At 68.0% G+C, this 42,111-nt stretch carries 42 protein-coding genes; 19 read left to right on the top strand and 23 right to left on the bottom strand.

Annotated features, from left to right (window positions below; genetic code table 11):
* Positions 1–323 precede the first annotated feature (323 nt).
* Together GS4_RS23815 and GS4_RS23820 are read right to left on the bottom strand one after the other, a co-directional pair.
* A complete protein-coding gene (locus GS4_RS23815) occupies positions 324–1,130 on the bottom strand; it encodes a CPBP family intramembrane glutamic endopeptidase (RefSeq protein ID WP_007625444.1) in 807 nt (268 codons plus the stop codon).
* Between the two features lie 59 nt (positions 1,131–1,189).
* Positions 1,190–1,945, bottom strand: coding sequence for a DUF2470 domain-containing protein (locus tag GS4_RS23820; protein ID WP_040511737.1), 756 nt, complete (start codon positions 1,943–1,945; stop codon positions 1,190–1,192).
* A gap of 170 nt (positions 1,946–2,115) precedes the next feature.
* Here GS4_RS23820 and pheA point away from each other — a divergent pair, with 170 nt between their 5' ends.
* Entirely contained in the window at positions 2,116–3,084 is a 969-nt protein-coding gene (pheA, locus tag GS4_RS23825) for a prephenate dehydratase (protein ID WP_007625446.1), read from the top strand.
* Complete coding sequence (locus tag GS4_RS23830; RefSeq protein ID WP_007625447.1) at positions 3,084–3,749, top strand: histidine phosphatase family protein; 666 nt, start codon at positions 3,084–3,086, stop codon at positions 3,747–3,749. The genes pheA and GS4_RS23830 overlap by 1 nt, the downstream gene beginning before the upstream one ends.
* A gap of 26 nt (positions 3,750–3,775) precedes the next feature.
* Here the strand turns inward: GS4_RS23830 and GS4_RS23835 are convergent, their stop codons facing one another.
* Together GS4_RS23835 and GS4_RS23840 are read right to left on the bottom strand one after the other, a co-directional pair.
* A complete protein-coding gene (locus GS4_RS23835) occupies positions 3,776–4,126 on the bottom strand; it encodes a metallopeptidase family protein (protein ID WP_007625448.1) in 351 nt (116 codons plus the stop codon).
* Positions 4,127–4,130: 4 nt separating this feature from the next.
* A complete protein-coding gene (locus tag GS4_RS23840; protein WP_083862842.1) occupies positions 4,131–5,294 on the bottom strand; it encodes a septum formation family protein in 1,164 nt (387 codons plus the stop codon).
* A 44-nt stretch (positions 5,295–5,338) separates the two neighbouring features.
* Here GS4_RS23840 and GS4_RS23845 point away from each other — a divergent pair, with 44 nt between their 5' ends.
* Both GS4_RS23845 and serS read left to right on the top strand, forming a co-directional pair.
* On the top strand, positions 5,339–5,755 hold the full coding sequence (locus tag GS4_RS23845) for an ankyrin repeat domain-containing protein (protein WP_439644643.1): 417 nt from the start codon (positions 5,339–5,341) through the stop codon (positions 5,753–5,755).
* A 148-nt stretch (positions 5,756–5,903) separates the two neighbouring features.
* Positions 5,904–7,160: a serine--tRNA ligase gene (gene serS, locus GS4_RS23850; RefSeq protein WP_007625454.1), complete on the top strand. Its 1,257-nt coding sequence runs from the start codon at positions 5,904–5,906 to the stop codon at positions 7,158–7,160.
* A gap of 97 nt (positions 7,161–7,257) precedes the next feature.
* Here serS and GS4_RS25755 read toward each other — a convergent pair whose 3' ends face one another.
* Positions 7,258–7,413, bottom strand: coding sequence for a hypothetical protein (locus GS4_RS25755; protein ID WP_007625456.1), 156 nt, complete (start codon positions 7,411–7,413; stop codon positions 7,258–7,260).
* A 172-nt stretch (positions 7,414–7,585) separates the two neighbouring features.
* Here GS4_RS25755 and GS4_RS23855 point away from each other — a divergent pair, with 172 nt between their 5' ends.
* Positions 7,586–8,443 carry a DMT family protein gene (locus GS4_RS23855; protein ID WP_007625458.1) on the top strand — a complete coding sequence of 286 codons (858 nt, stop codon included), beginning with the start codon at positions 7,586–7,588 and terminating at the stop codon, positions 8,441–8,443.
* 12 nt (positions 8,444–8,455) lie between these two features.
* Here GS4_RS23855 and GS4_RS23860 read toward each other — a convergent pair whose 3' ends face one another.
* The 5 genes from GS4_RS23860 to GS4_RS23880 all read right to left on the bottom strand — a co-directional run bounded on the left by GS4_RS23860 (position 8,456) and on the right by GS4_RS23880 (position 13,202).
* Complete coding sequence (locus GS4_RS23860) at positions 8,456–8,860, bottom strand: VOC family protein (RefSeq protein WP_007625460.1); 405 nt, start codon at positions 8,858–8,860, stop codon at positions 8,456–8,458.
* Positions 8,861–8,975: 115 nt separating this feature from the next.
* Positions 8,976–10,526, bottom strand: coding sequence for a DUF222 domain-containing protein (locus GS4_RS23865; RefSeq protein ID WP_007625462.1), 1,551 nt, complete (start codon positions 10,524–10,526; stop codon positions 8,976–8,978).
* A 184-nt stretch (positions 10,527–10,710) separates the two neighbouring features.
* Positions 10,711–11,028 carry a hypothetical protein gene (locus GS4_RS23870; protein ID WP_007625464.1) on the bottom strand — a complete coding sequence of 106 codons (318 nt, stop codon included), beginning with the start codon at positions 11,026–11,028 and terminating at the stop codon, positions 10,711–10,713.
* 261 nt (positions 11,029–11,289) lie between these two features.
* Positions 11,290–11,937, bottom strand: coding sequence for a response regulator (locus GS4_RS23875; protein ID WP_007625466.1), 648 nt, complete (start codon positions 11,935–11,937; stop codon positions 11,290–11,292).
* Positions 11,934–13,202: a sensor histidine kinase gene (locus GS4_RS23880; protein WP_157226751.1), complete on the bottom strand. Its 1,269-nt coding sequence runs from the start codon at positions 13,200–13,202 to the stop codon at positions 11,934–11,936. The genes GS4_RS23875 and GS4_RS23880 overlap by 4 nt, the downstream gene beginning before the upstream one ends.
* Before the next feature lie 85 nt (positions 13,203–13,287).
* Here GS4_RS23880 and GS4_RS23885 point away from each other — a divergent pair, with 85 nt between their 5' ends.
* The gene (locus tag GS4_RS23885; RefSeq protein WP_007625470.1) at positions 13,288–13,923 is read left to right on the top strand and encodes a hypothetical protein; all 636 of its coding nucleotides are present in this window, start codon (positions 13,288–13,290) and stop codon (positions 13,921–13,923) included.
* Here GS4_RS23885 and GS4_RS23890 read toward each other — a convergent pair.
* Positions 13,886–15,334 carry a lipase family protein gene (locus tag GS4_RS23890; RefSeq protein ID WP_439644641.1) on the bottom strand — a complete coding sequence of 483 codons (1,449 nt, stop codon included), beginning with the start codon at positions 15,332–15,334 and terminating at the stop codon, positions 13,886–13,888. The genes GS4_RS23885 and GS4_RS23890 overlap by 38 nt on opposite strands.
* Before the next feature lie 221 nt (positions 15,335–15,555).
* Between GS4_RS23890 and GS4_RS23895 the strand changes: the two genes are divergently transcribed.
* Positions 15,556–16,020: a cupin domain-containing protein gene (locus GS4_RS23895; protein WP_040511739.1), complete on the top strand. Its 465-nt coding sequence runs from the start codon at positions 15,556–15,558 to the stop codon at positions 16,018–16,020.
* Between the two features lie 15 nt (positions 16,021–16,035).
* Here the strand turns inward: GS4_RS23895 and GS4_RS23900 are convergent, their stop codons facing one another.
* The 3 genes from GS4_RS23900 to GS4_RS23910 are packed head-to-tail and all read right to left on the bottom strand — an operon-like array spanning position 16,036 to position 18,606.
* Entirely contained in the window at positions 16,036–16,332 is a 297-nt protein-coding gene (locus GS4_RS23900) for a hypothetical protein (protein WP_007625480.1), read from the bottom strand.
* 35 nt (positions 16,333–16,367) lie between these two features.
* Complete coding sequence (locus tag GS4_RS23905) at positions 16,368–16,997, bottom strand: TetR/AcrR family transcriptional regulator (RefSeq protein ID WP_007625482.1); 630 nt, start codon at positions 16,995–16,997, stop codon at positions 16,368–16,370.
* A 43-nt stretch (positions 16,998–17,040) separates the two neighbouring features.
* On the bottom strand, positions 17,041–18,606 hold the full coding sequence (locus GS4_RS23910) for an MBL fold metallo-hydrolase (protein ID WP_007625484.1): 1,566 nt from the start codon (positions 18,604–18,606) through the stop codon (positions 17,041–17,043).
* Positions 18,607–18,691: 85 nt separating this feature from the next.
* Between GS4_RS23910 and GS4_RS23915 the strand changes: the two genes are divergently transcribed.
* The 4 genes from GS4_RS23915 to GS4_RS23930 all read left to right on the top strand — a co-directional run bounded on the left by GS4_RS23915 (position 18,692) and on the right by GS4_RS23930 (position 22,235).
* Positions 18,692–19,477, top strand: coding sequence for a lysophospholipid acyltransferase family protein (locus GS4_RS23915; RefSeq protein WP_007625486.1), 786 nt, complete (start codon positions 18,692–18,694; stop codon positions 19,475–19,477).
* Between the two features lie 69 nt (positions 19,478–19,546).
* A complete protein-coding gene (locus GS4_RS23920) occupies positions 19,547–20,341 on the top strand; it encodes a lysophospholipid acyltransferase family protein (RefSeq protein WP_007625487.1) in 795 nt (264 codons plus the stop codon).
* Positions 20,338–21,195: an HAD family hydrolase gene (locus GS4_RS23925; RefSeq protein WP_007625488.1), complete on the top strand. Its 858-nt coding sequence runs from the start codon at positions 20,338–20,340 to the stop codon at positions 21,193–21,195. The genes GS4_RS23920 and GS4_RS23925 overlap by 4 nt, the downstream gene beginning before the upstream one ends.
* Before the next feature lie 116 nt (positions 21,196–21,311).
* A complete protein-coding gene (locus tag GS4_RS23930) occupies positions 21,312–22,235 on the top strand; it encodes a haloalkane dehalogenase (RefSeq protein WP_007625493.1) in 924 nt (307 codons plus the stop codon).
* A 43-nt stretch (positions 22,236–22,278) separates the two neighbouring features.
* Here GS4_RS23930 and GS4_RS23935 read toward each other — a convergent pair whose 3' ends face one another.
* From GS4_RS23935 to GS4_RS23950, 4 genes are read right to left on the bottom strand one after another with little or no spacing between them, the layout of a single operon-like run.
* On the bottom strand, positions 22,279–23,430 hold the full coding sequence (locus GS4_RS23935; RefSeq protein WP_051989836.1) for an LLM class flavin-dependent oxidoreductase: 1,152 nt from the start codon (positions 23,428–23,430) through the stop codon (positions 22,279–22,281).
* Entirely contained in the window at positions 23,427–23,999 is a 573-nt protein-coding gene (locus tag GS4_RS23940) for an LLM class flavin-dependent oxidoreductase (RefSeq protein WP_040511741.1), read from the bottom strand. Before GS4_RS23940 ends, GS4_RS23935 begins: the two co-directional genes overlap by 4 nt.
* The gene (locus GS4_RS23945) at positions 23,996–24,742 is read right to left on the bottom strand and encodes an SDR family oxidoreductase (RefSeq protein ID WP_007625499.1); all 747 of its coding nucleotides are present in this window, start codon (positions 24,740–24,742) and stop codon (positions 23,996–23,998) included. The genes GS4_RS23940 and GS4_RS23945 overlap by 4 nt, the downstream gene beginning before the upstream one ends.
* Positions 24,742–25,914, bottom strand: coding sequence for an acyl-CoA dehydrogenase family protein (locus GS4_RS23950; RefSeq protein ID WP_007625501.1), 1,173 nt, complete (start codon positions 25,912–25,914; stop codon positions 24,742–24,744). Before GS4_RS23950 ends, GS4_RS23945 begins: the two co-directional genes overlap by 1 nt.
* 50 nt (positions 25,915–25,964) lie before the next feature.
* Between GS4_RS23950 and GS4_RS23955 the strand changes: the two genes are divergently transcribed.
* A complete protein-coding gene (locus tag GS4_RS23955; protein WP_169331501.1) occupies positions 25,965–26,903 on the top strand; it encodes a LysR family transcriptional regulator in 939 nt (312 codons plus the stop codon).
* On the opposite strand, the gene GS4_RS23960 is transcribed toward GS4_RS23955, so the two are convergent.
* The 5 genes from GS4_RS23960 to GS4_RS25760 all read right to left on the bottom strand — a co-directional run bounded on the left by GS4_RS23960 (position 26,858) and on the right by GS4_RS25760 (position 31,596).
* Positions 26,858–28,243: an aldehyde dehydrogenase family protein gene (locus tag GS4_RS23960; protein WP_007625504.1), complete on the bottom strand. Its 1,386-nt coding sequence runs from the start codon at positions 28,241–28,243 to the stop codon at positions 26,858–26,860. The genes GS4_RS23955 and GS4_RS23960 overlap by 46 nt on opposite strands.
* Positions 28,240–28,851, bottom strand: a complete 612-nt coding sequence (locus tag GS4_RS23965) for a peroxidase-related enzyme (RefSeq protein ID WP_007625505.1) — start codon at positions 28,849–28,851, stop codon at positions 28,240–28,242. The genes GS4_RS23960 and GS4_RS23965 overlap by 4 nt, the downstream gene beginning before the upstream one ends.
* Before the next feature lie 25 nt (positions 28,852–28,876).
* Positions 28,877–29,464 (bottom strand): peroxidase-related enzyme, encoded by a 588-nt coding sequence (locus GS4_RS23970; protein ID WP_007625507.1) that lies wholly within the window; start codon positions 29,462–29,464, stop codon positions 28,877–28,879.
* Positions 29,465–29,683: 219 nt separating this feature from the next.
* Positions 29,684–31,423: a peptidoglycan recognition protein family protein gene (locus tag GS4_RS23975; protein ID WP_007625509.1), complete on the bottom strand. Its 1,740-nt coding sequence runs from the start codon at positions 31,421–31,423 to the stop codon at positions 29,684–29,686.
* Between the two features lie 11 nt (positions 31,424–31,434).
* Positions 31,435–31,596, bottom strand: coding sequence for a hypothetical protein (locus GS4_RS25760; protein ID WP_157226752.1), 162 nt, complete (start codon positions 31,594–31,596; stop codon positions 31,435–31,437).
* A 135-nt stretch (positions 31,597–31,731) separates the two neighbouring features.
* Here GS4_RS25760 and GS4_RS23980 point away from each other — a divergent pair, with 135 nt between their 5' ends.
* The 7 genes from GS4_RS23980 to GS4_RS24010 all read left to right on the top strand — a co-directional run bounded on the left by GS4_RS23980 (position 31,732) and on the right by GS4_RS24010 (position 41,647).
* Positions 31,732–33,252: a SpoIID/LytB domain-containing protein gene (locus GS4_RS23980; RefSeq protein WP_007625514.1), complete on the top strand. Its 1,521-nt coding sequence runs from the start codon at positions 31,732–31,734 to the stop codon at positions 33,250–33,252.
* Between the two features lie 82 nt (positions 33,253–33,334).
* On the top strand, positions 33,335–34,534 hold the full coding sequence (gene glf, locus GS4_RS23985) for a UDP-galactopyranose mutase (RefSeq protein ID WP_007625516.1): 1,200 nt from the start codon (positions 33,335–33,337) through the stop codon (positions 34,532–34,534).
* 27 nt (positions 34,535–34,561) lie between these two features.
* Positions 34,562–36,496 (top strand): glycosyltransferase, encoded by a 1,935-nt coding sequence (locus tag GS4_RS23990; protein WP_007625518.1) that lies wholly within the window; start codon positions 34,562–34,564, stop codon positions 36,494–36,496.
* Entirely contained in the window at positions 36,477–37,067 is a 591-nt protein-coding gene (locus tag GS4_RS23995) for a phosphatase PAP2 family protein (protein ID WP_007625527.1), read from the top strand. The genes GS4_RS23990 and GS4_RS23995 overlap by 20 nt, the downstream gene beginning before the upstream one ends.
* Before the next feature lie 74 nt (positions 37,068–37,141).
* Positions 37,142–38,059 carry a decaprenyl-phosphate phosphoribosyltransferase gene (locus GS4_RS24000; RefSeq protein ID WP_007625528.1) on the top strand — a complete coding sequence of 306 codons (918 nt, stop codon included), beginning with the start codon at positions 37,142–37,144 and terminating at the stop codon, positions 38,057–38,059.
* Positions 38,046–40,325 (top strand): arabinofuranosyltransferase AftB family protein, encoded by a 2,280-nt coding sequence (locus tag GS4_RS24005; RefSeq protein ID WP_439644642.1) that lies wholly within the window; start codon positions 38,046–38,048, stop codon positions 40,323–40,325. The genes GS4_RS24000 and GS4_RS24005 overlap by 14 nt, the downstream gene beginning before the upstream one ends.
* Before the next feature lie 326 nt (positions 40,326–40,651).
* Entirely contained in the window at positions 40,652–41,647 is a 996-nt protein-coding gene (locus GS4_RS24010) for an alpha/beta hydrolase (RefSeq protein WP_007625530.1), read from the top strand.
* The last annotated feature ends 464 nt before the right edge of the window (positions 41,648–42,111 follow it).

The following is a 42,111-nucleotide window of genomic DNA, read 5'->3' on the forward strand; positions in this document are numbered from 1 at the left end:
GGTGCCGGTCGTCGCGCGGGGCGCGGCGGTTCCCGTCGCGGCCGATCGGCCCCGGGACTTGCCGACCACGCCTGGGGTGGCTCGTAACGAGCAGGCCCACCGCGACCGTCTCGGGGAGGTATTCCGCGCCGATCCGGGGGAGGGCCGGCGCGGTTCCCGGCATCTCGGGGAGGCACCCGACCAGCGCGGGGATCGCCACCACCGCGCTGCGGGGGAGGGCCACCGCGGCGTCGGAGGTAGGGCGGTTCCGGCTGGTTCACCTCATCAAATGTACGCAGTCACCGCCGGCGGACCCGTTCGACCGGCCGACGCCGGGTGGACGATCATCGCAGCCAGGACAGGTGATCGCCGATCAACGCGTATCCCACGAAGGCGACGATGTCGATCACCGCGTGTGCGATCACGAGCGGCCAGACCCGGTTGGTGACCTGGAAGAACCGGCCGAAGACGAGCCCCATGGCCAGGTTCCCGACACCACCGCCGACGCCTTGGTAGAGGTGATAGCCCCCGCGCAGAACCGCGCTGGCCAGCAGTGACCCGTTCTCGGACGCGCCGAGCTGCCGTAGCCGGGTGATGAAATACGCCACCACGATGACCTCTTCGGCCGCTGCGTTGCCGATCGCGATGAGGATGAGGACCGGCCAGCGCCACCAGATGCCGTCGACCTCGCTGGGGACCAGATGGGCGTTGACGCCGACCGCGCGGGCCGCCGCGACCAGCGCCAGACCCGGTAGACCGATGAGAGCGGCCAAGCCGAGTCCGACCGGTACATCCCTGGGCGTCCATCGGCCCAGGCCGACACGTGACAGCCCGATGCCGCTGCGCCAGAGCAAATAGATGCCGAGGGCGGCGATGGCGAGGAGTCGGACGCCGCTCATCAGCTGGCGGACGAAGTCGATCGCGCCGAGATCCGAACGACTGGGGTTGAGCGCGACCGTCTGCGACGCGATCCCTGCGCCTAGCTGCGCCTCGAGCAGTGCCAACGCAGCCGAGATGGCCGAGAAACCGAAGGTGAGAACGGCGACGATCGCCAGCTCGACGATGATCCCGCGTCGCTCGCGCGGGTCGGTGACCACTGACGGGTGGTCGGGTCGGGACGGCCGCAGGATGCGACCGGCGAGCGACGTCATGGGCTCAGCGTACGGAGTCGGCGGCGCCCGATCGCGCGGCCTGCGGGCGGCGGTGACGGTCAGTCGGGGAGGCTGTTGATGAACGGGCAGCCGGCGAGGCTGCGCAGCGCCGCGGACAGCTCGTAGACGTCGGTCACGGGGTTGGGGAACGGCAGCCGGACGTCGGAGTCGCCGCTCGAGCCCTCCACACGGAAGCGGATGCCGAAGCGATCGAGTCCGAGGGGACGGACGCGGCCCTGGCGCAGGTGCCGCGGCAGCTTGCGGGCGAGTTGCCCGACGACGTCGGCGTGATCGGAGTCGAGGTGCGAGATCCAGTCGTTCTCGTACTCCCAGAACGGGTCGGGCAGGGCGCCGGCGAGGTCGGTCGCCGACACCGAGGCCGCACCCGAACCGGTTGCGATGACCGCACTGGCGCACTGCAGCCGCAGGAGCGAGAAGCCGTGGCCGATGTCGAGGAGGCCGCCGTCGGGGTGTTCGGTGGCGATCTCGACGGCGAGGTCACGTTCGAGGTCGGTGGGCACGGCGTGGAGCGTCCCGTGCAGCCAGATGAGCGAACGGACGCGCTCTCGCAGGTCGATCGGCGCGCAGTCGGTGATCTCGAGCATGGCGGGCAGACCATCGGCCGACGCGATCGCCAGGCGGATCGCCTCGCAGTCGGTCGGGACCAGCACGAAGGCCTGGGACTCGAAGAGATGGACCACGCTGACCGGGGTGGCCTCGGTCCCCTCGACCGCGAGCATCGCATCCGTGACCCGCCGACAAGCCGTCTGGATCAACTCGGCGTCAGACGGTCGATCGGTGACAACTCGGGTCATTGCACGGCCTCTCGGGGTACTCGGTCGGTGACGCACGTTACGCTCGTCGTTGTGTAGGTAACCCTAACCTAAATCTGCGACCGATGACGCGTCAACGGTTCGAACGGCGCCGATTGCATCACGAGCCGTTGTCGACAGGTCTGTCGGACCCCGTCGACTAGGCTCTTGGGGTGTCCGTGATCGCGTACTTCGGTCCCGCGGGGACCTTCACCGAGATGGCGCTCGACGCGCTGGTGGCCGGTCGGGTGTCGGATCACGACGGCGCGCCGCGAATCGTCGGCGAGGTCACCAAGGTGGCCGCTCCCGATCCCGCCTCCACCATCGATCTGGTCCGCTCCGGGCGTGCGGACTTCGCCTGTGTGCCGATCGAGAGTTCACTCGAGGGTTCTGTCCCCGCCACCATGGACGCGCTCGTGCCGTGGGAGAAGCCGGACGGTCACGTGCAGGTGTTCGCCGAGGCGACGCTCGACATCGCCTTCGCCATCGCGGCCGCGCGGCCGGTCCCCGCAGCGGAGATCCGCACCATCGCGGCCTACCCGGTCGCATCGGCCCAGGTGCGCCGGTCGGTCGAGGAGCTGTTCCCGCAGGCGTCGTTCCAGACCGCCTCGTCGAATGCCGGTGCGGCACACGACGTGGCGGAGGGGCGGGCCGATGCGGCCGTGACCACCCCGCTCGCCGCGCGACTGTCGGACCTGACGGTCCTCTTCGACGGCGTGTGCGACGCCGACGACGCGGTGACCCGGTTCCTGCTCGTCGGTAAGCCTGCCGCGCCACCGGCACGTACCGGTGCCGATCGCACCGCCGTGATCCTCGACCTGCCCAACGTCCCGGGCAGCCTGATGTCGGCGATGAACGAGTTCGCCTCCCGCGGAATCGATCTCACCCGCATCGAGTCACGTCCGCGCAACGATCGGGACTCCCGCCACGCGGTGACCGGGCTCTATCGCTTCTATCTCGACGCCGTCGGGCACATCGACGACGCTGCGGTGGGAGAAGCGTTGCGTGCTCTTCACCGCCGTGCCGAACGACTGGCGTTCCTCGGGTCGTGGCCATCGTTGCGGCCCACCGGATCGCCGCCACCGGACCATTCGGAGTCCGCCGCGTGGTTCGACGCGGTGCGAGCCGGCGGGGTCGGCTGATGGCCAGGTTGCACCTCGTCCGGCACGGTCAGACCACGTCCAACGTCTTGAAACGACTCGACACCGCGCTGCCGGGAGCGTCGCTCACCGATTTCGGAGCGCGCCAGGCCGCTCGGTTCGCACTCGAACAACCCCCACGCGGTGAGGTGGTGGTGGTCTCCTCGCTCGCGCGCCGCGCCCGCGAGACGGCAGCCCTGATCGGTTCGGTCTGGGGTGTGGAGGCCGGCACCGTCGACGGTGTCCACGAGGTCCAGGTCGGGGATCTCGAGGATCGCTGGGACTCCGACGCGCACGAGGTGTTCCGCACCGTGGTCGACCGTTGGTACGGCGGTGAGCCCGACGTCGAGATCCCTGGTGGGGAGTCGTTGTCGCAGGTGCGGTCGAGGTTTCTACCGGTGATCGATGGGCTCGTGCGCGACCACCTTTCCGCCGACGATCCGCCCGACGTCTACCTGGTGAGTCACGGTGCCGCGATCCGTCTGGTCGCCGCCCACCTCGCCGGCATCGACGGCGAGTTCGCAGCGGCCACCCATCTGAACAATCTCGGCAGCATCGAACTCGATCTCGTCGACGGTCGATGGGAGTGCCGTCGGTGGGGAGCGGTATTCGCCCCGTTCGAGCCGCCGCAGGTCGACGAGCCTCTCGTCGTCGACCCGATGGGCTGACCCCCGGCGCCGGAACAGGCCGGCGTCTACCCCCAGCCGTTGGCGTGCAGCCAGCGATCGTCGATGCCGAAGTGGTGGGCGATCTCGTGGATCACCGTCACGGCCACTTCCCGCACCACCTCGTCGCGGTCGTCGCACATCGACAGGATCGGCTCGCGATAGATGGTGATGGTGTCGGGCAGGAACCCGCCGTAGTCGTGATATCGCTCGGTCAACGCGACACCGGTGTAGAGCCCGAGGATGGTCGGCTCCTCCTCGTTGAACGGTTCCACCAGGATCACCACGTTGGTCATCGCGCTGGTCAGTTCCGAGGGAACGGTGTCGAGCGCGTCGGAGACGAGTCCGTCGAACTCGTCGTCGGACATGATCACGGCCATCGGGTCAGCCCGCGGGGGCCGGCTCTTCGGCCGGGTTCGGGGCGATGCCCGGCGGCATCGGGACCGCCGTGGGCAGTGCACGACCGGGCGGTGCCGCGGGCGGCGGAACCGGGACCTTGCCGTTGATCAGCAGGGTCGACCGCGCGTCGCCCACCAGGGTGGCGAAACCACCGCGATCGGGCAGGCCCACGTAGCAGACGACCTTGCGACTCCCCGCCAACCAGCTGACCTCGCTGATGACCGACCACTGGACGTTCAACGTGGTCTTCTCGAGTTTGTCCTTGCCGCCGAGGAACCGCTCGGTCTGCACCGGGCACACCGACTGCAGGAAGGTGTTCTGGGCCGCGGCGCCGGGCCACGGCTTGCCCGACACCCGGTCGCCGAAGCGTGGCGCGAGGTCGACGATGCCGGTGGTCTGGAACGCGTGCTTCTCCGTGCAGTTGACCGGATAGGTCGGCTTGCGGTTCTCGTCGATACCCACGCACGTCCCCGGGACCCACTGGAAGGACTGGTCCTGGTCGGCGACCCGGCCGGCGAACTGTTCCGGGAACCGGTCGGGGCCGGTCTGCTGGATGCCGCAGCGGAGTTCGCGGGCACCCTTGTCCCACTGGTCCTTCGGCGGATACATGATACCGACGGAGAAACGGCCCTGCGGATCGAGCTTGCCCGCCAGGTAGTCGTCGACGATCACCGGGCACTGCTCGTTCCGGATCGACTCGAACCGCACCGGACCCGGATAGGGCGCCGCCTCACCGAACTCCGAACCCGGCAGGAGCTTGGTGTCGAGCTTCCCTGCCACCTCGAATCGGTGCTTGTCCTCGCAGGTGATCTTCTCCGGCGAGCCCGGGCGTCCCGCAGGCCAATCCAAGCAGTCGCCGGCGACCGACTGGGTGAATGCGTTCTGCACCAGCCGCTCGCTCTCGCCGATGCCGGTCCCGCCGACGCTGCCGGCGTCGTCGAATCCGCCGATCGCCCAGACCGCGGCACCGGCCACCAGCGCGCCGATGACGACGGCGGCCAGGACCACGCGGATCGGCTGGTCGAGGAGTCCGCGCAGTCGCCCGCCGACCCGTTGGTTGTGCTCGTGGTCGGTGTCATCGCGACGGCCGTCCGATCCCGGGTCGTGCTCGGGGCCGGGCGCCGGACGCCACTCGTCGTCGGAAGTCATCGCATCCATCATGCCTGTTGTGGCGGGCACGAAGTACCTACACTCTGCAGATCGTGAGCACGCACGAGCAGAACGATCCCGCCGACATCGACCCGGACGTCATCGAGCTGGCCACCCGGTTGTTCGACTTCGCCCGCAAGGGTGACCTCGAGTCGCTGCGCAGTCACCTCGATGCGGGTGTCCCGGTCGACCTGCGCAACCAGTCCGGCGACAGTCTGTTGATGCTGGCCGCCTACCACGGACACGCACCGATCGTGTCCCTGCTGGTCGGCAAGGGGGCCGATACCGGCTTGGAGAACGACAAGGGACAGACGCCGCTGGCCGGCGCAGTGTTCAAGGGCTACGACGACGTCGTGCGCGTCCTGGTCGAGGCCGGTGCCGACCCGCAGGCCGGCTTCCCGTCGGCGGACGAGGCGGCGCGCATGTTCGGGCGCGAGGACTACCTCCAGATCTGGTCCTGACCCGGACCCCGACCTCCACGGAGGGGACCGGGTCCCACTGATCAGGACGTCCCCGCGTCCGTTTCCGCGCGAGGATCGCATACCGCACAGCGAGCGCAGGGACATCGCGAACGGAAGGCGCACGGCGTCCTTTAGTAGGGTCGTCCTCGTGATCGACCTGAAGATTCTGCGTGAGGATCCGGATCTGGTTCGCGCGTCGCAGCGGAACCGCGGCGAGGACCCCGGACTCGTGGACACCTTGCTGGAGGCCGATGCGACGCGTCGTGCGGCGATCGTCGAGGCGGACTCCCTGCGTTCCGAGCAGAAGGGTCTCGGCAAGCTGGTCGGCAAGGCGCAGGGCGACGAGAAGCAGGAACTGCTGGGTAAGGGCAAGCAGCTCGCCGAGCAGGTGAAGGCGGCGGTCGCCCGCCAGAGTTCGGCGGACGAGGCCGCGCAGGCCGCGCACCGGGCGATCTCGAACATCGTCGCCGACGGTGCGCCCGCAGGGGGCGAGGACGACTATGTGGTCCTCGAGCACGTCGGCGAGCCGCGCGCCATCGACGACCCCAAAGATCACCTCGAACTCGGCGAATCTCTCGGTCTCATCGACATGGAGCGCGGCGCCAAGGTGTCGGGGTCGCGCTTCTACTTCCTGACCGGACCGGGTGCGCTCCTGCAGCTGGGGCTGCTCAACATGGCGGCGCAGAAGGCCGTCGCCAACGGCTTCAGCCTGATGATCCCGCCGGTGCTGGTGCGCCCGGAGGTCATGGGCGGCACCGGATTCCTGGGTTCGCACGCCGCGGAGGTCTACCACCTCGAAGAGGACGACCTGTATCTCGTCGGCACGTCGGAGGTACCGCTCGCCGGCTACCACATGGACGAGATCATCGATCTCTCCGACGGTCCGAAACGCTACGCCGGATGGTCGAGCTGTTTCCGGCGCGAAGCGGGCAGTTACGGCAAGGACACCCGTGGCATCATCCGCGTGCACCAGTTCGACAAGATCGAGGGCTTCGTCTACTGCCGTCCCGAGGACGCCGAGGCCGAGCATCAACGCCTGCTCGGCTGGGAGAAGGAGATGCTCGGGGCGATCGACGTCCCGTATCGGGTCATCGACGTCGCCGGCGGAGATCTCGGGTCGTCGGCCGCGCGCAAGTTCGATTGTGAGGCTTGGGTTCCCACCCAGAACACCTATCGCGAGCTGACCTCGACGTCGAATTGCACGACATTCCAGGCGCGCCGGTTGTCGATCCGGTACCGCGACGAGAACGGCAAGCCGCAGACCGCCGCAACGCTCAACGGCACATTGGCGACCACCCGCTGGATCGTCGCAATCCTGGAGAACCACCAGCAGCCCGATGGATCGGTGCGGTTGCCCGCCGAACTCGCGCGCTTCGTGGGCACCGAGGTCCTCGAGCCGCGCTGAGGCGAGCGGTGCCACCTGTCGGTGCCGATCGGTACCGCCGATCGGTACCGCCGACGAAGAGTCCGGAGTATTGTTCAGCGCTGACCCGGGCCAGTGGTCAGCGCCACACGGTGAGGGCTATGAGCAGCACGACACAGAAGAGCATGAAAGCCAACGCGGAGCGCAGATCCGGGCGGGGCTGGATGAGTTGATCCGATGTGTCCACATTGGATTCAGAACGCAGAACGGCGTCGTCGCGACTCGGGCCGGTCACGGCTGCTCCTCGAGAAAAGCGGTCTCGGAAGCCGAGACGATCGATCACTTACCGGAGAGTTGTAGCAGACGGTCCCCGGCTTGAAGAAATCGGTTTCGGATGTCCGACATGACCTGCTCGGACACGCACAGATCTGCGACCACGCGGCGACTCCGGCGCGGATACTGGGCAGATGATCATCGGCATCATCGCCGCGGTGCTCGCGGCACTCGCGTACGGCACCGCGTCCGTGTTGCAGGCGCGCGGTGCGCAGAGCGTGGCGCCGGGGCCCGATGATGCGCCGGCCGGTTCCGGCCCGACGTTGCGGTCGACGATCACCGCGATGCTGACGGTGTCGTTCCTGATCGGGGTGGCCCTGGACTCGCTCGGGTTCGTCGGCAACCTGGTGTCGGCGCGGCTTGCGCCGCTGTTCCTGGCGCAGACCATCGTCAGCGCCAACCTCGTGGTCACGGCCGTGCTCGCCATCGTGGTCCTCGGGACCCGACTGTCGGCGAAGGAGTGGACCGCGATCGGGGTGGTGGTCGTCTCGCTGGTGGTACTGGGACTGGCGGCCGCCGACGAAGGCCACGGACACGACGGTGCCGCGCTGCACGTCGGGGTCCTCGTGGTGGGGGCCGTGCTTCTCGGCGCCGGCCTGTTGGCCGTGCGGCTCCTCGGCGCACGGGTGGCCGTGGTGGCCGGCCTCGCCGGCGGTGTCTTGTTCGGCCTGATGGCTGTCGCCGTCCGAATACTGCATGGCGTCAACGACTTCGACATCCCACGCATGCTGACCGATCCGGCCCTCTATGCCATCGTCCTCTGCGGTGTCGGTGGCTTCTACCTGTTCACGGTCGCACTCCAGACCGGGTCGGTGAACGGAGCCGCGGCCGCGCTCGTGGTGGGGGAGACGGTGATCCCCGGTATCGTCGGCATCCTGGTCCTCGGTGACGCGACCCGCCCCGGCTGGCAGGTGGTCGCGGTCATCGCCTTCATCGCGGCGGTGTGCGGAGCCGTCTACGTCGCACTCTCGGGAGCAGCGCCGCAGGGTTGAGGGCGGCCCGGATCAGCCCTCGAACTGACTGAGGTCCATCCACGAGACCTCCCAGGCGTGACCGTCGAGGTCGCGGAAGCTGCGGCCGTACATCCATCCGTGGTCCTGGGTCTCCTGCCACGTGCTGCCGCCGGTCGCGAGTGCGGTGTCGACAAGGGTGTCGACGGCGTCCTTCGACTCCGCCGAGATCGCGATCAGCACCTCTCGCTCTTTCGATGTGTCGGTGATCCCGCCGCTGATGAAGCCCTGGAACTTCTCCGGCGTCATGATCATGACGAAGGACTGGTCGTTGACGACCAGGCACAATGTCGTGTCGTCGCAGAAGTCGTCGTTGAACGAGAACCCGAGTCCCGAGAAGAAGCTTCGCGTAGCGGGGATGTCGGTGGCGGTCGTGTTGACGAACAGCATGCGGGACATGGTGGCTCGCTTTCGGTATCGATCTGTTGGTGCCCGGTGTCGGGACGGTCAGGAGTACAGACCGGTGGGGTGTCCGGAACTCATCGGTCGGCGATGCTCGGAGCTGTCCCGGGCCTCAGAACGGCGGCAACGGCCCGTCGGTGCGCTCGGCCCGATTGCGTGCGCGTTCGTACCGGCGACGGGCGTGCTTGTCCGCGGTGCGGGTGCGGCGGCGGGTCGGGTTCGCCTCGGTCGGTGATGACAGGTGGCGGACTGTCGGCGGCGGATCGCGGAATCGGATGTATCGGAGACCGGAGAAGAGTGCCGTGTTTGTCTCTGCGGCCCCGGGGATCACGATGCCTTCGGGGGTGATGACCCGACTGCGCGTCTGGCCGTCGACACCCTGGACCTGGTCGTCGAGCCAAGAGCCGAACGTTTTGAGCAGATGGTGCCATCGGCATTTGGCGTTCATGCCCTGCGGGCACGTCCGGCCGCCGGCTGTCGGGTCGGTGTGGTCGTACTCGGTCACGTGGTCGAGGTCGGCGGTCCACGCCGGTCGATCGCAGCCGGGGATGGTGCAGTAGGCGTCGCGAATTCGCAGGTATGTGTCCAGCGCTGTCGACGGGCGGTAGTCGTTGCTGGGCAGCGAGAGTGGGGCGGGCCCACCTTCTGGGTTCAGCGGCCGGATGGTGACGTCGTTCCGCTCGGCGATGTCGCGTACATGGTCGGCGGAGATGACGCCGTGCCCGTCCACGAAGCCAGGATGGTCGGTGGTGCCGTGGAGCGTCGACTCGTCACAGACGACGTGCACGACGACTCGCGAACGGCGCGCCCAGTCGTCGGTTGGGTCATCGAGGTCCTGCTGCTGTGGGACGACCGCGGCGCAGTCGGGGCGGCCGCACTCGCAGGTGAACCGGTTGCCGGCGAGGAGGCAGAACATAGCGTCGCTGGCGCGGGCACGTCGAGACCGTGGATCGTGCGGACACACGGACTCGGCCATGGTGGTGACAGATGCTGCCGCGATCCGCGCGTTCTCGGCCGGCATGTCCGCACCGATCTCCGCCATGCCGTCGCGAGTCGGCTCCACCCACATTCCACGTGCGTCGTGTGCGAGGCGTCGTCGGCGGCGCACGGAGTCGGGATCGTGGCGGAAGATGATCCGGTCCACCATGTCGCGCAATCGTTTCGGTGACCAGGTTCCTGGACGCCGGATCGCAGCGGCGATGGCGGCATCGACGGGCGCTGCGTGTTCGGTGTCGTCGACCAGGTCGGTGCGACTGATGATGGCGCGTGCTTGTGCGGGGTAGATCTCGCCATCGCGAAGGCAGGCGCCGACTTCCGGTAGACGATCGCGGAGCGCGAGGGCCTCGGTCAGCATCGACTCGCCGGCGGTCTGCGAGACGCCGTCGGTCATGGCGATCCGAGCGGCGCACTGCGCGTACTCATCGATTGTCCGTAGGTCGGCAGCGGATGCGGGCGATGTCGATTCGGCGTGGTCGTGCGTCGAGCCGACGAGCAGGTCGTGGAGACGAGCAATCGAGCGATAGCGAGACCAGGCGATGAACGCCTCCGCGCGTCGATGGTCGGCGAGACCGGTCAGGAGATCGGCGACGTCGGCGGAGTCGACTCCTTGCACAGCTGCGGCGACGTCGGCTGACGCGACGTCCCACTGTTCTGCGACGGACACGATGCTCTCCCATGACGATACGGATGATGCAGAGCCACATCATCATTTCGTCACGAGCATCGGGCCGTTGGGGCCATCTCCGAATCTCTGCTGGTGCCAGCCTAGCCCGTGCCACCGACAATCCCGGCCGGCCGGAGGTCGAGCGCACGGTCAACGAATTCGAGCGCACGGTCGACGGACCGGGTCAGTCGCCCTTGATCGTCTCCGAATTCGCCCAGCGGCGACCAGGATCCCCGCCCCAGGCATCCCACGCGACCCGACCGGCGGTGGGGAATCCGTCCTCGCCGTGGGAGAAGCCGGTCGTGTCACGATCCACCTCGTGTCGGGAGAAGTAGTTGCGCATCTTGCGGATCTGGTCGTCGTCGACGCCCTTGCCGTCGGCCAGCTGGTGCGCGCGATGACGTCCGGTGTCGGTGAATCCCGGCCCGGCCTTGCCGTCGTCGATCCATCGCACGGCGCGCTGGGCCGCCTCCTGGACGTCCTTCGGTGGCGTGTGACTCATGGGTCGACTCCTGTCCTCGAGGTAATCCGTGCTCTCTGCGTGCCCTGAACCTGAGCAGGTGAAACCGGCGCGCACGGTCGACGGTTCCGAGCGCACGGTCGAAATCTGTACGAGAGCGGTTGGCCATCGACATATCGTCAATGGCGACTCGCTGGCGTACAGATTTTGTGCGGAAGCGGGGTGCTTCTCGGGAGTGGCCGGCTGGACAGAATGCCGAATTGTGCACGGTCGACAGTTCCGAGCGCACGGTCGACGATCACCTCACCCGTCGGGGCGCGACCCCCGCACCACCAGGGCCGCCTGAACCCGCGAGTGCAGGCCCAGCTTCGACAACACCCGGGACACATGCGATTTGACCGTCGCCTCGCTGATGAACAACCGTGACGCGATCTGCGCATTGGACAGACCGTCACCCAAGCAGTGCAGGACGTCGAGCTCGCGGGCGGTCAGATCGTCGAGTGGTACCGAAACGCTCGGCGCGGGCGGCGCCTCCCGGCCTCGGAAGGCTGCGATCACCCGACCGGTCACGTCCGGTGACAACATCGCGTCACCACGTGCAACCGCCTCCACGGCCGCGATGATCTCCTCTGCCGAGGCGGTCTTCACCAGGAAGCCGCTGGCGCCTGCTCGCAGCGCGCCGAACACGTAGTCGTCGAGGTCGAACGTCGTCAACACCACCACGGCACAGACTTTCTCGGCCACCAGGACCTCGGTCGCGGCCAGACCGTCGACGCCCGGCATACGCACATCCATCAAGGTCACGTCGGGACGGAGGCGGCGAGCCTCGTGAACTGCCTGATCACCGTCCGCGGCCTCGCCGACGATCTCGATGCGGGGCGCGGTCTGGAGCAGCAATCGCACACCCGCCCGCACCGCGGCGTGGTCGTCGGCGATCAGCACCCTGGTCACGGGTGCGGCATCCGGATCGGAGGTCGTGTCGGGGCGGCGGGGACGTCGACCGCGCCGTCGGACTCCAGCGGCAGCCGCGCATCGACCACGAACCGCCCACCGGACACCCCGGCATGCAGGGTGCCGCCGACAGACCGTGCCCGTGTGTACATGTTCTCGAGTCCGCGGCGCGGTCGGTCGACCGGCACGGCCGACCGACCGTCCCGGAGTGGGTTGGCGATGTGGATGACGAGTTCGCGCTCATCCGAACGGATCTCGATGTCGATCGGTGACCCCTCCGCGTGGCGGGCGGCGTTGGTCAACGACTCGGCGACGATCCGGTACCCGGCGATGTCGACGACCGCGGGCAGGTCGTCGACGTCGGCGCTGACCGACACCGCGGTACCGGTCGCGCGGATCGGATCGACCAGGTGGTCGACGCGGCGCAGCGACGCGGTCTGTCGGTCCGGCGTCACCTCGCCGCTGTCGTCGGCGAGAAGATCGATCATCGTGCGCATCTCCGACAACGCATCGACGCTACTCTGGCGCACGGCCTTCAATACGGCGGCCGTGAGATCGGGATCGTCGGTTGCGCGGAGTCCCGCGGCCGACTGGACCGCGATGCTCGACAGTTGTCCGGCGATGACGTCGTGCAGCTCGCGAGCGAGTCGCCGGCGCTCCTCCGAGACCGCCTGCACGCGTTCGCGCTCCGCCAGCTCGGTCATCGCCCGAGCGCGGGCGCGTTCGGAGACGAGTGCGGTCCGGTGCTCGCGAACGGCCTTGCCGTAGCCGATGGGTGACCCGACGAAGGCAACCAGCCACAGCGCGGAGAGGAACACGAGCCGCCAGTCCGGCTCCGTGGCGATCAACGCGGCGAGCGCGACGACGCCGAAGGCGAGTGCGGATGCGTAGAGGAATCGGACAGCCCGTGAGCCTGCATAGACGCAGACCGCGTACACGGCGTCGGACAGGATGAGCCACACGGCGATGGACGGGACCGTCACGACATCCACGACGAGGGCGGCCGACACCACCGCCAGTGCGACCGTCGGTCGGGTGGACCTCATGAGATCGCCCGCAGCCGCGACGCCGAGGGTGATCAACGGGAACGACCCCGGCAGCGAGTCGACCCGATCCAGCCACCCGATCGGGTTGAGCCCGGACACCTGCAGTCCGATGCCGAGGGCCACGAAGATCAGCGCTATACCGACGTCGTTCAGTTGGGCACGGGTGAGTCGGACGCGCCACATGACCTCATCGAAGCATGTGTCGGGGTGATCCGGCATCGGCCGAAATGATGAGACCGAAGGTGGTATCGCTTCCATACTTCTGCTCGATGTGCCGTCGCCGCCGGCCCGCGACAGTTGACCCATGGAACTCGACGTCGATCCCATCCTCTTCGTGATCATCGGTTGCGAGATCGGTTTCTGGTTGCTGCTGTTCGGCGGCCTCAGCGTCCGCTACCTGCTCAAGCGACCCCGATGGTCGCGACCGATCCTCCTCGCGATCCCGATCCTCGACCTCGCCCTGTTGACGGCGGTGGCGGTCGACATCCACGGCGGCGGGGAGGTCACGAGCATCCATCGCCTGGCCGGGATCTATCTCGGTGTCACGATCGCCTTCGGTCACTCGATGATCGCCTGGGCCGACGCGCGGTTCGCGAACTGGTTCGCCGACGGTCCGCCACCGCCGAAGCCACCGACCGGCGGCATGCCCAAGTTCTGGCATGAGGCCCGCGTCTACGGCCGGTGGCTGATCGCCGCCGCCATCGCATCGGTGGCCACGCTGCTCCTGTCGGTGACGGTCGCCGATCCGGAACAGCGCGCGGAGCTCTTCGGGATCTTCCCGATGCTGGCGCCGGTCACCGTGATCTGGCTGATCGTCGGCCCGGTCTGGGCTCTGCTCGCCGGACGGGACGATGACCGGCACGGCGGGGACTCGCAGCGGATCAGGCCCGGGCCCGACGTCGTCAGCCGCGGGGCGGATTCCCGAGCTGTTGACCGATGAGCGCTGCCAGGTTGTTGCCGACGAGGCCCACGAATGTCGGCCAGGTCTTGGGGTCGAGTGCCATCGAACCGACGTCCTTCGTCGAGCATCCGGACGCGACGGGTTTGCCGTTCAGGCGATCCCGCATCCAGACGGTCGCCGGCGCAAACCCCTCGACGGCGAGGGTGATGTGCTCGCTGAAGTGGTCGCGGGTGTACTGCACGCGCGCAGCGGGGTCGGCGCAGTATTTCTTGACCAGTCCGTTGACCGGTCCCACCGGGGCGATCCAGTCCGGATTCGACTGGTAGACGTACATCGGCGCGGTCGGGACGGTCCGGCCCATCTTCAGGTCACCGAGGACCCGGCGTGGTGTCGGGTACCCCAGGGGGTCGCCGGGCAGGTTGATCAGCCCCTTGATGTTGACGAAGGGTGCGAGTGCCGCCTGATAAGCAAGGCACAGTGGGTTCTTGGCGGTGAGCAGGGCGCGGCCGAGTGGGTTGATGTGCTTGCGCAGGAACGCATCCAGGTCCGGGTACTCGCGGCTGACGCCGATCACACCGGCCATGATGAGGCCCGACGCCGCGTTGCCGTTGGCGAGATCGACCAGTGCGCTGATGTCCGCGGGGACACCGCCTTCGGCGACGCCGACGATGGGCAGCTCAGGTGCGTACCGGGGATGCAATTCGGCGGCCCACCCGGTCGCGATCGCACCGCCGGAGTAGCCCATCATGCCGACGCGGAGGTCCTTCTTCAAGCGTAGTGGCGCGAAGTCACGGGCGCCGCGGATGCCGTCCAGGGTGATACGCCCGGCCAACGGTCCTGCGGCGAAGGCAGACTCGGGGCCCTGGTGGTCGGGGATGACGACCGACCATCCGGCGGCGACGAGTGAGGTGATCTGCAGCAGTTCGTACGTCGAGTCGATCGATCCGGTCAGCTGCCCGGGGATGGACGCCTGCTGGAGGGCATAGGACGGTGCGCAGTAGTTCGCGGTCGAGTCCTCGGCCGACTGCCAGGAGACCAGTTTGCTGGGACCCGGTCGCACCGGCCCACGTGGTTTGATGAGCGTCGCGACCGCGGGGATCGCCTCGCCCCGGGTGTTCGTCGACCGATAGGAGATCTGCCAGCTGTCGACGTTCAGCGGGAACACCGACAGTGCTGCCAGGTTCACGCGCCGCGCGGCGATGATCTCGCCCGGTGCCTTGTCGGCGTAGGCGGCGCGCGCAGGCAGATAGAACCCACGATCGAACTCGGGGACGCGAGGTGGGATCGGGAACGGCAGTGCGGGACGGACCGGCACCTGACGCTGGGGCGGCGTCGCGCCGGCGGACGGTCCCGTCGACGGCGTTGCGTCGGCGATCCCGCTGCCGAATGCCGTACTCACCGTGACCGCGACGGTGGCGATTGCCACGAGAGCCGCTGACATGAATCGCATTCGGACGAACTCTCGCCGCATCTTCCCGACCTCCCCGACAGTGTGAGACGCCTACGTCTCACTCGCCGGGCAAACCTACATGGTCGTGTGTCAGGTCACAAGACCTGTCGCATGGACACGTCGGTCACTGCGAGAGGCGCCACTGTCGCGGTCGCGATGTGCACCAGGCCGGACTTCACCAAGGTGCATCAGAAGTTCCGCACCCTGGCTACTCTCGGACCATGTCAGCCAGGCGGCGTCTCCTGATGGTCCTCGCGGCACTTGCCGCACCACTGCTCATCGCTCCCGCGGTTGCACATGCGACACCCCCGTCCGGCATCTCGGCCGTGACCCTGGCGGAAACCGAGATCCCGGCTGATCTCCTGCCTTTCGTACCGAAGGGCGTCCACGTCGTCGTCCGCGAGATCACCATCGCGCCCGGTGGGACCACCGGCTGGCACTATCACGACGGGATGCTGGTCGGGATCGTCCGGCAGGGCACGCTGACCCATCCGGGCTCCGACTGCACGCCGGTGACCTATCCGACCGGGGCGATCATCCGCGAGCCCGCGGGCGAGGCCAACACACACATCGGCCGGAACCTCGGCACCACTCCGGTCATCCTCGACGTCCTGTACCTGATCCCCCTGAAGGCGCCGCTGTTCGAGGATGCCCCCGCGCCTCCATGTGCCGGAACGGCGCGGTAGCGGGCACCCGTCGTATCAGTCGGAATCGCCCGGGCGGGGGACGTCGATCTCCCATCGAGCGCGACGCTCGTCGTCGGACTGCTCCCACCACGGTGTGCCACGTTCGCCGAGAGCGACTTTCGCGGCCTGCACGCCGGCCCGAGCCTCGGGAGCGCCGTCGGTCCGTCGGACCTCTCGCCGCCAGGCCATCAGGATCGACCGCAGTTCCGCGCCGCGCTCCTCGGGGATGTGGGGATCGGTCGCACGCCACCTGCGACCGCGCACGATGATGTGGCGCCCGTCGTCGGTGTGCTCCACCTCGGCCTCGGACATGCTGTGCGCGTACCCGTTCGGAGTGTGGGTGAATCTCAGAGGTCGACGAAGGCCAGGAGGATGTCGGCGAGGATCGCCGCGACGGCCTCGGGCTCCGGCCGCGGCGACGACGTGCTCCACCGGTGGACGACCGACGTGAGTGCACCGATGAAGCCGATGGTGACGAAGCGTTCGCGTTCGGGATCGACGACGCGTCCCGGCGTGAAGCGGGCGGCTGTCGCGGTGAAGAAGTCGGCCCACACCTGACGTCCGTCGAACCTGCGCTGCTCGACCTCGGGACTCACGCCGACGATCTGGACGAAGGAGACCTCGGCGCGCCGGGGGTCGGTGCCCACCGACTGCATGTACGCCGCCATCGCGGTCGCGGCCAGGACCCCGTCTTCGCGTGACTCGCACTCCTCGAGTGCCCGCGTCACCGCATCCCGCGCATCGGACTGGATCTTCGCGTACAGGTCCAGCAGCAGCGCCTCGCGGTCGGCGAACAGCTCGTAGAACTGCCGCCGGGAGAGACCCGCCGCCCGGCAGATCGACGTCACCGACGTCGTCGCGTACCCGACCTCGGTGAACTCCGAGAGCGCTGCGTCCAGGAACCGACAGTGCCGATCTGCGCGACGTGCATCGACGGACTCGCCGCGATATCGCCGTTCGACCGAATCCGTACTCATCGACTCAGATCTTCTCACCGATCGATCGGTGACGCGACCAGGGTCAGGAGTCGAGGCGTTCGGCGCGGAGTTCGTGGCCCTTCGACGTCAGACACCGGCCGGTCGGGAGGTCCCACTGCCAGCCGTGCAGGTTGCACGTCAGCTTCTCGCCCTCGATCACGCCGAACTTGCCGAGGTCTGCCTTCAGGTGCGGACACCGACGCTGGATCTCCCAGCCGTCCTTGGTGATCGACGCCGCGTCGTCATGCGCCTCGGAGAACCATCCGTCGGCATAGGCGATGCGCTCGTCGGTGAGGCATTTGAAGAAGGTGTACAGGTATTCGTTGTACCCGCCGATCCGCCACGTGGTGAACCGGGTCGACAGGAAGATGGTGTTGACCCAGTCGGGCTCGTGGTTCTCCACCACGGTCCGCACGAGAGCCGGATCGATCCGAAACCCGTAGCGGTACTTGCCCTCACCCTCCTTCGGCTCCCGCACGATGCGATTGGGGAAGTCGAGGACAACGGTCTGATCGCCCATCACCAGGCCGACCGCGTAGCCGATTCCGTCGCAGATCAGGTCGGACTGAGCCATGATCGGCTCGAAGAGCTCACGCAGCGGCTGCAGGAGCGGCTCGCCCTCGGCCGACGCCCAGGTCGCCTTGTCGGCGGCGATGATCGGGGCGAACTTCTCCTTCATCCGCTCCAGGTACGGACCCTTGTTCTCGCCGAAGACGTCGGCGGGCGGGTAGGGGTGCTCGATCTGATCCAGCGTCGACCCGGTGAAGTCTGCGGTCGAGCCGGAGACCATCATCAGACCGCGGTGGCGTTCGCCGTCGTCGGTGCCGTGGATCGTCATCTGCTCCAGGAAGGTCTCCTGGTCCGGGAAGATCGACGTCTCGTCGTTGCCGATGTCGTTGAGGTAGAAGAGATCCTCGTCCAGGAACATCGGGGGGCCGGCCGACGGCACGACCCAGGTCGCGCCGACCTGCTCGATGTAGGACCGGGCGCGGTCCATGCCGCGCTGCCGCTTCTGGGCGGCGAAGTTCGCCTTCGACTTCCGGGGGATGTCGTAGACCATCGGGTACCAGATCGCGCCCGAGTATTGCAGCAGGTGGACGTCGACATGACCGAACGCCTCGTCGATGACGTCGAGGTCGATCGGACGCGCATCGTTCATGTTGAAGACGGTCGTCTCACCGTCGGACACCAGGAGGCCGCTGTCGCCGATGGGGCCGTCGGCGGGGGCCCGCAGCGCGATGATCATCACGTCTAGCGAGCCCTTGTCGTTGGTGACCGTCGTCTTGACCGAGTCCTCGGTCTCCACGAACTTGGTGAACCCGAGCTTCTCCAACTCGCGACGCAGGTCCGGCACCGGATAGTCGGGCAGGAGGACGGTGGCGTCCTTGCTGACGTTCTCCCGCAGGTTGCGTTCGTCGAAATGGTCGCGGTGCAGGTGCGACACGTAGAGGTAGTCGCATTGCCCGAGCGACTTCCAGTCGAGCTCGGAGTTGTCGGGGAACGGCACCCACGACGCGAAGTACGTGGGGTTCACCCACGGGTCACACAGGATCGAGCCGGCATCCGTCTGGATGTGGAAACCGGCGTGTCCGACGCTGGTGATCTGCAACTCTGTCGCCTCCTCGAGATCCCGGGCTGGACTGCGGTGGCCCGAGAAGAAATCGGCTCCAGGGTAGCCCCGCTAAGCTCATCCCATGGAACCCGTGTACGACACAGTGATCAGTGCCGCACGCCTGTTGTGGCTGGCGGAGGGCCTGAAGTTCAAGATCTCGGGTGTCGAGAACGTGCCGAAGACCGGGCCCGGGGTGGTGGCCATCAACCACACCGGATACCTCGACTTCACCTATGCCGGCATCCCCGCCTTCCTGCAGCAACGCCGCAAGGTCCGCTTCATGGCGAAGAAAGAGGTCTTCGACAACAAGTACTCGGGACCCATCATGCGTGCGCTCAAGCACATCCCCGTCGACCGCGGGAACGGCGCACAGAGCTATCTCGACGCCGTCGACTACCTGAAGCGCGGCGAACTCGTGGGTGTCTATCCCGAGGCGACCATCAGTCGGAGCTACGAACTCAAGGAGTTCAAGAGCGGCGCCGCCCGGATGGCCCTCGAGGCCGATGCGCCGATCATCCCGACCGTCATCTGGGGAGCACAGCGGGTGTGGACCAAGGGCTTCCCCAAGCAGCTCGGTCGGACCGGCTACAAGATCATGATCGGCGTCGCCGAACCCATCGCACCGATCGGCGATGCCGAGACGCTCACTGCGGCGCTCCACAAGTCGATGAGCGAGAAGTTGCTGGAGTTGCAGGACGCCTACGGCGAGCATCCGAAGGGCGAGTTCTGGGTCCCGGCGCGGCTCGGCGGCTCGGCACCCACGCTCGAGGAGGCCAACCGGATGGACGCCGAGGAGCAGGCGGAGAAGGCGGCCCGGCGTGCGCAGCGGGACGCAGGGGGCCAGGCCGGCGCGGGTACGGGCGACTGATCGGGAGGTGCGGGCCGGCGCCGACCGTCGCGGGCCGGATCGTCGTCGGCGCCGGATAGGCTGACACCCATGGAGCCCGTGTACCGATCTCTCGAGATCATCGCCCACAGCCTGGTGCGAGCGCAGGGCCTGAAATTGACCTTCTCGGGTGTCGAGAACATTCCGAAGACCGGTGGTGTGGTGCTTGCCGTGAACCACACCAGCTATGTCGACTTCCTCCCGGCCGCACTCGGCGTCTACCGGGCGGGGCGGCGGACGCGGTACATGATCAAGTCCGAGGTGATGGACATCGCGATCATGCGGTTCCTGGTCAACCACACCAAGACGGTGCCGGTCGACCGGTCCAAGGGCGGCGAGGCCTACCAGCAGGCCGTCGAACGACTCCGCGAGGGACTCGTCGTCGCCGTGTACCCCGAGTCGACGATCAGCCGGAGCTTCGAGCTCAAGGAGTTCAAGACGGGTGCGGCGCGGATGGCGAAGGAATCGGGGGCGCCGATCGTGCCGTCGATCGTATGGGGTGCGCACCGACAGTGGACCAAGACCGAGGCCGGCACGCGGAACATCGGACGGAGCAAGTTGCCGGTGTCCGTGCGATACGGCCCGCCGATCTCGGTGGCGCCCGATGCCGACCCCGACGAGACCACCGTCCGGCTGCGGACCGCGATGACCGAACTCCTGCACCAGGTGCAGGACGAGTACGGGGACCATCCGGCGGGCGAGTTCTGGGTCCCGGCCCGACTCGGCGGTTCGGCACCGACCCCGGAGGCGGCCGCGGTGATCGAGGACGAGGAAGCAGCCCGCAAGGCGGAGGCGCGAGCGGCCCGCCACCCCGACGACCACACCGGACATGAGGCAGGCCGATGACCGTCCCTGGCCCCGATGTCGTGCGTCCGGCGCGCCCGACCCTGATCGCCAGTGACGTCGACGGGACCTTGATCGACGATCGCAACACGGTCTCCTCGCGAACACTCGCCGTCCTCGGCGCCGCGCGCGATGCCGGGACCGACTTCGTCCTCGCCACCGGGCGGCCGCCGCGCTGGATAGCCGAGATCAGCGACCAGTTCGCCGGGTCGCGCGCGCAGGTGGACTACGCGGTCTGCGCCAACGGCGCCATCGTCTACGACGTCCGCAACGACCGCGTGCTGTCGGCCGCGACCCTCGCCCCCGACGTGCTGGTGAAGCTCGGCGAGATCGCCTCTGCCGCGATCCCCGGATGCGGCCTCGCGGCCGAGCGGGTCGGCGAGTCGGCGACCGATGCCGCGACCGCTCCCTTCGTCGCGAGCAGCGGCTACGAACACGCCTGGCTCAACCCCGACCACGTCGAGGTCGGTGACGACGAGGTCTTCGCCCGACCGGCCGTGAAGCTGCTGGTCCGCCGCCCCGACTGGGCGTCCGACGAGATGGCCCGGCGCCTCGCCCCGCGTGTCGGCGACATCGCACAGATCACGTTCTCCACCGACAACGGCCTCATCGAACTCTCGGTGCCCGACACCCACAAGGCATCCGGTCTGCAGACCCTGATCGAGTTCGCCGGCCTCGACGCCGCCACCACCATCGCGTTCGGCGACATGCCCAACGATGTCGAGATGCTCACCTGGGCCGACCACGGTGTGGCCATGGGGCACGGGCATCCCGCCGCCCGCGCGGCCGCCGACGAGATCACCCTCGACAACAACGCCGACGGAGTCGCGGCCGTGTTGGAGCACTGGTTCGGCTGACGGATTCCGGCGGCGCGAGCATGGCCCGCGGGCACGACCGTCCGGCTGCGCGCAACTGATTGGATCTGCCTGGATGCATCACGGTGTCGACCGAGCGGCGCTCGTACCGTGAGACCATGTCAGCACAAACCCCCTCTGTCACAACTGCTCCCGCGCGTCCGGAGTTCGGGCCCGAGGCCACGAGCAACACCCTGGAGATCCTCGACTCGACCATCCACTGGGTCGAACACGGCGAAGGCTCGCCGATCGTGTTCCTCCACGGTAATCCCACCAGTTCGTTCCTCTGGCGCGGTGTGTTCTCCGGCCTGCGCGGCCGTGGGCGGCTCCTCGCTCCTGACCTGATCGGCTTCGGCGACTCCGGAAAGCCCGACATCGCATACGATCTCGACGATCACCAGCGCTACCTGAACGCCTGGTTCGACGCCCTCGACCTCCGTGATGTCACGCTGGTCGTGCAGGACTACGGCGCCGCGTTCGGCATCACCTGGGCCCGCAACAACCCCGACCGAGTGTCCGGCCTGGTGATCGCCGAGCCGGTGCTCCGCCCGATCGACTCGGCCGCCCTGCCCGCCGAGTTCGTGGCACTGCGCGGCGAGGTCCTCAAGGACGGTATCGGCGAGCAGATCGTTTTGGAGGAGAACCGTTTCATCACCGGACTGCTCCCCAGCGCAGTGCTCGACGGTCTGCCCGACGAGGTACAGGCCGTCTACGCCGCACCGTTCCCGACTCCCGAGTCGCGCCGGCCGATCCTGGTGTTCCCGCGCTCTCTGCCGGTGGACGCGAAGCCGCAGTCGACCGTCGACTTCCTCGCCGCCAACGAGCAGTGGCTCGCGACGAGCCCGATCCCGAAGGCGCTGTTCACCTTCGAGCCCGGATTCCTGTTGACGCCGGAGATCGTCGAGTGGGCGAAGTCGAACATCGCCGAACTCGAGGTGACCGCTGTCGGCCGCGGAAGCCACTACGTCCAGGAGGACTCGCCTGCGGAGATCGCGGCTGCGGTCGGGGCGTTCCTCGACGTCCATCGGGATGCCACGGCCTGAGGCCCGGCGGTCCTCTCTCGCGCGGGCCAGCGGATGGTCGGGGTCAGACGGTGGTTCTGATTCCCGACCATCCGGCGCGGGAGCCGATGCCCCGGCTCGTGAGAAGCGGGCTCACGGTCCGCACGAAATCGTCTGCTCCGCCCGGGCTGTGCGCGAACTTCACCACGAATCCGTCACAGGCCCCGTCGGTGAGCCAGTCGTTCATCGCCGCCGCCACCGTCTGCCCGGAACCGGTCACCGACAGGTGACCGCGGCTGCCGGCGATGCGGTTGACCAGGTCGCGCCACGTCGACGCCTGACCCAGCTGTGCTGCGATACCGTCCAACACCGCCGCGCGACTGAGAATCCCGTCGTGTCCGGGCGAGGAGGTCACCCGGTCCAGTCGTGCATCGAGGCCCTCGGCGGGCAGATCGACACCGTACATCCCGAGCATGTGACGCGCGGCATGCTCGGTCACCAGCGCGCCCAGGCGGTCGTGGAGTGCACGCGCGTCGTCGTCGGTCGCACCCAAGACCGTGAGGATGCCGGGCAGCACGCGGATCTCGTCCGGATCCCGTCCGAACCCGATTGCCCGTCTGCGGAGGTCGGACCGGAACGCGATCGCCTCGGACTTGCTCGGCGTCGCCGTGAAGACGACCTCGGCATAGCGCGCCGCGAAGTCGCGGCCGGCAGGCGACGCACCGGCCTGCGCCAGGACGGGCCGAGTCGACCCCCAGCGCCGTAGGAGGTCGTCGATGATTCCGCCGGCCTTCCGGTACCGCTCGTCGTGTGGCGGAACCGGATCGCCACCGATGGCGGTGGCGACCGATGGTGAACCGGCGGTGACGATGTTCCAGCCGATCCGCCCACCGGAGAGCTCGCCGAGGGTGTGGAAGGTCCGGTAGAGCTGATCCGGTGTCGCGAAGACCGTCGATGCGGTGACGATCACCCCGAGGTCGGGAACCCGTTGCAGCAGTGCCGCGGCCAGCGTCGTCGGCTCGTGCGGCCACCGCACCACCGACCTGACCAGGGGGTCGTAGCCGACGAAGTCGGGAAAGAACACCGCGTCGAACCCACCCCGTGAGACGGTCTCCGCGAGTTCGGCGAAGTAGCCGGGATCGGTGATCCGTTCGACCGGGGAGGACGGCAGACGCCACGCCCCTTCGTGGTCGCCGGAGAGGTGCATGTCGGCGAGCAGCAACGGCGGCGGGGTCATCGAGTCCCCGAGGTCGCCGTGGCCGGCGGATCGGCGACGCCGAAGCCGTCGAACGGATCGAGATGTGGCACGACCCCCTGCGGTCCGCGCGGGACGTCGAGTGGAGAGTCGACCGTGAAGTGGTTGCCCTGCACCATCACCCGGGTCACACGATCGGTGTCGACCTGGATGCCGCTCGCGCGGTCGTTGAGCACCACGTCGGCCGGCCAACTCGTCAGCAACGCCGCCACGATGTCGGCGGACTCGGCGCGCCGGGTGGCATCGGCGTCGACCGGCCACCAGCGCAGCCGACCGTCGGCGATCTTGTCCACGGCGGCGAGGCGGCGGGCGATCAGGTAGGGATGCCACTCGGTGACCGGGACGGCGACGGTGATGCGGACACGGTCGGTGGCCTGTGCCACCGCGGAGGCCACCACGAACGGGTCGACGGTGGTGGAGCCGATCGTGTCCAGCACGACGTCGGTGGTGCCGGCCAGGTCGAGGTCACGGACCCGGTCCACGACGTCGTGCAGGTGGCCGTCGACGATCACGAGATGTTCGACTGGGCTCGCGGATCGGTGCGGGCTCATCGGCGATACTCGCCCACGAATCGTCCGCCGTCGGCGATGAACTCCGATCCCGTCGAGAAGCGTGAGGCGTCCGAGAGCAGGAAGACGACGAGGGCGCTCACATCCTCGGCCTGGCCTGGCTCTTTGATGATCTGGTTGGGCAGGATCTGGGAGTCGAGGCCGTCGATGAACGGGGTCGCGATGCGGCCCGGGTGGATCGAGTTGACCCGGATGTGCCACTCACCCAGATCGATCGCCGCCGCATGGGTGAGGCCGCGGACCGCCCACTTGGCGGTCACGTACGCGGCCCGATCGTGAATGCCGATCAGGCCCGCGATCGACGAGACGTTGACGATGCTGCCGCCGCCCGCGTCGCGTAGGACCGGTGCGACCGCACGGATGCCGAGCAATGTGCCGTCGACGTTGACCCGCTGCACTGCCTGGAAGTCGTCGAGCTCGGCGTCGAGAACCGATCCGGTGCCGAAGATCCCGGCGTTGTTGACCAATCCGTGCACCGGTCCGAGATCGGCTGCCTCGGCAACGGCCCGCGCCCAGTGCGACTCGTCGGTGACGTCCAGTTCGACTGCACGCGCAGCATCGCCGAGTGAGTCGGCCACCGACCGCACCCCGTCGACGTCGATGTCGCCGACGACCACGCGGCCACCGGCGTCGACGATCGCACGGGCATGCGCCGCCCCCATCCCGCGGGCGCCGCCCGAGATGAGGACGACGCCGCCGTCGAGGGTGTCCGGGGTGAAGCCCATCAGAGCTGACCGAGGGCGAACGCGCCGATGTAGGCGCGGACGGCGTCGGAGTTCGGCGGGTGGAAGCCACCGGCGCGGGCGTCACGGAACAACCGCTCGAGCTCGTTACGGCGATGCAGTGAGCTCGCGCCGGCGATCTCCAGTGCGAGCTCGGTGGCGCGGCGTCCGGTGCGGGTGCCGTTCTCCTTGGCGGCGAACAGCTTCAGCAGTGCGCGGTCCCCGAGATCGACACCCGACGACAGGGCGGTGGTCAATTCGTCGAGCTGGCCGCGCACGCTCTCCAGTGCCAGCTCTGCCTCCGCGACGTGGTACTGGACGAACGGCTTGGTCGCGACCGGCTCGCCACCGATGCTCAATGCGGTACGCGACTTGGCGGTCTCGATCGCGACGTCGACCGCACGGCGACCGATGCCGTAGTAGATGTTGCCCAGCGCCGGCAGGACCCAGGGGAAGATGCCGGCGACGTAACCGTCGGGCGGGGTGCCGAGATCGAACACACCGACCGTCCGCTCTGCGGGCACGACGACATCGGTGAGGATCGTGTCGTGGCTGGCGGTCGCGCGCACGCCGAGCGTGTCCCAGGTCTCGACGGTTGCGACGCCTGCGTCGTCCCGGTGGACGAAGGTGTGCACGATCTTCGGGTTGTCGGGGTTCGAGTTGTCACGGGCGTGGATGCCCAACCAATCCCAGGCCGGCGACAGCGACGTGAAGATCTTGTGGCCGGTGACGCGGTATCCGCCGCCCTCGATCGGCGTCGCGATGGTCGTCGAGTCGTCGATGGCGAGATCGTTGCCCGGCTCCCCGTGGCCTGCCGCGATGACCTTGTCGGCGGCGATCTCGGCGGCCAGCCATTCGATGTCGGTGTTGCCGGCGGCGATCTGGTCGGCGACCGGGCCGGTCCAGTAGAGATGCATGTTGATGCCGAGGGCGGTGGCCGGTGCGAAGGTCGCGAGTCGACGCTGCTCGGCGTTGATCTGGTGCAGGCTCAGGCCGAGGCCACCGTGACTGACCGGGATGGCTGCCCGGAGGTAACCCAGTTCACGCAGGTCTGCGAGGTCCTCGGCGAAGAAGGCGTTGTCACGGTCGTAGCCCGCGGCCCGCTCCCGGAAGCGTTCCAATACGTCCTCGGGGATCAGGTACTCCGAGTTGGTGTCGACGGCGGTTTGCGTCACGATGATTCCTTTCGTGGTGTGGTCGACGTGCGGGGCCGACCATGGTCGTGGTGAGAACCGAGCAGGTGCGTGCCGTGTTGGCGATCGCCGAGGCGTCGTCGTTCCGTGCGGCTGCGCTCCGACTCGGGATGAGCCAGTCGGCGCTGAGTGGGGCGGTCGCGCGCCTGGAACGAGAGCTCGGGGTGCAACTGCTGATCCGCTCGCGGGAAGGTGCCCGACTCAGCGCGGTCGGTGAGGCCGCGGTCCGACAGATGCGTGCGATATGCGCCGCCGACGACGACCTGCGGGCGACTGTGCGCGCGGCCGCGGACGGCGCGACCGAAGTGGTGCGCATCGCGACGGTGACTGCCGCGGTCAACACACTGCTGCCCGAATGTCTGAGCGCCTTCGTCGACGATCCCGCCGTCGAGGTACAGATGCGCATCGGCGGATCCGGTGACGTCATCGACGACGTGGTGTGTCGAAGAGCTGACCTCGGTCTGATCACCTGCGATCCGGCCGACGGCGGTCCGTCGACCGCCGACCTGCATGTGCAGCCGCTGATCTCGGCTGGTGTCGGTGTGGTGATGTCCGCCGGCCACCGGCTCGCGGAGTCGGCCACCCTGACCCTGGCCGATCTCGCCGGCGAGCGGGCGGTGGCCTTTCGCGCAGGATTCATGATGGAGCGCATCGCCACTCGCCTGGCGGCGGACGTGCGGGTGGTGTCCGAGGTCGAGTCCACGCCGGACGCGGTGAGATTGGTCGCCGCCGGCGTCGGCGTCTGCCTGCTGCCGGAGTTCAGTGTCGGCGATCAGGATCCGGTCGTGTGGCGGCCACTCGGCGACGTCGCCGATCGGGCGACACTCGCGTTGATCACGCTGCCCCACGTCGACACCTCTGATCGTGTCCGTGACCTCGAGTCGCGTATCCGACGGAGCGGACGCCGACTCGATCGCCGGCTGGATCACAGTGCGCCCTCGGCGAACACGACGGTTCGAGTGGCGGTGTAGTCCTCGATGGCCGCGCGGATGCCTTCGCGGCCACGGCCGGAATCCTTGACCCCACCGAAGGGGCTCACGTCGGAACGGAACGTCGGGATGTCTCCGATGACGACCTGGCCCACCTCGAGTTCGCGTGCGGCGCGGAAGGCGAGTCGGACGTCGTGGGTGAACACTCCCGCGCTCAGCCCGAATCGGGAGTCGTCGACCTGACGCAGGGCGTCGACGATGTCGTCGTAGGGGAGCACGGAGACGACCGGGCCGAAGAGTTCTTCATCGAGGACACGTGATCCGGTCGGGACATCGACCAGGACCGTCGGTGGGATGAAACGGCCCGTGCCGGGCCCGGTGTCGGTGACCACGCGCGCACCGCCGGCGACCGCCTCACCGACCCAGCTCCGGATCCGATCGGCGGAGTCGTCGTCGATGACCGGGCCGACGTCGTCATGCAGACTCTGTTCTCCCGCGGCCCGGACCAGTCGATCGGTGAACTCCGGCAGCACCTCTCGTGGGACGTATACACGCTGCGGCGATGTGCAGGCCTGCCCGGCGTTGTAGAACGCGAAGGTGGCGATGCGCTGCGCGGCGTGGTCCTGGTCGTCGGCGGACAGATGATCGGGGGCGAGGACTGCCGCCGCATTGCCGCCGAGTTCGACGACCACCTGCTTACGCGGCACCGCATCGACGATGCGCCACCCCACCGCATCGGAACCGGTGAAGCTGATCACCGGGATGCGGGGGTGCTCGATGAGCTCCCAGGTGCGGGTGTGGTCGGAGATCGGGTCGAGGACGGTGATGGCGTCGTCGGGAAGACCGGCCTCGACGGTGGCCGTTGCAGCGGCGGCGGCCAGTGCGGCCGCGGTGCGGGGAGCCCGCGGGCTCGGCACCACCACGACCGACGTGCCGGCCGCGATGGCCGGCGCGACCTTGTGGACGGCGAGGTGCAGCGGGAAGTTGAAGGGAGTCAGGGCAAGTACGGGGCCGCGCGGCTGTCGGACGACCAATGCGAGGCGTCCCACGCCCGACGGCTGTGCATCCAGACGCTGTGCATCCGGATGTACGGTCAGTGCCTCATGTGCGGCCAGGCGGATGATCGACTGTGCCCGATCCGTCTCGACTGCAGCCCATTTGGCTGGTTTGCCGGTGTCGGCGCTGATCCCGGCGGCGATGGACTCCGCGGATCGGGCGATGGCGTCGGCGAGTGCTTCCAGCCACCGCGAGCGCGTCCCGGCGTCCGCTGCTCGGACTGCGTCGAAACCACGATGCGCGGCATCGACGATGGAGTCGACACCGCGCACCGGGGCGCTCGTATCGTCCGCGTTCGACGCGGCCTGGGAGAGCAGATCGGTCATGCGGGGTGGGCACCCGTGTGGTCGCCATCGAAGATCTCGGGGTCGGGTAGCAGACCCAGTGCAAGCGAGATCCGGTTGGTGGCATTGATGATCGAGACGATCTGGACTGCCTCGTAGATGTCGACGTCGGAGAGCCCCTTGGACCGGAGGTCGGCGATCACGGCATCCGCCACCTCACCCGGTTCGTCTGTGAGGGTGAGTGCCAACTCGATCAGCGCGTGCTCGCGGTCGGAGAGCTCGCCCACCTCGCGATGGTCCAGTGAGATCCGGTGGGCCAGCCAGCCGTCGGAGAGGAACTGTCCGAGCTCGTGCACGTGCAGCGCGTGGCAGTACGAGCAGCCGTTGCGCACCGACACGATGGTGGCGAGGATCTCGCGCTCGCGGCGGGTGATCGACGTCGGGACGTCGGCGGACCCCTGCAGCAGCGGGAACAGGTAGGCGTTCAGCCGCTGGAAGTGGCCCTCGTCGAGTGCGAAGCCGCGCAACCAGTTCGGGACGAACCCGGACTGCTTCTCGGTGGTCTCGAAGACCGACGTCACCTCGGGGGAGAGTTCCTCCTCGGTCGGTACGCGGAGTCGGGAGATGCGGGTGCCGGTGGTGGTAGTCATCGGTGTGGAGTCCTTCCGGGGCAGGTCAGTTGAAGAACTGGTCGTCGGGTGTGACCTGGAGGAAGATGCTGAACCGGTTGGCCGCGGCGAAGGCCGAGACGACGTGGACGGCTTCGTAGATCGCCTCGTCGGTGAGCCCGAGTTCGCGGAGCACGTCGATGTCGGCGTCGGTGACCTCGCCAGGGTGCAGCGCGAGTTTGCTCGCGAACTCCGCCAGGGTGCGATGCCGGGCCGACAGCTCGCGGACCTCGCGGTAGTCGATGGCGACCCGGGTTCCGAGCTTGTGGTCGCCGATCGCCTCGCCGAGGCTGCCCGCGTGGTTGAGACGGCAGTAACTGCAACCGTTCTCGGCGGAGGTGACGGTCGCCAGGATCTCACGGTCGACGTAGGGCAGCAGTCCGGAGTTCGGGTCCAGCAACGCCAGCAGGTAGTCGTTGAAACGGGCGGCATGCGCACCGCCGAGCGCAAACGCGCGTGCCCAGTTGGGGATGTAGCCGAGTTGACGCTCCAGCGAGGCGAGCTGGTCCTGCAACGCCTGCGGTAGGTCGGCGATCTCGGGAACGGTCAGCCGGGAGATCGAGGTGATGGCAGGTGAATCGAGCGTGTCGGTCATGGGCGTCCTCGTCGGTCGAGAGATGCGACCGCGTCGCGGGCGGTCGCTCACGGTGGCGGTCAGAGAGTTGACCGGACCGACGGTAGGGACGGATCAGGCCGCCGCCCAGGGTTGTAACTCGTATCGGCGACACCTTGCGTCGACCGCCGACCTCAGGGTCGGAGCGGGTGATCGGAGAATGCGATCATGGCCGACTGGGAGCGAGTGACGAGGTGCGGGTCAGGCGACAGGGGTCGCGGCGGGCGCGGCCTGGCCGGGTGCGGGAGCCGCGGGTGCAGGAGCCGCCGGATCCGTCGGCGCCGGGCTGGGTGCGGGCGACTCCGGTGCGGGCGCGGGGGCGGGGATGCCACCGGCCAGCGCACGGATCTGCGCGAGTGCCGGATAACCGAGGTTTCCGGGACAGCTGGTGCTGTTGTAGTCGCGGTGTCCGCTGATCACCGGCAGATTGGACGTTGCCCCGGCCGGGAACTTGCTGGCGGAGAACCCCTCCGAACGCAGCTGCGCGTTGCCGCCGGCGGGGACGTTGGCCTTGCCCAGGCGCCAGCGCAGGAATTTCCCGACGGACGAGACCATCTCCGGCGACGGGGCGACCTGGTCGAGGTTGCCGATCATCGACACCCCGACCGTCTCCTTGTTGAACCCGCCCGTGTGGGTGCCCTCGACGTTGCGTTCGAGACCGCCGAAGGCCCCCTCGAAGATCTGCCCGTACTTGTCGACCAGCACGTTGTAGCCGATGTCGCACCAGTTCAGCGTGCGTGCGTGATACGCGTAGATGCCGCGCACGATCTCCGCGGACTGCTCGCGCGTGTAGTCGTTGCTCCCCGCGGTGTGATGGACGACGGCTGCCTTCATCGACGGCGAGAAGGTCGGCTGCGAGCATCGGATGCCCTCGTCCGCGCCCCACTGGGATCGCGCGACGATCTGCGGTCCGCCGGCCAGCGGGGTCAGCAGCGACGAGCCGAGTGACAGCAAGCTCTCCGGGCTGATGAGGGTGGCCTTGAGCGTCGACAAACCGGTCTCGATCAACGATCCGAGGACCTTGTCGGCGAGGCCTGCGCCGATCTGTGCGGCGCCGCCTCCCTGCGGCTCGGCAGCCGGGATCGCCTGTCCGGCACGGGTGACCGCGACCTGGACCTCACGGGCGTCGCCGACCCAGATGGGTTCGGTGCCGCCGGGACGGTCCGCCGACGGATCGCCTGCCGCATCGACCGGCTCGAGAGCCGTCCACGGCCCCCATCCGGCGTCGGGCTTCTTCGCGCGGACGAGGGTCTGGGCGTCCACATCCTTGTCCCAGGTGAACGCGAGCATCTTGATCGGGGCGTCGCGCACGATGTGCTTGATCGCGGCGCCGACCGGCCGGCCGTCGGCGAGGGTCGGCGTGGGTTGTGCAGTGCTCGACGACGTCTTGTTCGATGATGTCGTGTTCGACGACCGTCCGCGATCGGCGGGGGCCGAGGCGGTGCGCCGCGGGCCGGGGTCCGCGGTGGTGGTCGCCGGCGTGGTGGTCGTCGTCGGGGCGGTGGTCGTGGGAGTCGTCGTGGCGGTGCCCGATGGGTCGGCGCCGGTGGTCGTGGGGGTGCTCGACGTCGGAGATCCTGCCGACGAGCCGGGGTCGGTCGACGCACTCGGCTCGTCTGCCGAGGCCGACGGTGCCGACGACCGCGTGGTGGGTAGGACGCCGGGCGGCACCGGGATGGAGATGTCGGGGAGCGCGAAGGCCCTCGGGTCGATCGGCGGCAGCGTGATCCCCGCCTGCGCGAGTCCTGAGGTGGCGACGTCGAGCACCATCGACGGCAACTCGGCGAGACTCACCTGGTCGATCTGGGTCGGCTTGTGCTCGGTGCTGTTGTCCACCGGCGTCGGGTCGGAGCCGGCGACCAGCACCGCGAAAGGTGCGGCGACCACCGCGGCCGTCACGGTCGCGAGGACGATCGAGGGCTTCGGACGGGCGTAGCGCACTGGGCACTCCTTCAGCGGGTCGCAAGCGGATGACCCGCAGGTCGGGTGGTCGGGACGTCGGGTGAGTCGGCGACACGCTGGATCAACAGCCCTCGCACGTCGTCGAGGACGGTCGCGACCCGGACATCTCGGTCATCGTGTCGACCGTGTGCGGCGAAGTCCACGCGCCACACCGACGAACGGTGAAACTCGTGATGCGGTTGTTATCCCGTGGGGTTGGTGTTGCGCCACGAAGTTCACTATCGTCACACCAGTCACAATCGTCACAACAGACACAGCTGTTACGCCCTTCCGAAAGGTGTTCCGCCGTGGCCGCACGCCGCCCGCAGCAGGTCAAGACCAGGACGCTGTCCTTTGCAGCCCTCGGTCTGGCTCCCGCATTGTTGGTCGGTGGGTTGATCGTGGTCGGCGACCGGTCGACGACCTCTCCCGAGGTGGAGTTGTCGGTCGGGTCGCAGGTCACCCTGATCGGTCATGGCCACGGCCACGGTCGGGGCATGGGCCAGTGGGGCGCATTCGGATACGCGCGTAAGGGATGGTCGGCGACCCAGATTTTGCGCCACTATTACGGCGGCACCACCGCGGGGAAGGTGGACAGGCCCGAGATCTCGGTAGCCCTCACGGGCAAGAACTCGGTGAATGTGCACGCGGACGCCGGGATGCGAGTTGGTGGCCAAACGGTGGCTCCCGGACAGGCGGTCAGCCTGTCCGGGACCACGGCCACCATCACCAGCGGTTGTGGCGGCGGTGCGGTGCGTTCGGTACCCGCACCCCAACCCTTCGTGGAGGCGCTCAACGCCGGGCCCAATCGGCCCGCGGGTGAGTTCCTCAAGTTCTGCGGATCCAATGCCGCCTATCGCGGGGCCATCGGCTTCGACGGTGGCCGGGTCGTGAACAAACTGCACGTCGACGACTACGTCAAGGGCGTCATCGCCAAGGAGAGCCTCCCGCAGTGGGCGGACTCCGGCGGCGCCGAGGCGCTCAAGGCCCAGGCCGTCGCGGCCAGGACATACGCGCTGGCGGCCATCGCCGGCGGCAAGAAGATCGACGACACCCAGAACTCGCAGGTCTACGGCGGAGTCGGTGGTGAGGATCGACGCACCAACATCGCGGCCGACGCCACCGCCGGACAGATCCTGCTCCAGGGTGGCCAGCCCGCGTTCACCGAGTTCTCGGCGTCGACGGGTGGGTACACCGCAGGCGGTCGCTTCCCGGCGGTGGTCGACGAGGGGGATACCGTGTCCCCGAACCACAACTGGACCGCCACGGTGAGCTCGGCGCGCGTCGGGTCGGCCTTCGGTGTCGGTGCGCTGCGCAGCCTCGAGGTGGTCGAGGCGAACGGACTGGGACCGGAGAACGGTCGCTCGATCAAGGTCCGCGCAGTCGGCAGCGGCGGCACCAAGGAGGTGTCGGGTGAGGACGCCCGCAAGCTCCTGCAGCTCAAGTCGGCGTGGTTCGCGGTGCAGGGCCAGACGACCAAGCCGAAGATCGTGACCCCGCCGACCGGCCCGTCCGGCTCCGGGCTGGGCAGTCTGACCGACCTGGTGGCCCGCATCCCGGGTGGCACCGAACTGCTCTCCCTGGCGACCTCGGCGCTGAACGGCAAGTTCGACCAGCTGGGCGGCTCGTCCGGACCTCTCGGGCAGGTGCTCGGCATCCCGACGCTGACCCCGGACGCCGCTGGTGTGATGCAGATCTTCCAGCGCGGGATCATGTACTTCAGCCCGGCCACCGGCGCGCATGCCCTGGTCGGGACCGGCCTGGCCGACTACCTGGCAAAGGGTGGTCAGCCGGTGGTCGGATTCCCCCGCGCGGACGCCCTGCGCTGATCGCCGCCGGACGGGCGTGCGCCGCGCGATCCGGACATCCGTTGGGGAAATCCTCAGCATGAGTCGGTTACCCTGAACACCCGTGACAGCCAACAGCGACACCTTCGACCTCATCGTCGTCGGATCCGGCTTCTTCGGTCTCACGGTCGCAGAACGGGCCGCCACCCAGCTCGGCAAGCGGGTGCTCGTGCTCGACCGTCGGGACCACATCGGGGGCAACGCGTACTCGGAGGCAGAACCCGAGACCGGCATCGAGGTGCACCGCTACGGCGCCCACCTCTTCCATACCTCTAACGAGCGGGTCTGGGAGTACGTCAACCAGTTCACCGACTTCACCGGCTATCAGCACCGGGTCTTCGGGCTCTATCAGGGCCAGGCCTACCCGCTGCCCGTCGGGCTCGGTCTGGTCGCGCAGTTCTTCGGCCGCTACTACAGCCCGGACGAGGCGCGTGCACTCATCGCCGAGCAGGCGAGTGAGATCGAGACCAAGGACGCCGACAACTTCGAGGAGAAGGCGATCAGCTTGATCGGTCGCCCGCTCTACGAGGCGTTCTTCAAGCACTACACCGCGAAGCAGTGGCAGACCGATCCGACGAACCTGCCGGCGGGCAACATCACCCGACTGCCGGTCCGCTACAACTTCGACAATCGGTACTTCAACGACACCCACGAGGGACTGCCGGTCGACGGCTACACCGCGTGGCTGGAGAACATGGCCGCCGACGAGCGCATCGAGGTGCGTCTGGGTACCGACTGGTTCGACGTCCGCGACGAACTGCGTGCCGCGAATCCCGACGCGCCGGTCGTCTACACCGGCCCGCTGGACCGCTACTTCGACTATTCGGAGGGCCGTCTCGGCTGGCGCACACTCGATTTCGAGACCGAGGTGCTGCCGACCGGCGATTTCCAGGGCACCCCGGTGATGAACTACAACGACGCCGACGTCCCGTTCACGCGCATCCACGAGTTCCGGCACTTCCATCCCGAGCGCGACTCGTACCCGACCGACAAGACGGTCATCATGCGCGAGTTCAGCCGATTCGCCGAGAACGAGGACGAGCCCTACTATCCGATCAACACCCCCGAGGACCGCGCGGTGCTCGCCACGTACCGCGACCTGGCCAAGCGGGAGACCGCCGACCGCAAGGTGCTCTTCGGTGGCCGGTTGGGGACCTATCAGTACCTCGACATGCACATGGCCATCGCCAGCGCGCTGACCATGTTCGACAACACCCTTGCACCGCATCTGACCTCCGGCGCGCCCCTGGCCGCGGCGGAGTGAGTGAGCCGAATGGATGAGGCAGGCCCGATGAGCGTCACCCCAGACACCCAGAGCGACACCGCCGTCGAGCAGAGCTCGAAGGCGCAGGCGCTGCTACAGCGCGTGATCTTCCCGCGCCCCGGCGAGCCGCTGGACGTCCGGTCGCTCTACCTGGTCGAGTCGTGGAGCAACAACCGTCGGGCACACTCGCCGAGCCGTACCTCGGTGTCCCTGGGGGCCGAGTCCGAGGTGAGCTTCGAGAGCTACTTCAATGCCTTCGCCGCCTCGTACTGGCGTCGCTGGAGCATCCTCGAGTCGGTGGTCCTGCGGGTGCAGGTGGTCGGGACTTGCCGGATCGACCTGTACCGCTCCAAGATCGACGGATCGCGTATCGCCATCGGCGGCGACCTGGTGCAGACCGACGAGAACGGTTTCGGCACCTTCGAGTTCGAGACTGACCTCGGTCCGTTCGAGGACGGCGGCTGGATCTGGTTCGACGTCACCACCGACACCGACACCGAGATCGTCTCGGCGGGTTGGTACTCGGCCGTCCCGGCGCCGACCGGCGACGAGACCAGACGCGTGACGGTCGGCATCCCCACCTTCAACCGGCCGACCGATGCGGTGGCCGCGTTGCAGGCGCTCACGTCGGATCCGTTGGTGGACGAGGTGATCGACGCGGTCCTCATGCCCGACCAGGGCACCAAGAACGTCGTCGACGAACCGGGATACGACGAGGCGTCGGCCGCCCTCGGCGACCGCCTGCACATCTTCCGTCAGGGCAACCTCGGTGGCTCCGGCGGCTACGCACGCATCATGTACGAGGCGCTGCGGCTCACCGACAGCCCGTACATCCTGTACATGGACGACGACATCGCGATCGAGCCCGATTCGATCCTGCGTGCACTCGCCATGTCCCGATTCGCCAAGAGCCCCATGCTCGTCGGCGGTCAGATGCTGAACCTCCAGGACCGAAGCCACCTGCACTGCATGGGTGAGGTCATCGACCGCCACACGTTCATGTGGACCGCCGCGCCGTTCGTCTCCTACGACCACAACTTCGCGCTCTACCCGCTGCGCGACCGCGAGAACTCGAAGAACCTGCACCGACGCATCGACGTCGAGGGCAACGGGTGGTGGATGTGCATGATCCCGCGGCAGGCCGCGGAGCAGATCGGTCTGCCGATGCCGCTGTTCATCAAGTGGGACGACTGGGAGTTCGCGCTCCGCGCGGGGAAGGCCGGCTATCCGACGGCCACCATCCCCGGAATCGCCATCTGGCACATGGCCTGGAGCGACAAGGACGACGCCATCGACTGGCAGGCGTACTTCCACCTCCGCAACCGGCTGGTGGTCGCGGCCGTCCACCACGACGGCCCCATCTCCGGGATTCTGCAGTCGATGGCCAAGGCGACCGCGAAACACCTTCTGTGCCTGGAATACTCGACGGTGGCGATTCAGAACGAGGCGATCCGCGACTTCTTGGCCGGACCGGACCACATCCGCGACCTGCTGCCGACCGCGCTGCCGAAGGTGGCTCAGATGCGCAAGCAGTACCCCGATGCGGTGGTCCTGCCGTCGGCGACCGAGCTGCCGCGTACCACCGGTGAAGCGACCCACCTCGGCGCGCGTATCCCGACGAGTCCGATCGCCAAGATCCGCACGCTGGCCGCCGCCGTGCTCAACAACGCGCGTCCGGCCGATCCACGCCACCACGAGGTGCCGCAGGCCAACTACCCACCCATCGAGGCTCGCTGGTTCAGCCTCGGTCGGGTCGACGGTGTCACCGTGACGACCGCCGACGGTCGGGGAGTGGTCTACCGGCAGCGAGATCGCGACACGATGCTCGCCCTCGGACGCGAGTCGGCGGAACTGGTCCGCGAACTCAAGCGGCGATTCCCCGAGCTGCGCACGCAGTACCGCGACGCGCACGCCGACCTCACGAGCAAGGAGAGCTGGGCGCGTGTCTTCGGAATCGACTGAGACCGGCGCCCCGGTGGCGCTCCCGCCGGCTCGCGGAGAGGTCGCGGCGCTGCTCGCGATCCAGCGTGCGGTCGCCGACAAGCCGGAGATCCTGTCCGCCGCCCGCGGACTCTCACACTTCGGTGAGCACTCGCTGGGCTGGCTCGCCATCGCCGGTGCCGGTGCCCTCGACGCAGGGCGTCGGGGAGACACCGCTGCGCTCCGCCGGTGGGCCGGAGCGGGTGTCGGCGCATTCGGGGCGCATGCCGCGTCGGTGATCATCAAACGAGTGGTCCGGCGGAAGCGTCCGCACGACAGTCGGATTCGCATCGGTGTGTCGACACCCAGCAAGTTGAGCTTCCCGTCGTCGCACGCGACGTCGACGACCGCGGCGGCGATCCTGATCGGTCGTGCCGCCAGTCTGCCGGCCCCGGTGGTCCCCGCACTGCTGGTCCCACCGATGCTGGCATCGCGTCTGGTGCTCGGTGTGCACTACCCGACCGATGTGCTGGCGGGCGCGGCAATCGGTGCCGCGAGCGCGGCGGCGGTCATCGCGGGTGACACACTGTTCGCTGACGACGCGCGGCGCTAGGTGATCATCACCGGCCGCGGCGCGGTTGGCGGAGAAGCAGTTGACCGGCGAGAGCCGGCGAGGCCAGGAGTGAGATGAGCGAGGAGCCGATCGAACACGGGTCCGTCCCGGGACCGCCGAAGAATCTGGCGACCGGCCTGATCAAGGCGGTGCGCCCACGGCAGTGGGTGAAGAACGTCCTGGTGCTGGCCGCACCGCTGGCGGCGGGCAACGTCACCGACTCGTCGATCATCGTGCCGGTCCTGATCGCCTTCGTGGCCTTCTGCCTCGCGGCGTCGAGCATCTACCTGATCAACGACGCACTGGACGTCGAGGCCGATCGCAACCACCCGACCAAACGGTTCCGACCGATCGCCGCCGGCGTGGTGCCGCAGTCGCTGGCCTACGTGCTCTCGGTGGTACTGGGTGTCGCGGCCATCGGCATCTCCTTCGTCGCGAACTGGCAGACCGCCGTCGTGATCGCCGTCTACATCGGTATCCAGCTCGGCTACTGCTTCGGTCTCAAGCACCAGGCAGTCGTCGACATCTGCATCGTGTCGTCGGGCTTCCTGCTGCGTGCCATCGCCGGTGGCGTCGCGGCCGAGATCCCGCTCTCCCAGTGGTTCCTGCTGGTGATGGCCTTCGGTTCGCTGTTCATGGCGGCGGGCAAGCGCTACGCCGAGTTGGTGCTCGCCGAGCGCACCGGCGCCAAGATCCGCAAGTCGCTGGAGTACTACACCACCACGTACCTGCGGTTCGTCTGGACGTTGTCGGCGACCGCCGTCGTCCTCTGTTACGGCCTCTGGGCCTTCGACAAGGATCTCGAGCACGACAACGTCTTCTTCGGGATCTCCGTGGTCCCGTTCGTCGTCGCCATCCTCCGCTACGCGGTCGACGTGGACGGCGGTGCCGCGGGTGAGCCCGAGGAGATCGCACTCGGTGACCGTGTCCTGCAGTTCCTGGCCGTCGCCTGGATAGTATGCGTGGGTGTCGCGGTCTATGCCTTCACCTGAGCAGTCGTCTTCGGGGTCGGATGACCCGGTTCACGACTCGCCGGGTGGCGCCCACGACGATGCGCCGACGACCCGGATTCCCGTGACGGCCGACGACGCCGCGACCGAGCGGTTCGGTGTCGGCACGGCTGTCGAGGACGACTCACAGACCGACGCCGATACCGATGCCTACGGCAGTGTGGACGATGATCCCAGGGCGCGGGAGTCTGCGGGAACCGGACTCGCCCGGCTGCGGACCTGGGGGCCCCGACAATGGGTTCCGGTCGCCAGCTTCGTCATCGGTGCCGCTACGGTCGCCACCTTCTTCGCGATCGGTGCCTGGCAACGCCGGTGGATCGCCGACGACGGACTGATCGTGCTGCGCACCCTGCGCAACCTCTTCGCCGGCAACGGCCCGGTCTTCAACGTCGGGGAGCGGGTCGAGGCCAACACCTCGACGGCGTGGACCTATCTGCTCTGGTTCTGGGCGTGGATCACCGACGGTCAGCTCGAGTATGTCGCCCTGTGGGTGGCGCTGGTGCTGTCGGTGGCCGCGATCCCGATCGCGATGTACGGCACCGCACGACTGCTGCGGACCCGCCTGGGCGGTCTCGACGGCGCAGGATTCACGCTCCTCCTCCCGTTCGGCGCGATCATCTACATCGCGCTGCCGCCGGCCCGCGACTTCGCGACCAGCGGCCTCGAGAACGGTCTCTGCATCTTCTGGGTCGCGGTGCTGTGGTGTCAGCTGGTCGCGTGGAGCAGACGGACACCCGACGGTCGCGGCGCGACCGCCGCGAATCTGGTGCTCGCCTTCACCGCCGGACTCGCCCCGCTCGTCCGACCTGAGCTGACGGTGCTGGGCGGGCTGGTCCTGCTGCTGGTGCTGGCCGCTCCGTCGACGTGGTGGCGTCGGATCGCGATGGTGGTGGTCGCCGGTGTGTTGCCGGTCGGCTACCAGATCTTCCGGATGGGGTATTACGGACTGCTCGTCCCCAATCCGGCGGTCGCCAAGGACGCGTCGGGTGCCAAGTGGCACCAGGGCTTCGTCTATCTGGGCAACCTCTTCGGGCCGTATGTACTGGTGTTGCCCGTGGTACTGGCGCTCGTCGCCGGTGTGGTGCTGATCGTCGGTAACCGACTGCGCGCCGACCGTGACGATGTCGCCGTGGTCGGAGCGGGAGACGCCGCTGCCGACGCCGACCGTGGCCGTTTCGCGCGGCTGCGTGGGTGGTCGGAGCGGCTGCAGTCGCCGACCGCGGTGGTGGTCGTCGTGGTGCTCGCCGGCTTCATCGGCGGCGTCTACTGGCTGCGTCAGGGTGGCGACTTCATGCACGGACGGGTCCTGCTGGTCCCGCTCTTCATCCTGCTGTTGCCGGTGATGATCCTGCCGATCACGGTGCCCGGCCATCTGCGCGCGGCATTCCGTCGCGCACCCGCGGCAGACGACGACACCGATGACACCGACGACACCGACGGCACCGAGGACGCTGCAAGGGCCGCGGACCGCGCAGCCGCCCGGCGTCCGCGCCTGCAGCTGGCCGGATCGGTCGCGCTGGCCGCGATGTGGGTCACCACCCTGGTCTGGGCGATCACCAGCCATCAGAACGTGCTGCCGAACGCCGGCATCGACATCGGTCGCAGCGGCATCGTCGACGAGCGTCGCTTCTATGTCACCAACATGGGCATCGAGAACCCGGTGACCGCGAAGGACTACCTCGACTACCCCCGGATGCACGCGATGGTCGAGAAGATCGACGAGTACCGGACCCAGGGCGGTGTGATCCTGCCCTCGTTCAACTACGACGAGTGGTACGTCGCCAAGCTGCCGACGGTGATGCTGCCCGGCGCCAAGCGGCAGGTGACCGTCTACTTCCTCAACCTGGGCATGACGAGCATGAACGCGCCGCTGGATGTGCGGGTGATCGACCAGATGGGACTGGCCTATCCGCTCGCGGCCCACACCAAGCGGCTCGAGGACGGTCGCATCGGCCACGACAAGGTGCTGCAGTCGGAGTGGGTGGTCGCGGAATCCGGTGCGTACCCGCGCAAACCGGTGCTCCCGGGCTATCTCGACGAGGACACCGTGCGGCAGACGCAGGTGGCGCTCACATGTCCGCAGACGCGCGACCGGTTCGCCTCGTTCGAGGGGCCGTGGACCTTCGCGCGGTTCAAGCACAACCTGGTCCAGTCGTTCGACTTCAACAGCTATCGGATCGACCGGAACCCGCAGTACGAGTTGCAGCGCTGTGGCCTCCCGATCCCGCCACGGATCAACCCCAGGTGAGATCGGTGTGAGGGGTGTGTCGGGGCCGTCCGAATTGAGTGGAAGATCTCGAATCGGTAACGTCCCGGGAGATCAGTCCGATAGACCTTCCGTGACCAGGACCATCGGACAAACGTCCAAGACATGCCTTTTGTGATCGCAATCACATGGTTTGTCAGGTCTTGGGCCATGGAATAGGCTCCCAACGGCGCCAGACGCTGAATGCCGACTGAGAAGTCGACAATCCGTCGGCGCGCCTGCGGGGGGACGAGCGACGTTGTGTGTCGCACAACCATCCGACCGATCAGAATGCCCCGATCGGTCGGTGACCAGAGGAGAATTACTCGATGCGCGAAGCTGTTGCCCGGCCGCCGCGACCACGTGGCGGGGGACGCGCCCGCACCAGGATCATCGCCGCAGCTGTTTCCCTGTTCACCGTCGTCGGACTCGTGGGAGTCGTCGGCGGCGGGCAGGCCGGAGCCCGGATCGGCGGTACCCAGGTCGGTCTCCAGCAGTTCTATGTGAACGGCTGTGGGATGCCGAACGTCAAGGTGCGTGCCTGGAAGCGTCCCGGCAACTACAAGACGGTCATCCTCCTCGACGGCATGCGTGCCCAGTACGACTACAGCGGCTGGGAGATCAACTCCAACGTCCAGGAGATGGTGCGGTCCGGCGTGAACGTCGTCGAGCCCATCGGTGGACCGGCGAGCTTCTACTCCGACTGGGATGCCCCCTCCAACTTCAACGGGCAGAAGTACACCTACAAGTGGAACTGCGTCATCACCAACACCTTGGTGCGTGCACTCGACGCCCGGGGGTTCCGTGTCGGCGCGAGCCGCAAGTACGCCGTCGCCGGTCTGTCCATGGGTGGTAACGCCGCCCTGGTGATCGGTGCGCAGAACCGCCGCAACTTCGACCGCGCCGCGTCGCTGTCGGGCTACAACTTCCTGAACGCTCCCGGTATGCGTACCGCGCTGCGTCTGGCGATGTTCGACGTCGACCCGAAGCCGTGGAACATCGACAGCATGTGGGGACCGCCGTGGAGCGTCCGCTGGTTCCAGAACGACCCGCTGCTCAACATCAACCGCATGCAGGGCATGAAGGTCTTCATCGGTTCGGGTAACGGCCTCTTCGGCAGGTACAACGCCCTTCCGAACGTCTTCGACGACCTCTTCAAGGGCTCGACACTGGAGATCCTCGCCTTCACGCAGACCAAGGCCTTCGAGGCCGCGGCAGCGCTGCAGGGCCTGCCGGTCATGACCTACTACGCCAACGGCACCCACGCCTGGGGCTACTGGCAGGACATGCTCTGGAACGCCAAGAACCGAGGCTTCTTCCGCTGATTTCTCAGCGCTAGATCGCACCGTCACCGAACCCCGCCCGGATTTCCGGGCGGGGTTCGATGCTGTCTGCGGTCCTCCCCTTCTGCCCTTGGCATCGGAGTCACATCAATCCCACGTGTCACAGCGTGGCGCGCACACATCAGCCGTCACGGCGTGTAAGAAACACCTGAGGCTTTTGTTGTTGATGATGCGAGTGTGACTGATGGGGAATCAGTGGCCAGTTCGTCGAGAACGTCAGCGAACCGTGGCGAAGGAGTGCGCAGGATGTGGGCAGTGGTGCCGAGAGTGCGTCGGTGGGTGGCCTCACCGACAACGGACGGACGTGACATGCGTCCGGTGATCAAGCGTCGACGCGTCATGGCGACGACCGTCGGAGCCGTGGCGATGGTCGGCGCGTTGGGCGTCTCCGGTCTGGTACCTGCGGGTGCCGCCCCGGCCCCCGCCGAGCGTCCCCCGGCCCCTGC

It is taken from the genome of Gordonia soli NBRC 108243 (assembly GCF_000334455.1).
Taxonomy (GTDB): domain Bacteria; phylum Actinomycetota; class Actinomycetes; order Mycobacteriales; family Mycobacteriaceae; genus Gordonia; species Gordonia soli.

What these genes read in the sequence shown, in the direction of transcription:
- GS4_RS23835 (WP_007625448.1), bottom strand. Translation starts at nt 4,126, where the DNA reads ATGGCCGTGATCATGTCCGACGACGAGTTCGACGGACTCGTCTCCGAC.
- GS4_RS23815 (WP_007625444.1), bottom strand. Translation starts at nt 1,130, where the DNA reads ATGACGTCGCTCGCCGGTCGCATCCTGCGGCCGTCCCGACCCGACCAC.
- GS4_RS23960 (WP_007625504.1), bottom strand. Translation starts at nt 28,243, where the DNA reads ATGACCGATCTGCTCTCCCAGGCCGCGTCGAACGCGGACGATACGAGC.
- GS4_RS23935 (WP_051989836.1), bottom strand. Translation starts at nt 23,430, where the DNA reads ATGACCCCGCCGCCGTTGCTGCTCGCCGACATGCACCTCTCCGGCGAC.
- GS4_RS23880 (WP_157226751.1), bottom strand. Translation starts at nt 13,202, where the DNA reads ATGCCGGATCACCCCGACACATGCTTCGATGAGGTCATGTGGCGCGTC.
- GS4_RS23860 (WP_007625460.1), bottom strand. Translation starts at nt 8,860, where the DNA reads ATGTCCCGCATGCTGTTCGTCAACACGACCGCCACCGACATCCCCGCT.
- GS4_RS23890 (WP_439644641.1), bottom strand. Translation starts at nt 15,334, where the DNA reads ATGCGATTCATGTCAGCGGCTCTCGTGGCAATCGCCACCGTCGCGGTC.
- GS4_RS23905 (WP_007625482.1), bottom strand. Translation starts at nt 16,997, where the DNA reads ATGAGTACGGATTCGGTCGAACGGCGATATCGCGGCGAGTCCGTCGAT.
- GS4_RS23830 (WP_007625447.1), top strand. Translation starts at nt 3,084, where the DNA reads ATGGCCAGGTTGCACCTCGTCCGGCACGGTCAGACCACGTCCAACGTC.
- GS4_RS24005 (WP_439644642.1), top strand. Translation starts at nt 38,046, where the DNA reads ATGCCTTCACCTGAGCAGTCGTCTTCGGGGTCGGATGACCCGGTTCAC.
- GS4_RS23930 (WP_007625493.1), top strand. Translation starts at nt 21,312, where the DNA reads ATGTCAGCACAAACCCCCTCTGTCACAACTGCTCCCGCGCGTCCGGAG.
- GS4_RS23840 (WP_083862842.1), bottom strand. Translation starts at nt 5,294, where the DNA reads ATGACTTCCGACGACGAGTGGCGTCCGGCGCCCGGCCCCGAGCACGAC.
- GS4_RS23870 (WP_007625464.1), bottom strand. Translation starts at nt 11,028, where the DNA reads ATGAGTCACACGCCACCGAAGGACGTCCAGGAGGCGGCCCAGCGCGCC.
- GS4_RS23990 (WP_007625518.1), top strand. Translation starts at nt 34,562, where the DNA reads ATGAGCGTCACCCCAGACACCCAGAGCGACACCGCCGTCGAGCAGAGC.
- GS4_RS23895 (WP_040511739.1), top strand. Translation starts at nt 15,556, where the DNA reads ATGTCAGCCAGGCGGCGTCTCCTGATGGTCCTCGCGGCACTTGCCGCA.
- GS4_RS23925 (WP_007625488.1), top strand. Translation starts at nt 20,338, where the DNA reads ATGACCGTCCCTGGCCCCGATGTCGTGCGTCCGGCGCGCCCGACCCTG.
- GS4_RS23965 (WP_007625505.1), bottom strand. Translation starts at nt 28,851, where the DNA reads ATGACTACCACCACCGGCACCCGCATCTCCCGACTCCGCGTACCGACC.
- GS4_RS24000 (WP_007625528.1), top strand. Translation starts at nt 37,142, where the DNA reads ATGAGCGAGGAGCCGATCGAACACGGGTCCGTCCCGGGACCGCCGAAG.
- GS4_RS23820 (WP_040511737.1), bottom strand. Translation starts at nt 1,945, where the DNA reads ATGACCCGAGTTGTCACCGATCGACCGTCTGACGCCGAGTTGATCCAG.
- GS4_RS23920 (WP_007625487.1), top strand. Translation starts at nt 19,547, where the DNA reads ATGGAGCCCGTGTACCGATCTCTCGAGATCATCGCCCACAGCCTGGTG.
- GS4_RS23855 (WP_007625458.1), top strand. Translation starts at nt 7,586, where the DNA reads ATGATCATCGGCATCATCGCCGCGGTGCTCGCGGCACTCGCGTACGGC.
- GS4_RS23915 (WP_007625486.1), top strand. Translation starts at nt 18,692, where the DNA reads ATGGAACCCGTGTACGACACAGTGATCAGTGCCGCACGCCTGTTGTGG.
- GS4_RS23900 (WP_007625480.1), bottom strand. Translation starts at nt 16,332, where the DNA reads ATGTCCGAGGCCGAGGTGGAGCACACCGACGACGGGCGCCACATCATC.
- GS4_RS23885 (WP_007625470.1), top strand. Translation starts at nt 13,288, where the DNA reads ATGGAACTCGACGTCGATCCCATCCTCTTCGTGATCATCGGTTGCGAG.
- GS4_RS23940 (WP_040511741.1), bottom strand. Translation starts at nt 23,999, where the DNA reads ATGAGCCCGCACCGATCCGCGAGCCCAGTCGAACATCTCGTGATCGTC.
- GS4_RS23970 (WP_007625507.1), bottom strand. Translation starts at nt 29,464, where the DNA reads ATGACCGACACGCTCGATTCACCTGCCATCACCTCGATCTCCCGGCTG.
- GS4_RS23945 (WP_007625499.1), bottom strand. Translation starts at nt 24,742, where the DNA reads ATGGGCTTCACCCCGGACACCCTCGACGGCGGCGTCGTCCTCATCTCG.
- GS4_RS24010 (WP_007625530.1), top strand. Translation starts at nt 40,652, where the DNA reads ATGCGCGAAGCTGTTGCCCGGCCGCCGCGACCACGTGGCGGGGGACGC.